This window comes from Nevskia soli DSM 19509 (genome assembly GCF_000711955.1).
GTDB lineage: Bacteria > Pseudomonadota > Gammaproteobacteria > Nevskiales > Nevskiaceae > Nevskia > Nevskia soli.
Window position 1 is genome coordinate 1 of sequence record NZ_JONR01000029.1, and the last position, 54,794, is coordinate 54,794.

Genomic DNA, 54,794 nt, shown 5'->3' on the forward strand with positions numbered 1-54,794 from the left:
CGACCTGGTCGTCGCCAATCTGCCGTGGCGCGCCCGCGCGCGGCTCGTCGAGCAAACCATCCAGGCGATGCGCAACGAAACGCACGCGCCATTTGCTCACGGTTGCCTTAGAAATATGCAGTCGGCTGGCCACGTCCAGATTGGATTGGCCTTGCGCACAGGCCAGCACGATGCGCGCACGCAACGCCAGCGCCTGCGACGTCTTGTGTCGCCGCGTCCATTCCGCCAGTTGGTCACCTTCCGCCGCCGTGAGCTTCAGCTCCGGCTTTGGCCTTCCTCGTCCCATGATGTCCCCGCATTCGAATGCAAGGATAGGACATCGGAAATTACAATTAATTCAGCGAACTTCTAACTCAGGACACTAGAACAATTCGACCGAACCTTCGTCCATCGAGACCTGCCCGACCGGCTTGTGCGGCACACGGCGCCATTCGCCGAGGGCGTTGTCGCGGCGGGCATGGCTGGCCAGGGCAGCCGGAACGTTGCCGCAGACCAACTGGGCGGTTTCGCCCTGGACCTGCACCAGGCGCTGCGCGTGCGTATCCGCGGCGACCAGGGCTTGCAGGCTGATGTCCTCGAACTGGAGATAGCGCACGGCCTGCCCGACCGAGCGGCCGAGCTGCTCGCCGGCGACGGCGACTTCGCGCATGCCGTCGCAGAGATTGCGGTCGACGCGCTCGATCTGGGTCAGCAGTTCGCCCACCTGGGTGCGCGCCTGCTGACTGGTGCTGGTATCGCGCACGGCCATGGCGCCAACGGTATCGCGTACCGTGGCAATGGCATCCTTGGAGCTGTAGACCAGCTTGCGGATCTGCTCGTTGAAGTTGTTGGAGCGCTCCGACAGGTTGCGCACTTCTTCCGCCACCACGGCAAAGCCGCGGCCGGCGTCGCCGGCCCGGGCAGCCTCGATGGCGGCATTGAGTGCCAGCAGGTTGGTCTGGTCGGCGATGGTCTTGACGTCGCCGAGCAGTTCGAAGATGGCGTCGAACTGCTTCACCATGGCGTCGATCAGCTGCACGCTTGCCGCGCTCTGCCGGCTGGCTTCGGCCAGCACGTTGACCAGGCCTTCCATCAACTGCCCGGCCTGTTGCGCGAACTGGCGCACGCCGGCGCCGCGATTGTCGCCGTTGCCACTCTGGTTGACGATGTGGGCGACCGCCGCTTCCTGCGCCTTGGCCTGGCGGTTCATGGTGTCGAAGCTGGCCGAAAGCTCACGGGCCGCCTCGGTGATCAGGCCGCGGACACGGGCGATCTCGGTCTGTACGCCGCGGACGTCGCCATCAAGGGCGCCGCACAGCTCTTCCAGTACCTTGCCCTGCTGGGTGCTCAGCTCCTGCCGCCGCTGCTCCCTTGCCTGGGCGCGGGCCAGGGCGCCGCCGACCTTCCAGGTGGTCCACAGCCAGGCGACGAAGGTGGCGGTGAGCAGCAGCCAGTACAGCTCTGGGGGCGAGTCGTAAAGCCGCACCACGAAGGCCGCGATGGCCAGGCCCAGGGGCGGCAGGAAGGGCTTGTAGATCAGGGCGTGCAAGGTGGTGGGCATGGCGGGTTCGCTTGGAGGGTTCCGTATGGTGGTTAGCGGCCGGCGGCCGCGGTCCTTGAGCTGGCCGGGTCGCCGTTCGCCGCCTGCGCGGCCAGGGACAGCAGGCGCGCGGCGATCTCCGGCAGCGGCACGACTTCCTGTGCGCCACCCAGGCGCACCGCCGTACCGGGCATGCCCCACACCACGCTGCTGGCCTCGTCCTGCGCCAGGGTCGGCGCGCCGGCCTGGCGCAGCAGGAGCAGGCCACGCGCACCGTCCTCGCCCATTCCCGTGAGCAGTGCGCCGACAGCGTTGTTGCCGGCCTGTTGCGCCACCGAACGGAACAGGGTGTCGACGCTGGGGCGGTGACGGTTTTCCGGCGCGCCCTCGCCGAGGCGGCAGACGTAGCGGGCACCATTGCGCGCCAACAACAGGTGGCGGTCGCCGGGGGCGATGTAGACATGACCAGGCACCACCTGCTGGCCGTCCTCGGCCTGGCATACGGCCATGGCCGAATGGCGGTTCATGCGCTCGGAAAAGGGGCGGGAGAACAGGGCCGGAATGTGCTGGGCGATGAGTATCGCCGGCGCGTCGGCGGGCATCTGCTCCAGTACCTCGCGGATCGCCTCGGTGCCACCGGTGGAGGCGCCGATGGCGATGATGCGCTCGGTGGTGCTGAAGCCGCCGATACGGCGGCGTGGTGGCGGCGCCGCTTCCGCCGGCTGCCGCTGCCGGATGCGCGCACCGGCGGCCATGCGGATCTTGGCGGCGAGTTCATCGGCATAGGCGGTCATACCCTGGGCTACGTCGAGCTTGGGCTTGGTGACGAAGTCCACCGCGCCCAGTTCCATGGCCTGCAGGGTGACTTCCGCGCCGCGCTCGGTGAGGGAGGAGACCATCACCACCGGCATCGGCCGCAGGCGCATCAGGTTTTCGAGGAAGGTGAGGCCGTCCATGCGCGGCATCTCGACGTCGAGCGTCAACACATCTGGATTGAGCTGCTTGATCTTTTCCCGCGCCACCAGGGGATCGGGCGCGCTACCGACCACTTCCAGGCCGCCATCGCGCGACAACAATTCGGTCAGCAGCTGCCGCATCAGGGCGGAGTCGTCGATCACCAGGACGCGGATTGGCTTCACTCGAACAGCTCCACCGTCCCTTCCACCGGCGCCTGGCGCAGCCGCGAGCGATACAGGCCTTCGCTGGCCAGCACCTCGGGTTCGTTCGCGGAGGGCAGGCGCCGCACCAGCACCCGGCCACTCAGGGGAAAGTAGTGCACACGGCGCGGATAGACGTCGAACAGATCCTGCGCCACCACCGGAATCTCGTCGGCCTTGAGGTAATCGAGGACAAAACGGCCGTTGCGCTGTCCGACGTTGTTGACGGTGAATCCAGGGAGCACCGCACCGCCGCCGAATACCTTGGCCTCGAGATTGCGGCGCATGGCGCCGCGCTTGAGCAATTCGTTGATCAGCACTTCCATGGCGTAGCTGCCATAGCGTGCGGACTCGCCAGCCGCGCCGCCGCCGGTGGTATCCGGCAGCATGAAATGATTCATGCCGCCGACGCCGGCAACGGGATCACGCAGGCAGGCAGAGACGCAGGAGCCAAGCACCGTGACCAGCATGACATCGCTATCGGTGACGATGTATTCACCCGGAAGCACTTTCAGCGCTGCGGCGCGGAACCGGGGGTCGAAGTAGGCTGTAGGGTCGGCGGCGCGCTGGCGCGATTCCGCCGGTTGCGCTTCAATGCGCGCCTTGCGCATGGTGTACATAGGCCTAGGCCGCCTCGGCGTCGGCACGCCGGTAAATGGTGCGGCCGCAGGGAATGACCAGATCGGTGGCGTGGAAGAAGCTCTCGGAATGTCCGGCAAAGAACAGGCCGTCCAAGGCCAGCAGCGGCATCATCCGCTGCAGCACCAGATATTGCGTGGGCTTGTCGAAGTAGATCATGACGTTGCGGCAGAAGATCGCCTTGAACGGACCGCGCAGCGGGTAGCGCCCGTCGAGCAGGTTGAGGCGGCGGAAACTGATCAGACTACGCAACTCGTCGATGACACGGCAGTTGCCTTCGTTCGAACCCTGGCCCCTTCGGAAGAACCTGCGGCGCCGCTCGGGCGTCAGATCGGCGATCCGCTCCAGCGGGTAGATGCCGCGCTCGGCAGTGGCCAGCACCTGTGTATCAATGTCGGTGGCCAGTATCGATACCGGAGGCGACAAGGTGCCGAAGGCCTCCGCGGCGGTGATGGCCAGAGAATAGGGCTCCTCGCCGGTGCTCGCCGCCGCGCACCACAGCAGCAGACGCTCTCCCGGCGCACGCTGCGCGAACACCTCCTGCAGCCGTTCGAAATGATGCGGCTCGCGGAAGAACGAAGTCAGATTGGTGGTGAGCGCATTGGTGAAGGCTTGCCACTCGGCGGCGTCGCGGGCGCTTTCGAGGTGGTCCAGATACTCGGAGAACGAGCCAAGAGCCAGCATGCGCAGGCGCCGCGCCAGACGGCTGTAGACCATGTCCTGCTTGCCGTCCATCAGGGCGATGCCCGCCCGCTCGCGGATCAGGCGGCGCACGCGTTCGAAATCGCGCCGCGTGAAAGCGAACTCTCGCTGTCGCGTATCCGCCAACGCTTCCGCCGTCTGACTCACGGTTTCGGCGGCAGCCACGTCATCTGCGACGCTTGCCGCGGCAGCGATTTCGTCCGGCGATCCGCTTGCCCGTCCCCCGGCGCAGCTTCGGTCAACGCATAGGGAGCGCCGCACAGGCCCAAGCCGTAGTTGGCCAGCCAGCGGACACCAACCCCGATCCAGCCCGGTGCGGGCGACCCGTCCTGTTGAATGTACATGATGCGCCTCCCGATGATGGGCCCGAAGACTTCAGAATTCCTTCCACTGCTCGTCCTGTTTGGCGGATTCCTGCGCAGCGACCCTGGCGGCGCCGTTGTGGCGAGGCGGCGGATTCTTGGCCCGCACCAGCTTTCTGACATCCCGCGACGACGAACTCGCCGCCGGGCGCGGCAGCGGCACCACAGTCGCGGCAGGGCGGCCGGGGCGGGACATCTCCGCAGCCGCTTCTTCGACCTTGAACTGACTTACCGAGTGGGACAGACCTTCGGCCTGTTCTTCCATGGAACGCGCCGAAGCGGTGGCCTCCTCCACCAGCGCCGCGTTTTGCTGGGTCACCTCGTCCATCTGCGTGATGGTCTGGTTGACCTGCTCGATGCCCTGGCTCTGCTCCTGCGAAGCGGCGGTGATTTCCGCCATGATGTCGGTGACACGTTTGACGCTGGTGACGATCTCGTCCATGGTCTTGCCGGCCTGCTCGACCAGCTTGGAGCCGTTGCCGACCTTCTCCACGGAGTCTCCGATCAGGGATTTGATTTCCTTGGCGGCCGCGGCGGAGCGCTGGGCCAGGCTGCGCACTTCCGCCGCGACTACGGCGAAGCCCCTGCCCTGTTCACCCGCGCGCGCCGCCTCGACGGCAGCGTTGAGTGCGAGGATGTTGGTCTGGAAGGCGATGCCATCGATGACGCTGATGATGTCAACGATTTTCTTCGACGAGTCGTTGATCGCGCTCATGGTCGTGACCACCTCGCTCACTACCTTTCCGCCTCTCACCGCGATGTCGCTGGCGCCGATCGCCAGTTGGTTGGCCTGCCTGGCGTTTTCCGCATTCTGTTTGACGGTGCTGGTCAGCTGCTCCATTGAAGCCGCCGTTTCTTCCAGGCTCGCCGCCTGCTGCTCGGTGCGGGCCGACAGGTCCTGGTTGCCGCTGGCGATTTCGCGGGCGCCGGTATTGATGGTGTCGCTGGCCATCTTGATCTGGCCGACGATCTGCGTAAGCTGGGCGACCGTGGTATTGGCGTCGTCCTTGAGCTGCCCCCAGGTGCCCTTGTATTCGCTGGTGATTTTTTCCGTCAGATCACCCTTGGCCAGCGCGCCCAACACCCGCACTACCTCTTCCAGGCCTACCGCGCTGGTCTGGAGCAACTGGTTCATGCCCTCGGCAAGCTGCTTGAAGAACCCTTCCTTGCCGTTGACTTCGATGCGACGGCTGAAATCGCCGTCGACCGCGGCCCTGACGATGTCGCCCACTTCGGCTTCCACCGCAACTTCCACGGTGCGATCCAGCCACTCGACGACGGTGCCGAGCCGCTCTCCCCCGCCATTCAGAATCGGGTTTACCGTCAGCACGAAGGTGCGTCCGCCGACCTTGATCTGCGCGCGATGTGTATCGCGCAGGCCTTCGATCATGCGCCTCTGGTGTTCGGGATGCTTGTGGAACTGGTCGATCGACTCGCCCATCAGCTTGCGCACGTCGAACGTCGGCAGATCCTTGCGCAGGTCGCCCTCAGCCCGGGTCAGCATCGTCACCAGCGACTTGTTGGCGTACATGATTTCGCGGTTGTTGTTGGCGATCATGACGTTGGTGGTCACGTTGTCCAACGCGTTGCGGATTCGCGCGTTCTCGTCGGACAGACGTTTTTCGTTCGCGATGCGCTCCTGCTCACGGGCCGAGGCGAGCAGATCGGCGGTCATGTCCTTCCATTCGACGACATAGCCCAGGCGCTCGCCGTTGTCACCGTTGATGGGGTTCAGGATCAGGGAGAACGTGCGGCCGCCGATGTTCAGCTTGGCGTTGTGCGTGGAGGTCATCCGGGCCAGCAGGCCACGCTGGTGTGCCGGATTCTTGTGGAAGGTATCGATATTGGTGCCGACCACGCCGCGGGCGTTGAACGCCGGCAGATCCTTGCGGATGTCGGATTCGGCCGCGATCAGCATCTCCTTGATGGATTCGTTGACGTACACCACATTGAGGTCGGCGTCGGCGACCATAACGTTGGTTGCGACGACGTCCAGGCCCTGCTTGATGCGCGCGGTTTCCGCGGCCTGCAGCTTCTCGCGGACCTGCATCAGGGAAATGCTTTCGAGCACGGAATTTACGCCGCCGCACAGCGATCCTATCGAACCTTTCTTACCCTCCATCGGGATGCGCTGCGACATGTCGCCCATACCCGCGGCGGACAGCGTGGCCAGGACCTGTTCGACCGCGACATTCAAGTCGTTGGCATCCCTGACCTGCGCCGTGATGTCGGTAGCGTACTTCACCACTTTGAACGGCTTGCCGTTCGTATCCATGATGGGGTTGTAGGCGGCCTGTATCCAGACTTCCTTGCCCCCCTTGCCGATACGCTTGTACTGACCGGCGTCGTATTCCCCGCGGCCCAGCTTCTCCCAGAACATGCGGTATTCGGCGCTGGCGCGCTGCGCCGGGTCGACGAACATGCTGTGATGCTGGCCCTGCACTTCCTCCAGCGAGTAACCCAGCGCGCCGAGGAAGTTGGCATTCGCCTTGAGGATGTGGCCGTCAAGGTTGAATTCGATTACCGCCTGTGCCTTGTCGATGGCGGCAAGCTGACCTTCCATGTCGGCTTCGTGCAGCTTCTGCGCGGTGACGTCAGTAGCGTAGGTGGAAATCTTGAACGGCCGGCCATCACGGCCCAGCACCGGATTGAAATTGGCCTGCATCCAGATTTCCTTGCCGGACTTGCCGATCAGCTTGTAGTGTCCGGCGACGCTCTCGCCGCGACCGAGCTTTTCCCAGAAAGCCTGGTAAGCCGCACTTTCGCGATGTACTGGATCGACCAGCATGGCGTAGTTGCGACCCTTGATTTCGTCCAGACCGTAGCCGGTGGCGTGCAGGAAATTGTCGTTGGCGCCGAGGATGCCGCCGTCCGGCAGCAGTTCGAGCACCGCACGCAGACGCGAAATCGCGGCAATCACCGCTTCTGCCACCTCCAGCCGACGCGCCAGGTCGGCGCCCGGCGCCGGCTTTGGCTTCGCTGCCGTCTTGCGCTGCGGTGCTTTCTTGGCTGCGGCCTTCACGCCGGACTTCTTGGGGCTGGGTTTCATGGTATTCCTCGGCGGTTCTGGTTCAGTGGATGGCAACGCTGTCCATGAGCGCCATGTCCTGGCTGCTCATCAGCTTTTCGATGTCGATCAGGATCAGCATGCGTTGCTCAAGCGTGCCAATGCCGGTAATGAAGCGGGTGTTGACGCTGCTGCCGAATTCCGGGGCCGGGCGGATCTGCTCGGCGCTGAGTTGCATCACATCGGATACGCCGTCGACCACCATGCCGACCACGCGCCGCGCCACGTTGAGGATGATCATCACGGTGAATTCGTTGTATTCGGCGCTGGCCAGGTGAAACTTGAGGCGCATGTCGACCACCGGCACGATGGTGCCGCGCAGGTTGATCACGCCCTTGATGAAGTCCGGCGCCTCCGGAATCCGCGTCACGGTGTCGTAGCCGCGGATTTCCTGCACCTTGAGGATGTCCACGCCGTACTCTTCCTGGCCCAGGGTGAAGGTGAGGAATTCGTCCGGGGCCGCGGGCGCGGCCGCCTCGGTTGGCTTGGCGCTTTCGTGACCGGTGGTGCTCATCGCTGGGGTTCTCGGCAATGGAAATGGAGGAGCTCAGGCCGCCTGGGCCTGGCTGAACAGGCGCACGATGGCGCCGACGTCGAGGATCAGGGAGACGCGGCCGTCGCCCAGGATGGTGGCGCCGGAGACTCCGCGGATACGACGGTAGTTGGCTTCCAGGCTCTTGATCACCACCTGCTGCTGCCCGACCAGTTCGTCTACCTGCAAGGCCAGCTTGCGGCCCTCGGATTCGACGATCACAGCAATGGCCTCGTGCAGTGGACGGCTCTTGCCGCTCAGCCCGAACCACTGGCGCAGGTCAACCAGGGGCAGGTATTCGTTGCGCACCCGTACCACGGTGCCCTGGTGCACCACCCGCTTGACCTGCTCGGCCTGCGGCTGTAGCGACTCGATCACAGCGGACAGCGGCAGGATGAAGATCTCGCCGGATACGCCTACCGACATGCCGTCGAGGATGGCGAGGGTCAGCGGCAAGCGGATCACGGTGCGCGAGCCACGACCGGCGCTGGAGTGCAGCTCCACGCTGCCGCCCAAGGCAGCGATGTTTTTCTTCACCACATCCATGCCCACGCCGCGGCCGGATACGTCGGTAACCCGATCTGCTGTGGAGAATCCGGGTGCGAAGATCAACTGCCAGACTTCGGCATCGCTCATCGCGTCGGTGCAGGCGATGCCCTGCTCGCGCGCCTTGGCCAGGATGCGTGCGCGATCGAGGCCGCGGCCGTCGTCGCAGACCTCGACCAGGATGTTGTCGCCCTGGTGGGCCGCCTTCAGCGTCACCGTGCCAACGGCATCCTTGCCGGCGGCGCTGCGCGCCTCCGGCGATTCGATGCCGTGGTCGAGGCTGTTGCGTACCAGGTGATTGAGCGGATCGCTGATCTTCTCGATCACGCTCTTGTCGAGCTCGGTGCTCTCGCCCACGGTGGTGAGGCGTACCTGCTTGCCGAGCTTGGCGGCGAGGTCGCGGACCAGGCGCGGGAAGCGGCTGAAAACGCTGTCGATAGGCAGCATGCGGGTGCTCATCACCGCTTCCTGCAACAGGCGGGTGTTGCGGTCGAGCTGCGACAGGCCGGCGAGCAGTTTCTCGTTCAGCACCGGGTCGAGCGCGCCGGCAAGCTGGGCGAGCATGGCCTGGGTGATGATCAGCTCGCCGACCAGGTTCATCAGCGCGTCGATCTTGTCGGTGCCGACGCGGATCGAGCCGCCGTCGCCGACGGTGTGCTCGCCGGGGCGTGGCGTCGGCGCGGCCACGGCATGGACGGCCGGTCCGGTGGTGGCCACCGCCGCAGGTGGCGCGGCGGCGGATTCAAGACGGATATCCAGTTCGCAGCTACCTTCCACCCAGGCAAAGACCTCCTGCAGCTCGGCGCGGGAGTGGCTGCTGAGCAGACGCAGCGACCAGGCCATATGGCAGGACTCCGCGTCGCATTCGGCAAAGGCCGGCGCGGTGTCGAGGTCGAGCCTGGTTTCCAGGGTTCCGAGCGTCGCCAGTTCGCGCAGGATCAGCAGCGGGTCGTTGCCGCTGCGGAACAAATCCGGCGCCGGCACGAAGCGGATCAGGTAGGCCTGCTCAACTGCGGGAACGGCGACGGCCGTGGACTCCGGAGCATCCGCCGCGCCGAGAAAGGCCTCCAGCGCCGCCTGCGCCCCGGCCACCCGCGCGGTATCCAGGGGCTCTCCGTCGCGCGCGGCTGCGAGCAGACTGCGCAGAGCATCGGTAGCGCGCAGCAGCAAGTCGACCGCCGGGTCCGAGATGGCGCGGGTGCCGCTGCGCATCTGGTCCAGCAGGGTTTCCATATGATGCGTAAACGAGGCGATGGCGGCGAAGCCGAAGGTGGCGGCGCCGCCCTTGATCGAATGCGCGGCGCGGAATACCGCGTTCACCGTCTCGCCGCCGGGGCCGCCGCCCATGCGCAGCAGGTCGCGTTCCATCAGGTCTATACCCTCGAAGCATTCCTCGAAGAAAGTGCGATGGAACTGCGCCAGATCGATGCTCATGACGTTTTCGTTCAGCCGAGCACGCGCTTGACGGTATTGAGCAACTGCTCCGGGTTGAATGGCTTGACCAACCAGCCGGTGGCGCCGGCTGCCTTGCCCTCCTGCTTCTTTTCCGGGCCTGACTCGGTGGTCAGCATCAGCAGGGGCGTGAACTTGTATTCCGGCAGGCTGCGCAGGGCGCGCACCAGGGAGATGCCATCCATATTGGGCATGTTGACGTCTGCCAGCACCAGTCCGAACTTCTCCTTTTGCGCAAGCGCGAGTGCCACGGCACCATCCGGTGCTTCGACCACGTCGAAGCCGGCTGAGCTGAGGGTGAAGGCCACCATCTGGCGCATCGAGCTGGAATCGTCTACCGCGAGGATGCGGCTCATGGCGCTGCCTTGGCCAGTTGCAGAAGGGTCGATGCGCCGAGCAGGGCGGCCGCGGCGAGCAGTGCCGGCGAAGGCCGCGCAAACTCGACTTCGCGGCCCTCGGCACGGCGGTCGCGGCAGAACAGGCAGAACAGCTGCAAAGCTGCGGTATGCACGCGCGTTACTTCGCCGGCGTCGAGAACGACCTTGGCCGGCTGGTCGAGCACACGTGTCAATTGTTCCTTGAGAGCGCCGACACTATCGATGCCCAGTTCGGCTTGCAGACGCAACGCCTTGACGCGACGGGAGCGCGTGGATCCCGCCCGAGGCACGGCGGGCCTGACAGCGGAGTCGGTTTCGTGCATGGCTCATTTCTCCCTCACCTGAGTCAGTAGCGGCGTAGCAGCAACGGCCCTGAAGGCGCGCCGAACGGACCGGCGACGAGCGGAGGGAAAATCAGGGTCGAACGGCACCGGGCATCAAAACGGTAGCGCGGCGACCACGCCGAGGCGATCGGCATCGAGCAGTGTCAGCATGCCGCCCTCACCGCCGCGGCTGACGATGCCACGCACCAGGGGGTCTGGAATGCGGCCCTGCGTCGCCGGGGCCGGCTTGATCGCGGCGGTGGCAATGCTGCAGATCTCCGCCACACCGTCGACACGCAGACCGACCGGCTCGCCTTCGATCTCGGCGACGATGACACTGCAGGGAGCATCCGCCATCGCAGCGCCGAGGCCGAGGCAGCGGCGCAGATCGACCACGGTAACGATGCGGCCGCGAAGGTTGGTGACGCCCAGTATCGCGGGCGGCGTGCCGGGTACCGGTTCGATCTCGGCGGCGGCCAGCACTTCCTGCACGCGCAGGATATCGAGCGCGTAATTCTGGCTGCCGACACGGAAGCCGACCCAGCGCGTAACCTTGCCGTCTTCACGGCGTGCACCCTTCACATTGCCGATAGCTGCTTTCATGGGGGCGTATCTCCCGGGGATACCGGCGGCGGCGCCCGATCGGGCACGGCGGCTGACTCTCCGCCTGCCGTTGCGGACGGCGGCTCGGTGGTCTTGTCCGGTCCCGGACCGCTGGCCGGCGGCATGGAGACGTCACCGCCGCCGCCGGCTACCGGCACCGGCTGGCTGCCTTCGGCAAGCACCACCAGCACCACCCGGCGATTGCGGTTGCGGCCATCACTGCTGCCGTTGTCACCGGCGGGCCGGTATTCGCCGAAGCCTTCGACGCTCATGCGGTGCGGATCGACGCCCTGCTCCATGAACAGGTGCACCACGCTGGCAGCGCGTGCCGCCGACAGCTCCCAATTGGAGGCGAAGGCCCCGGTGTGGATCGGCACGTTGTCGGTATGCCCTTCGATGCGCAGGGCATTGGGGAAAGGCTGCAGGATGCCGGCCAGGCGCGACAGGATCGGCAGGGCGCGCTCGTCGACCAGGGCGGAACCGCTGGCGAAGAGGATGTCGGTGCGGATCTCGATTTCCAGCTTCTGCTCGGACTTGCGCACGATGATCATGTTGCGGTCGATCAGCGGGCCCATGGCCTTCTGCACGGCATCGGCCATGCGCTGCAAGGCGGCGTGCTGTTCGGCGTAGCCGGTACTGCCCGAGGCGCTGGTCTGCTGCTGGGAGATCTGGATCTTGTTGCGGCCAGGCAGCACCACAGGGTTGCGCAGGTCACGCATGTCGCCGGCTACGGACTGCTCGACGCTGTCCTTCTCGAAGATGTTGATCTTCTGGTCGCTGTCGGTGCCGCTCTGCTTGTGGGTGCCGATCTGCACCGGCTTGATCGACTTGGGCGGGCCGCCGAAGGCATGGGACAGGGCGTCGGACAGCACGCGATATTTGCCCTCGTTGACCGAGGAGATGGAGTACATCACCACGAAGAAGGCCAGCAGGAGGGTCACCATGTCGCCATAGGGGATGGCCCAGGCTTCGTGGTTGCCGTGTTCCTCGTGCTTGTTGCGCTTGGCCATGTGAGTGCGTGCTAGTGCAGGTAACCTTGCAGCTTGGATTCGATATTGCGCGGGTTCTCGCCCTGCGAGATCGACACCAGGCCCTCGATCACCAGCTCGCGGATGCGCGACTGGTCGTTGGTCACGGCCTTGAGCTTCGACGCCATCGGCAGAAAGAACAGGTTGGCCGAGGCGATGCCGTAGATCGTGGCGACGAAGGCGGCGGCTATGCCCGGGCCGAGTTTGCTCGGATCGGCCAGGTTGGCCATCACTTCCATCAGGCCCATCACGGCACCGATGATGCCCATGGTCGGCGAGTAGATGCCCATGCCCTCGAACACCTTAGCGCTGGCCAGGTCGAAGTGCTCGCGGTTGGCCAGTTCCACGTCCAGGGTATTGCGGATCACGTCAGGCTCGGCGCCGTCCACCAGCAGCTGCAGGCCCTTTTTGATGAAGGGGTCGGATTCGGTCTCGACGCTGTTCTCCAGGGCCAGCAGACCCTGCTTGCGGGCAGCGTTGCTCCACTCGACGATGCGCTCGATCAGGGCCTTTGGATTGTGGGCGGGTGGCTTGAACACCCAGCGCAGCATCTTCAGCGCATGGATGAAAGTGGGCATCGGCGTCTGCAGCAGGATGGCGGCTGTGGTACCGACGAAGACGATGACCGCGGCCGCGGCGCCAACCAGGTTTTCGATGCCGCCGCCGTGCAGGAAGGTGCCGCCGATGATGGCGGTGAAGCCCAGCAGGAAGCCGATGATGCTCAGCAAGTCCATTGCTTCTTACTCCGCACCGGGGCCGGCGCGCACCAGGCCGGGCAAATCGAGGATGAGTGCCACGCGGCCGCTGCCGGTGACGGTGGCGCCGGCGATGCCGGCCAAGCCGCGCAGCATGGCGCCGAGGGGCTTGATCACCACTTCCTCGCGCGCGTGCACCTGGCTGACGACGAAGCCATAGCGCTCGTTCTCCACCTGGGCCACCACCACGTGGCGCGGCGCATCGGCGGCGGCCAGCAGATCGAGCCAGCGGTGCAGGTGGATCAGGCGCAGGGTTTCCTTGCGATGCAACAGCACGTCCCAGCGGTCGAGCCGGCGTAGTTGCGCAGGATCGAGTTCGAATACGTCCAGTACAGGCGCCAGCGGCAGGGCGAGCAGGCGCGGACCGACACCGATCATCAGCGCCGGCAGGATCGCCAGAGTCAGCGGCACGCGCAGGTGGATACTGCTGCCGAAACCCAGGCGGGACTCGATCTGCACCGAACCGCCGAGGGCGGTGATGGAGGACTTGACCACGTCCATGCCGACGCCGCGGCCGGACAGCTCACTGACCTGGTCCTTGGTGGAGAAGCCCGGCCGGAAGATCAGTTGCAGGCATTCCTGTAGCGACAGGCGTGCCGCATCGGCGGCGGCAAGCAATCCTTTCTCGACCGCCTTGCCGCGCAGCCGCTCCGCGTCCATGCCGGCGCCGTCGTCTTCCACCGTGATCAGGATCTGGTCGCCGGCCTGCCGCGCGCTCAGGCGCAAGCGGCCGATGACGGGCTTGCCCGCGGAGAGGCGCTGCGCCGGCGGCTCGATGCCGTGATCGACGCTGTTGCGCACCATGTGCACCAGCGGATCGGCCAGCGCCTCGACCAGGCTCTTGTCCAGCCCGGTGTCCTCGCCGACCAGTTCGACCTCGACCTGCTTGCCCAGGCCGCGCGCCACTTCGCGCGCCAGCCGGGGGAAGCGCGAGAAGACGCGGCGGATCGGCTGCATGCGTACGCGCATCACCGCGGCCTGCAGGCTGCGCGTGATGTGGTCGAGCTCCCCGACGGCGCGTGCCTCCGGACCCTGGTCGGCGCGCCCGCAGAGGCGCTTGAGGCGGTTGCGCACCAGCACCAGCTCGCCCACCAGGTTCATCATGCCATCCAGCGCCGCGGTATCCACGCGCACACTGCTTTCGGCCGCGGTCTGACGTGCGAGGGGATGCGCGTCCGCTTCCGGAGACGGCTCGATGGCGGCATTGCTTTCGACCGTGACGCTGCCGGGCCCCCGCCCTTCGCCGTGCAGCTGGTCGAGCAAGGCTTCGAATTCATCGTCGGTAATGGCGCCGTTGTCCGCGGCGGCCCCGGTGGCGGGCGCCGCGACTGCGACGGGTGGCGGCGCCTGCGTCGCCTGGCGCAACCGCCCGATCAGTCCGGCCTTGGCGGAGGCTGGCGTGCGGCCGGCCTCCGCCGCCGCGTGCATCACCTGCAAACTTTCCAGCGCTTCCAGCGCCGCGTCCATCAGATCCGGATCCATGCGGCATTCACCCTTGCGCAGGGCATTGAATACTTCTTCCGCAGCGTGGCATAACGCTACCATCGCTTCCAGGCCGAGGAAGCCGGCGCCGCCTTTGATGGTGTGGAAGCCGCGAAATACGGCATTGAGCAGTTCGCCGTCGGCCGGCCGCCGTTCCAGCTCGACCAGCTGCTGGCCCAGGGCGGCCATCAGCTCGCCCGACTCGGCGAGGAAGTCGGCGCGGATATCGTCGTCGGTGTCGGTGCTCATGCCGCGATCTCGATCCTGGGTCCTTCGGTAACCCGGCTTCAGAAGCCGAGACTGGCAAGCAGGCGATCGGCATCGCCCTGGTCGGCCGCGCCGGCAGTACCGGGTAGCGCCGGCCCGGGCAACGCGGCCTGTGGTTCGTTTAGCGGCAGCTCCGGCGCGGACTGAACCGCGTCCTCGCCCAGCAATTCGAGCAGCGCAGCCTCGACGTTGCGCACCAGATCGATGACACGGCGGATCATCTGGCCGGACAAATCCTGGTATTCCTGTGCCTGGGCCAGCGCTGTCAGCGTGCCGCGCAGGCGCACCTCCGCGTCATCCACTGCCAGCCGGGCCTCCAGCAGCCCTCGCTCCGGGCCGTCATGGTGCAGACGGGCCAGATGAACGCGCACATCGGCCAGACTATCGGCGATGGCGCGGCCGTCATCGACCAGGTCGAGCGTCCGATGAGCGGCCTCCTCGGTCATCTTCACCACGTGGTCCAGCCGTACGCAGGCGTCCGGCATGTCGTTGCCGGCGAAGCGCGTGAGCCGGCCGTCCAGACCCAACTCGCGCAGGTTGTCGTGCAGGCTGCGCGTCAGCCGGGCCACGCCGGCATAAAGCGCGTCGTCACGCTGCGTGCCGGATTCCGCGGCTTTCATGCGGGAGCTCCGACGCTGCGCTGCGCGATCTTGTCCAGTTTCTCCTTGAGCGTGACGGCGGTGAACGGCTTGATGATGTAGCCGTTGACCCCCGCCTTGGCGGCCTCGATGATCTGCTCGCGCTGCGCCTCGGCCGTGACCATCAGCACCTTGAGCGAGGACAGGCGCGCATCGGAGCGGATGTTCTTGAGCAGGTCGAGGCCGGTCATGCCGGGCATGTTCCAGTCGGTGACGACCAGGTCGAAGGAGCCGGTCTGCAATGCGGTCCAGGCGGTCTTGCCGTCGTCGGCCTCGGTGGTGTTGACGTAACCAAGGTCGTGCAGGAGGTTCTTGACGATGCGGCGCATGGTCGAGAAGTCGTCGACGATGAGGACTCTGATGTTCTTGTCCAAAACTCTATCTCCGGGCCGCGCGCTGCGGCGGCCGATGGTTGAAGGCGGCTTGCGGGTTCATGCGGCGCCGCCGTCGGCGGCGTAGGCGGCGAGCCGCGCGCGCAGGCGCAGCAGGGCCTGGCCGTGGATCTGGCAGACGCGGCTTTCACTGACTTCGAGCACCGCGCCGATTTCGCGCAGGTTCAGTTCGTCGTCGTAATACATGGAAAGAACCAGCTTTTCGCGCTGCGGCAGCGACTGGATCGCGGCCGCCAACTCATGCTGGAATTCGCTGCGCTCCAGATCCTGCTGCGGACCGCCTTCGGCGGCGCAGTCCATGTCGCTGTCATCGTCATCGCGCGCGCTGGTGGACAGCACCTGGCAGCGTGTGGCATCGCTGAGACTGTCATGGTATTCGTCGAGACTGATGCCGATGCGCTTAGCCACCTCGGCATCGCGCGCCTCGCGCCCCTCTTCCTGTTCGATGGTCCGGATCGCCGCGCTGATCTCGCGCAGGCGCCGGTGCACCGAACGCGGCGCCCAGTCACCACGACGCAACTCGTCGAGCATGGCGCCGCGGATGCGGATGCCGGCATAGGTCTCGAAGGAAGCGCCGTGGGCGCCGCTGTAGTTGCGCGCGGCTTCGAGCAGGCCGATCAAGCCGGCCTGGATCAGGTCGCCGACGTCGACGCTGGCCGGTAACCGCGCCGCCATGTGGTGGGCGATACGCCTTACCAGGTCAGCGTGCCGCTGCACCAGGGCGGTATCGTCCGGCGGTGGCGGGATCATGAATTGCGGCTGCGCGCTCACGCGGGGATCACCGCGGCGGCGCGATGCACCAGTCGCTCGACGAAGAATTCGAGGTTGCCGCGCGCGCCCTGCGGCAGGCTCCAGCGGTCGGCCTTGGCTGCCAGTTGGTGAAACGCCTTGGCCGATGGGCTGTTCGGGTAGGCGTCCACCACCGCGCGCTGGTGCCGCACGGCGCGCTTGAGCCATTCGTCCTCCGGCACGCTGCCCATGAAGCTGAGGGTGACGTCGAGAAATTTCTCGGCGACGCGGCGCAGGTTCTCGTAGATCTCGCGCACTTCGGCGGCACTGCGCGCCATGTTGGCGAGCACCTGGATGCGGCGGATGCCGTGGTCGCGGTTGAGCACCTTGATCAGGGCATAGGCGTCGGTGAGCGAAGTGGGATCGTTGGTCACCACCACGATGACGTGCTGGCTGGCCTGGCTGAAGGTGATGACCGATCCGGCGATGCCGGCTGCGGTATCGACGATCAGGGTGTCCAGGGGCCGGCTCAGTTCACTGAAGGCCTGCACCAGGCCGGCGTGCTGTACCGGCGACAGCTCCGCCATGTGCTGCTTGCCGCTGGAGGCCGGCACCACCATGACGCCGGCGGGTCCTTCCAGCACGGTGTCCTCGAGCGTGCATTTGCCATCGAGCACGTGCGCCAGGTTGCAGCTCGGCTGCAGGCCAAGCATGACGTCGATGTTGGCCAGACCCAGGTCGCCGTCGAGCAGCATGACCTTGCGGCCGGCCATCGCCAGGGCCACGGCCAGATTGACCGAGACGCTGGTCTTGCCCACGCCGCCCTTGCCGCTGGTGACCGCCAGCACGCGGACCGGCTGCGCCGGTTTCAGCAGGCGCAAGCCGCTCGCCTGGTTGGGATATGGATCATGCATGGATGGATGCGGCCGGAGAGGAAGAAGGATTGGAGTAGCGCCGCGCCAGGCTGTCGTCATCGACGACCTGGGTGGTGGCGCGGGCCAGTTGTACGGCGCAGAGGACCAGGCGGTCGGCGTGGGCCAGGTGCAGGTCTTCGGGGACGCGCTGGCCGTGGGCGACATAACTCAGCGGCAGGGCCTGGCCGATCACGGCGGACAGCGGCGCGCCGATGCTGGTGGCTTCGTCAAGCTTGGTCAGCACGCAGCCCGCCGGCTGCAGCGGGGCGAAGCGGCGTACGACTTCATCGGTACCGGAAGCGTTGGCGGCGAGCACGACATAGCTATGCAAACGCGGCCCAAGGCTGCGCAGGCGGTCGATCTGCTGGCCGAGGGTGTGGTCGCGCTGACTCATGCCGGCGGTGTCCACCAGCACCAGGCGCCGGTCGGACAACTGCTCCAGCACGGCGCCGAGATCCTGGTCGGGGGCGACGCTGTGCACCGGCACGCCGAGCAGGCGGCCGTAACTGAACAACTGCTCCTGCGCGCCGATGCGGTAGTGGTCCAGCGTCACCAGAGCGATGTCGCGCGCCCGGTTGTGTCGGGCGAAGCGCGCCGCCAGCTTGGCGATGGTTGTGGTCTTGCCAACGCCGGTGGGGCCGACCAGGGCGATCACGCCGCCGTCGAGGATGGGATCCTGCGGGCCGATCGGAATGCGCCGGGCCAGCAGGCTGGCCGGCAGCAGGCGCGCGGCTTCGCCTTCGACGCTTGGCGGAACCTCGTCGGCGATGGCGCGCGCCAGGTCGGCGCTGAGGCCGAGCTTGTCCAGGGCGCGCAGTACCGCGACGCGTTGCGGCTGATTACGTTTCAGTTCGTTCCATTGCAGGCCGGCCAGCTGTTCTTCGAGCAAGCGGCGCATGCTGCCCAGCTCGCGCTGCATCTGCGCCAGCTCGCTCGGTGGCGGAGCGGTGGCAGCCTGCTGCGCCGCGGGCGCGGCGGCTTCGGTCGGACGCTGCGTGGCGGTCGATCGCCTTGGCTTCTCCGGCGGGGTTTGCGGGGGGGGCGGCGGAGGCTGTGGTTCGTGCGCGGCGTGCTGGCGCAAGGCCTGTTGCGCCAGCGCGGCATCGTAGTCGGTGGCGGCCACCACTTCGACGCCGCCCGGCACACGTCGATTGGACAGGATCACCGCATCGGGCCCCTGCTCGTCCCGTACCTGGCGGATGGCATCGCGCATGCTCTTGGCGACGAACCGTTTGATCTTCATCTGTGTGCTGCTCCGTCAGTCCCGTTCATGCGATCGCTCCCACCATGCGGATGCGCCGGTCGTCCGGCACCTCGTCGTAAGCCAGCACGTGCAGGTCGGGCACGCTCTGGCGGGTGAACCTGGCCAGCAAGGGCCGCAGCGAGCCCGGCACCAGCAGTACCGCCGGTTGCCCGGTCTTGGCCTGCCGTTGCGCGCCCTGCATGATCGATTGCTGCATCCGTTCGGCGAGTCCCGGTTCCACCGCGGCGGCGCCGCTGGCAACGCTGTCCTGCAACACGCGTTCCAGCCCCGCGCTGAGCGTCAGTACCGGCAATTCCGCCTCGGCGCCACCGATGTCCTGCACGATCTGACGGCGCAGCGCCACGCGCACGGCACCAGCCAGGGCGACGGGATCCTGACTCCGCGGCGCCGCCTCCGCCAAAGCCTCGGCGATGCCGCGCAGGTTGCGGATGGGCACGCGGTCGTTGAGCAGCAGACGCAGCACGCGAACGAACGTCGACAGCGGCAGCAGCTTGGGCACCAGGTCTTCGGCCAGCTTCGGCGCCGACTTGGCCAGTGCGTTGAGCAGCTGTTGCGCCTCGTCGTGGCCGAGCAGTTCGGCGGCGTGTTCCTTGACCAGTTGCGACAGGTGCGTGGCCATCACGGTGGACGCGTCCACCACGGTATAGCCGAGGGTCTGGGCGTGATCGCGCGCGCCGCGCTCGATCCATACCGCGTCGAGGCCGAAGGCCGGATCCTTGCCGGCGATGCCGTTGAGCGTGCCGTAGACGCGTCCTGAGTTGAGGGCGAGGTCGCGATCGGGATGGATCAGCGCACTGGCTAGCGGCACCCCGTGGAGCAGGATGCGATAGGTATTCGGCGCGAGTTCGAGGTTGTCGCGGATATGCACCGGCTGGATCAGGAAGCCGAGTTCCTGCGTCAGCTTCTTGCGCACGCCCTTGATGCGCGCCATCAGCTCACCGCCCTGACGCACGTCGACCAGCGGAATCAGGCGGTAGCCGACTTCCAGGCCGAGCGCGTCCTGCGGCGCGACGTCGTCCCAGGACAGTTCCTGCGGCGGCGCTACGGGTGCGGCCGGCACCGGTTTGGCCGCGACCTTGTCCTTGTTCTTGTGGCGCATCCAGGCGATGCCGCCGCAGGCCGCCGCCAGCATCAGAAACACCAGGTTGGGCATGCCGGGGATGAAGCCGATCAGGGCCATCACCACCGCTGTCACCGACAGCACGCGCGGATGACCGAAGACCTGCGCCATGAGCTGCTTGCTCATGTCCTGCGAGCGCGAGATGCGCGTCACCAGGATCGCCACCGAGGTGGATAGCAGCAGCGACGGCACCTGCGCCACCAGGCCGTCGCCGATGGTCAGCAGGGTGTAATTCTTCAGTGCGGCGCCCAGCGGTAGGCCGTGCTGCAGGGTGCCCACCAGGAGGCCGCCGAGGATGTTGATGGCCAGGATCAGGATGCCGGCCATGGCGTCGCCGCGCACAAATTTGGAAGCGCCATCCATGGAGCCGTAGAAGTCCGCTTCCTCGCGCACCTCCTCGCGCCGGGCCCGCGCTTCCTCGCGCGTCAACAATCCGGCGTTGAGGTCGGCGTCGATCGCCATTTGCTTGCCCGGCAGGGCATCCAGCACGAAGCGCGCGGAAACCTCGGAGACGCGCTCGGCACCCTTGGTCACCACCATGAAATTGATGATCGTGAGGATGATGAAGATGACGAAGCCGACGGCATAGTTGCCGCCGACGACGAATTCGCCGAAAGCCTGGATCACCCGGCCGGCGGCATGCACGCCCTCGTGGCCGTGCAACAGCACCACGCGTGCGGAGGCGACATTGAGGGCCAGGCGCAGCAGGGTCACTACCAGCAGCACCGTGGGGAAGGCCGAGAACTCCAGCGGCCGCATGACGTAGATCACCGCCAGCAGGATGACGATGGCCAGGGCGATGTTGAAGGTGAACAGCAGGTCCAGGGCGAAGGGCGCCAGGGGCACCACCATCATCGCCAGGATCAGCATCAACAGCACCGGCGCGCCGAGGCCGCCGCGGGCCAGGCCGCTGAGTTGCGTCAAAAATGTGTTCTGTGGGGTTTGCATGGCGGTTCTGATCGCCTAGGTGCAAGTTCCGGACTAGGGCTCGGACTAGGGCTCGGACCGGGGCTCGGACTGGGATTCGGGATCGCACTACTCGGGGTCCGGTTCACCGCCGGGGACGCCCTCGATGACCGGCTCGGCCGGCGGCCGTGTGCCACCGCGCCAGGCGCGCAGCTGGTAGACATAGGTGAGGATCCGCGCCACCGCCGAGTACAGGGTGGCCGGGATTTCCTGGTCGAGCTGCACGCCGCGGTAAAGGGCGCGGGCCAGCGGCGGCGCCGACACCAGGGGGATGTTGTGCTGCCGCGCCAGATCGCGGATGGTCGCCGCGATCTCGCCGGCGCCCTTGGCCACCACGCGGGGCGCGCGCATGCCCTCGCCGCTGTACTTGAGGGCCACGGCATAGTGGGTGGGGTTGGTCACCACTACGTCGGCGCCCGGCACCTTTTCCATCATACGGCGCTTCGAGGCTTCCATCTGCATGCGCCGCAGCCGGCCCTTGACCTCGGGACGGCCGTCGCTCTGCTTCATCTCGTCGCGGATTTCCTGCTTGGACATGCGCAGGCGTTTGGCGTGGCTCCACAGCTGGTACGGCGCGTCGATCGCAGCCACTGCCACCAAGGCCATGGCCAGCCAGCCGAGCATGCCCAGCGCCAGGGAAGCGCCGTCGGCGATGCCCTGCGCGGTCGGTTCTGAAGACAACGCGGCCATGCTTTCGCGCCGCTGCCACAGGTACAGCGCGGCCACCCCACCGATCCAGGCCAGCTTGACCAGGCCCTTGAGCAGTTCCACCGCGCCGTGGCCAGAGAACATGCGGCCAAGGCCGCTGAGCGGATTGAGGCGCGAGAAATCCGGCTGCAGCGCCTGCACGCTGAAGTTCCAGCCGCCGAGCAGCATCGGCGCCAACAGCGCGGCGCAGACACAGGCGGCGAATACCGGCGCGCATAGCAGCAGGGCCTGCATGCAGGCCTGGCCGAACAGCCCGGGCATGGCTTCGGGGTGCAACAGGGCGGAAGCGTCCAGGCTCAGCAGTTGCCGCATCTGCAACTCGGCCGCTGCCGTGAAACGGGAGCCGGCCATCATTGCAGTGAGAGCCGCGGCCCCGACCACAGCCGCCGCGCCGATCTCGCGCGAGCGTGCCACCTGGCCGCGCTTGCGCGCGTCGCTGCGGCGCTTGGGTGTGGCGCGTTCGGTGCGTTCCTGGGCGCTCTCGCTCATGGTTTCGCCGCCATGGTGGACAAGCCGCCGACCCAGTTGCCGATGAAATCCCAAGACTGGTCGAGCAGATCGCTCAATACCTGCGGCAGCTGCGGCAAGGCGAAGTGCAGCGCGATCATGCCGACGATCAGCGACAGGGGGAAGCCGATGGAGAGAGCATTGAGGGCCGGTGCGCTGCGGTTCATCACGCCGAAGCCGAGATTGACCAGCAGCAGGGCGATCACCGCCGGCAAGGCAATGCGCAGGCCGCCGGCAAAACACAGACCGCCGAAGTCGGCCAGTGCCCGCAACGAGGCCGCATCCAGGGAAACGCCGCCCGGCGGAGCGGCGTGGAAGGAATCGACCAGCAGCTGCACCAGGCGCAGCAGGCCGCCGAAACTGAGGAACAGCAGCAGGGCGGTGATCTGGTAGAACTGGCCCAGCATCGGTGCCGAGGCGCCGTGGAGGGGGTCGGCCAGCTGGGCAAAGCCCAGGCCCATGCCGTAGGACACCATTTCGCCGGCCAGCATGGCCGACTCCATCACCAGTTGCAGCACGAAGCCCATGGCGGCGCCGATGATGAATTCGCGGCCGATCTGCAACCACCACGGCGCACTGAACAGTGCCAGGGGCGCCATGGCGGGCAGCAACGGCGCCATCACCAGGGTCAGCGCCAGGGCCAACATCAGCCGGATGCGCGGCGAAACGGCGGGGGCGTTGAGCAGGGGCGCGGTCATCATCAGGCCGCCGATGCGCAGGAACGGCCAGAAGTACATCTGCAGCCAGCCGGCAAGCATGGCGTCAGTGACGGTCATGGTCCTAGTGGAGCGCGCCGGGGATGCCTTCGATCAGGCGGCGGGTGAACTCGGTCAGCATCTGCAGCATCCACGGCCCCATCAGCATCAGGGTAGCCGCCATCGCCAGCACCTTGGGGATGAAGGACAGGGTCATCTCGTTGATCTGCGTCGCCGCCTGGAATACGCCGACCAGCAGGCCGATCGCCAGGGATGCCAACAGCAACGGCGCCGCCAGCAGCAGGGCCAGTTGCAGGGCTTGCTGGCCCAGGCTAAGGACGGATTCGGGAGTCATGATGGCGCGAGCAGCGTGGAGGGGCCCCGTGCGGCGCACGGGAATCCTAGCGTCGCGAGTCCACACGGACATGAGACGCAGGCCACCGCACGCGGAGACAAACCTCGCTGTCTCATGCCGGCACCACGAAGCTGGCGGCCAGCGAGCCCATCACCAGCGCCCAGCCATCGACCAGCACGAACAGCATCAGCTTGAACGGTAGCGAGATCAGCATCGGCGACAGCATCATCATGCCCATGCTCATCAGCACGCTGGCCACCACGAGGTCGATCACCACGAAGGGGATGAACAGCATGAAGCCGATCTGGAAGGCGGTGGTCAGTTCGCTGGTCATGTAGGCGGCGGCCAGCACGGTGAAAGGAACGTCGTCCGGATTGGCGTAGGACCCATGCCCGGAAATCTTGGCAAAGGCCATCAGGTCGGAATTGCGCGTCTGCGCCATCATGAAGCCGCGCATCGGCTTGGCCGCCGCAGCCAGGGCAGGCTGGAATTCGAGCTTGCCGTCGAGGTAGGGCTGCGCCGCCTGCTCGTAGACGCGTTGCGCAACCGGCTGCATCACGAACAGGGTCAGGAACAGCGACAGGCCGATCAGGATCTGGTTCGACGGAGTGTTGTTGGTACCCAGGGCTTGGCGCAGCAGGCCCAGCACCACGGCGATGCGGGTGAACGCCGTCATCGTCATCAACACCGCCGGCAGCAGCGTTAGCGCCGTCATCAGCAACAGCAACTGGATGCTCAGGCTGTAGCCCTGCCCGCCCGCGCCCTGGGTCACGGCGATGCCGGGGAGGTTCGCCGCCGACACCGGCAGCGCGAGGCTCGATATCGGCAGCAGCAATGATTTGAGCGGGAACTTCATGCGGAGCCGCCGCGCATGACCTTGCGCAGGGCCTCGGCGAAGCCTGGGGCGGCGGTCTGCCCCGCCATCTCGACCTCGGCCGGCGGATGATCGAAGACGTGCAGGGTCTGCACGCGGCCGGCGGCGACACCGATCAGCAAGTCGGTATCGCCGGCGCGGATCCACAACACCCGCTCCTTCGGCCCGACCTGGAGGCCGCTCTTCACGCTGAGCACGCCGCCCAGGCCGGAGCGCATACCCTGCATGCGGCGCACCAGCCAGGCCAGGGCGAAGATGGCGCCCAGCACCAGCAGCAGGCTCAGCGCGGTCTGCGCCATGCCGGCTGCCACGGGCACCGCGGCGACGGGAGTGCTCATGCCGGGGGCCGTTAACGCAGCTTGCGGATGCGTTCGGCCGGGCTCACCACGTCGGTGAGGCGGACACCGAACTTCTCGTTGACCACCACCACCTCGCCGTGGGCAATGAGGGTGCCGTTGGCGTAGACATCAAGCGGTTCGCCGGCGGCGCGTTCCAGTTCCACCACCGAGCCCTGGTTGAGCTGCAGCAGGTTGCGGATCGGCAGACGGGCGCGGCCGACTTCCATCGACAGCACCACGGCGACGTCGAGCAGCACGTCGAGATTGAGGTCGCCGCTGCCGTGGGCGCTGGCCTCGGCCTGGAGGTTCTCGAAATTGGCGCGGGTATAGTCGCGGCCGGCGGCGCCGTTGGCGGTCGGGGGCGGCGTGGCGGAGCTGGCTTCGGTGCTCATCGGGTCTGGCCTGTGGAAGTGGCGAAGGTGGGGCTGCGGCGCACGACTTCGGTGATGCGCACCGCGTTGTGGCCGTTGTTGACGCCGAAGCTGCCGCGGAACAGCGGCAGCCCGTCGACGCAGAGATCGATGGTTTTCGGCATGTTGATGGGGATGATGTCGCCGGGCTTGAGGCTCATCAGCTTGCGCAGGCTGATGCTGGTGCGCGCCAGCTCGGTTTCCAGGTCGACTTCGGCGTCCTTGATCTGCTCGCGCAGGGCGGTCGACCAGCGCTCGTCCTTGTCGGCGCGATCGGACTGCACGCCGGCGTCGAGCTGTTCGCGGATCGGCTCGATCATCGAGTACGGCATCGTCACGTGCAGGTCACCGCCGCCGCCGTCGAGCTCGATGCGGAACTTGGACACCACCACGATTTCGGACGGCGCGACGATGTTGGCGAAGTGGGGATTCACCTCGGACTGCATGTATTCGAATTCCAGCGGCATCACCGGCGACCAGGCTTCGCGCAGATCGACGAAGGCCTGGCGGATCAGCAGCTGGATCACGCGCATCTCTGTGGGGGTGAACTCGCGCCCTTCGATCTTGGTGGCGTAGCGGCCGTCGCCGCCGAAGAAGTTCTCCACCACGGCGAACACCAGCTTGGGTTCGAACACGAACAAGGCGGTGCCGCGCAGGGGCTTGATGCGGATCAGGCTGAGGCTGGTCGGCACGTAGAGCGAATGGGTGTATTCGTTGAACTTCTGCAGCTCCATGCCGATCACGGTCAGCTCCGGCGTGCGCCGCATCATGTTGAACAGGCCGATGCGGAACAGGCGAGCGAAGCGCTCGTTGATCATTTCCAGGGTCGGCATGCGGCCGCGGATGATGCGGTCCTGCGAGGTGAAGTCGTAGCCGCGCGCCTCGCCCGGCGCCGGCGGCGGGGCGACGTCGACCTCACCGCTGTTGACGCCGTGCAGCAGCGCGTCGATTTCGTCCTGGGAGAGAAGATCCTGCAAGGGAGGGCTCATTGCATGACGAAGCTGGTGAAGTAGACGGCGTCCACTTCGGATGGTGCGTTTTCTTCCTTCAGCGCGCGCCGTACTTCGTCCAGGGCCTGCTTCTGCAGCGCTTCCTTGGCGGGGCGGGTGCCGATGTCATGGGCGTGCTGCTGGCTGAACAACAGCATCAGGGCATTGCGGATGCGCGGCATATTGTTCTTGGCGGCATCGACCACCTTGGGATCGCGCGCCATCAGCTGCACCTCCACCTGCAGGAAGCGCATCGATTCCTCGTCAGCCATGTTGACGACGAAAGCCGGGGTCAGTTCGAGGTACAGGGCCGGTGCTTCACCCTTGGCCGTGGTAGCGTCGGCATCGCCGTCGGCGGCCTTCGCATCGTCCGTCGTATCGCGAGCCGCTTCGTGTGCGGCACCGTGTTTGGCCGGCGCGTGGCGGCTGGCGAGAAACCAGGTGCCGCCGCTGGCCATGGCCGCGGCGATCACCGCGGCGCCGAGAATCAGCAGCAGGGAACCACGACCGCTCTTGCCCGGTGCGGCCTTGACCACGACCTCACCCTCACCGCCGTCCTTCGATTTCGCCGCACTGGCCATCCCGACTCTCCATCAAGTTGCACGGCCTGGAGCAAGCCGTATGCCACACCTGAAAGACGCCCGAGTAGAGCGGCAACGGCAGCGGAATGCGGGATACGTCGGCTTTTTGACTGGAGCGCCGTCGATACGTCCGACGGAAATGCGTCACGCCATGCCGTGGGGAATCAGGCGAAGTCGTCAACCAGGCCGACACGCACGATGCGCGGGCCACCGACAGCCGCGTCCTCTTCGGCATGGTCCCCACCGAAGTCTCGGGACTGCCGGGATTGGTGCTGGGTCTGGGCCGGAGAATGCCAGGAAGACTGCGAGCCGACGTGGCTCTGGGTCATCGCCAGGCCATCGCTGCCCAATAGGGCGCGCAGCTGCGGCATGGCGGCCTGCAGCGCCTCGCGGGCCTGGACGTGGGTGGCGGCGAAGCGTACTTCCGCACCCTCGGTGGTAATACGTATCTGCACCTGCACGCTGCCCAGATCGCGCGGATGCAGTTCGAGCCGTGCTTCCTGGACTTCGTGTCCCATTTGCCATTGCACCTGGTCCGCCAGAGTCTGCGGCCATTCGGCATGTTCCGGTCCGATGGATAAATGCGCGGTCGGAACCGGAGCTGGCGTCGGTGCTGCCGGGTCGGTGTTGAAATTGTTCAACACTCGCGCGAAGGACTGTATGCCGGCCGCCGCGTCCGTCACAGCGGTTGGCTGCGTGGATGGCGCGGACGCGTCCGGGAGGGTTGGCTGCGTGGATGGCGCGGACGCGTCCGGGAGGGATGGCTGCGGAAGCGGAGCTTCGTGCGCCGCAGGCCTGGTTGGAGGGGCGGCTTCGGGCGCAGCCTTGGCCGCACTTGGCTGGTTGGCGGCGTCGCCCGAGGCAGGCGGTGACGGCATGACTGCCGATGCGGCAGTGTCCATCATCCCTGTCACCGCCGGTAGCGTTGACGCTGGGGGAACCACCGCGGCGGAGCCCTTTGCCGCCGGTTTCGAAGGAGCAGGAGTATCCCCCGCCGCGCCGGATGGAGACTCCGGCACGTCGGCATTGGCCAAATCACCCGAAGCAGCGGGCGCTGCCGCGCCCGCTGCATTCAGTGCGGACAGCAGCCAGGCCACGATTCCGCCATCCGCAGGGTTGGCAACAGTGTCTTGCGCGGCGGCTTCCTTGCCATCCGATTTGTCGCCGGCTTTATCGGCCCGCTGATCGGCGTCGGCAGGTTTCTGGGCGGCCGCCTTGTCGTCGGTTGGCGCGGCCGTATCGTTCGCGGCAGCGCCCTGCCCAGCCAGGTCCAGGGAAAACGAACCCGAAGCCGGTGCACCCGGTGCGGCGGATCCGTTGACCGCATTCGCGGGCAGCGCCTTGGCGCCCATGGCGGCGGAGCCGACGCTGAGCATCTCAGCCGGCCATCTGGGACGGCGCGGGACGCAGCTGGGCGAACTCGTCCAATTCGCGCTGCAGGCGGCGCTCCTGCACACGCCGTTCGTCGTTGTGGCAGCGATCGATCAGGTGTTCGAGCACATCGGTATCGCGGTGCTTGCCGACCCAGTGCTCGCGTGCCTGTTGCAGGCGCTGACGCGCATCGGCCACGGCGCCGGATTGCCAGCGCAGGGCTTCAGCCAACTGCCGCAGAAAGGCTTCGCGGTTGGCCAGCAGGGCCGGCGCCATCGCCGCGCCGACGCGGCCCTCGCTGTATTCGCTGAGGTAGCGCTCCATTTCCAGCAACTGGTTCTCCTGCTGCGCCAATAGGCGCTGGCTTTCCGCCAGCTGGCGCGCGGCATGGTCTTCACGGCCCTGCGCCAGTTGATGGATCGGCGCCAGGCGTTTCGACAGGCTCGGTTTGGTGCTCATTGCGGAAGCAGGTTCTCCAGGGCTTTGAGGCTATCGGCGAAAGCGGCGGGATCGTGAAAATCCTGGCGCAAGAAGCTCTCGATACGCGGCCACAGCAGAAGGGCGGTATCGACCAGGGCATCGCTACCCTTCTGATAGGCGCCGATGGCGATGAGGTCGCGGTTGCGCTGGTAGGCGGAGAGCAGTTGGCGAAAGCGCCGCACCAGTTGCTGATGCGGCACGGCGGTGATGTCGCGCGCCACGCGGGAAATGGAAGCCTCGACGTCGATCGCAGGATAGATGCCGGCCTCGGCGATACCGCGCGACAACAGGATGTGGCCGTCGAGGATGCCGCGCGCCGTATCGGCGATGGGATCGTTGGGATCGTCGCCCTCGGTCAGCACGGTGTAGAAGGCGGTGATCGAACCGCCGCCGGCCTCGCCGTTGCCGGCGCGCTCGACCAGCCGCGGCAGCTGCGCGAACACCGAGGGCGGATAACCGCGCGTGGTCGGCGGTTCGCCCACGGCCAGACCGATCTCGCGCTGCGCCTGGGCGAAGCGGGTCAGGGAATCCATCAGCAGCAAGACCTGCTTGCCCTGGTCGCGGAAGCTTTCGGCGATGGAGGTGGCGAGCCAGGCGCCGCGCAGGCGCAGCAGCGGTGCGCGGTCGGCCGGCGTGGCCACCACCACGGCGCGCTTCAGGCCCTGGACGCCGAGGCTGTGGTCGATGAAATCGCGCACTTCACGGCCGCGCTCCCCGATCAGGCCGACGACGATGACATCGGCCTCGGTGAAGCGGGTCATCATGCCGAGCAGGGTGCTCTTGCCGACGCCGGTGCCGGCGAACAGGCCCAGGCGCTGTCCACGGCCGACGGTGAGCAGGGAATTGATGGCGCGCACGCCGACGTCGAGCGGGCGCATGATCGGCGCGCGCGTCATCGGGTTGATCGACTCCACCGCCGGCAGGCGCCGCTCGCAGCGCAGCGGGCCGGCGCTGTCGATCGGCTTGCCCTCGCCGTCGAGCACGCGGCCAAGCAGGCCGTCGCCGACCGGGATCGCCGCCGCGTGCGGCAGGGGAATGACGCGGGCATTGGGCAGCAGGCCGCGCATCTCGCCCACCGGCATGAGGAACACGCGTTCGCCGGAGAAGCCCACCACTTCGGCCTCCACCTCGCTGTCCGGACCGCTGATGACGCGGCAGCGCGAACCGATCTGCGCCTGGCAGCCGACGGCTTCCAGGGTCAGGCCGACGACCCGCTTGAGCAGGCCTTCGGCGACCACAGTGCGCTGCTGCGGCAAGCGCTGCATGCGCTGGCGTAGGCCCGAGGCGAGGCGCTGGTTGGAGCCGGCGCCCCATTCATCGGCTTGCTCGCGGCTGGCAGGCTCCTGGCTCACCGGGAGGTGCCGCCGTCGTCGAGCAGGGCCTGGGCCAGGCTGCGCTCGCGTGTGGCCAGGGTGGCGTCGACCCAGCCGCTGTCGCCGGCGATGCGGCAATCACCGCGCGCCAGGGTGGGATCGGGCACGATGCGCCAAGCCGTCACTTCGGCGGGCCGCACCAGGGTGTCCTTGAGCAGGCGCGCATCGTCCGGGTGCAGCAGCACGCGCAGTTCGCGCGGCACCACCACCAGGGCGGCCACCGCCTCGTTCACCGTGGCGGCCATGCGCGCCGGGTCGATCTCGAATTCCTGCTGCACCAGCTGCCGCGCGGCGCGCAGGGCCAGCTCCACCAGCACGGCCTCGACGTCGGCATCGAGCTGCGCCAGCGGCTGTGCGCAGTGTTCCAGCAACTGCCGCAGGCGCTGCGCCTGCTGTTGCATCTCGGCCATGCCTGCGGCGAGGCCGTCGGCGTGGCCGCGGGCGAATCCTTCCTCATGGGCCGCGGCTTCGAGATCGTCGAGCTGGGCCGCGGTACGCAAGGGGGCTGGCGCGGCGTTGAAGACCGGCAGTTCCCAACGCTGTGCCCCGGCCATCTGCCCTGCGGGCCGGGCGCTAGACAAATTCCTCTCCCTTGCCGCCAAGCTGGATCTCTCCCGCTTCGGCCAGACGCCTGGCAGCGGCGAGGATTTCCTTCTGCGCCGCCTCGACGTCGGCCAGGCGTACCGGTCCCTTGGCTTCCATGTCCTCGTTGAGCATCTCGGCCGCACGCTTGGACATGTTCTTCATGAACTTCTCGCGCACGCGCGGATCGGCCCCCTTCAGGGCCATCCCGAGCATGTCGTTGTTGGCCTCGCGCAGCAGGGCCTGGATGCCGCGGTCGTCGACATCGGCCAGATCGTCGAAGACGAACATCAGGTCCTGGATCTTGAGGCCGAGGTCGGAATCAGCCTCGGAGATGGCGGCGATGATGGTGCCTTCAGCTGCGGAATCCATCAGGTTGAGAATATTGGCCGCGACCTTGATGCCACCGACGCTGGAGGACTTGATATTGCTGCCGCCGGAGAACTGCTTCTCCATGATCTCGTCGAGCTCGCGCAGCGCCGCCGGCTGGATGCCGTCGAGTCGCGCGATGCGCATCAGCACGTCGCCGCGCATGCGCTCGGGCAGCTGCGCCAGGATGTCGGCGGCCTGGTCGGGGTCGAGATATGCGAGCACGATGGCGACGATCTGCGGATGTTCGTTGCGCACCAGGTCGGCCACGGCGCGCGTCTCCATCCACTTCAGCGCTTCCAGGCCCTTGCTGTTGCGGCCGAGCAGGATGCGGTCGATCAGGCCGTTGGCCTTGCCCTCGCCCAGCGCGCCGACCAGCACGCGCCGCACGTAGTCGTCCGCGCCGACGCCGAGCGAGGTCTGGTTTTCCAGTTCGTCGACGAAGCGTTCCACCACTTCGGTGGCGTGTTCGCGCGAGACGTTGCTGAGCGAGGCCATGGCCTGCCCGACCTTCTGCACGTCCTTGGCGCCGAGATGCTTGAGCACCTCCGCCGCCTCGCTCTCGCCCAGGGACATGAGCAGGATGGCGGCGCGCTCCGGACCCGAGGCCGCCGCCGGTTTGATCGCGGTGCCGTTGTCAGCCATCGTTGCCGAGCCAGGTCTTCACCACCTGCGCCACCCGCTTGGGGTCCTGCGCCACCGCGCTGCGCGCGGCGGCGAGCTTCTGTTCGTATGGAGACGCACCGCCGGCGCGGGGGCCGCTCAGGGACAGCCGCTCCTCGCCCATGTCGGCGCCCAGTTCGCCGATCGGCATCGGCGCCAGCTGGCGCGGCGCGCTCATCAGGTTGCGCAGCAACGGCCGCAGCACGACGAAGATCAGCACCAGCACGCTTAGGGCGCCCAGGCCCTGGCGAGCGATGTCGCGCAGCTCCGGGCGCTGCCACAAAGGCAGCGGCGTGATCGCCGGCACTTCGGTGGCGGCAAAGGGCGCGTTCTGCACGCTGACGCTGTCGCCGCGCGCGGCATCGAAGCCCACCGCCTCGCGTACCAGGGATTCGACCTTGGCCATCTCCTCCTTGGTCAACGGCGTCAGCGTGGTCTTGCCGGTCTTGGCGTCAATGCGCGGCAGGTTATCGACCAGTACCGCTACGGACAGGCGGCGCAGGCGGCCCACCGGCTGCCGTGTGTGGCTGAGGGTGCGGTCCAGTTCGTAGTTACGGGTGTTGCTGCGGCTCTGCGTCAACACGCCGTCGTTGCCTGGGGTAGCAGCCACGGCCGCGGGCGTTGTCTCCTTGGGCGCGTCCTTGGTTTCGACCTTCGCCGCCGGCTTGGCCGGTGTCGTGGCGGCAGGCGGCTGGTTGCTGGTGGCGCCGGGAATGCCCTGTGCGCCGCCGGCACCGCCGCGCGTGGTGTCCTCGCTGGTCTGCTCGCTGCGGACCACGGCGGAATCCGGCTTGTAGGATTCGTGTGCCTCCTCGGTGACGGAGAAATCCACGTCGGCGGCGACCTGGGCGTTGACCCGGCCCGGGCCGAGCATCGGCGTCAGCAGCTGCTCCAGGCGGCGCACGTAGTCCGCCTCGAGCCGATGAGTCTGTTCGAACTGGGCGGTGCTCTGCGCCGCTTCGCTGTCCGGATCGGCTTCGGTCAGCAGATGGCCGTACTGGTCGATGACGGTGACGGCGCCAGGGGTCAGGTCCGGCACGCTGGAAGCGACGATGTGCACGATGGAGGAGACTTGGCCCTGTTCGAGCTGGCGTCCCGGGTAGAGCTCGACCAGCACCGAGGCGCTGGCATTGTCCTGGCGGCGCACGAAGGGCGAGGCCTTGGGCAGGCCCAGGTGCACGCGGGCCGACTTGACCGGCTGCAGGCTGCTGACGGTCCGCGCCAGCTCGGTCTCCAGCGCCAACTGATAGCGTGCGGTCTCCATGAACTGGCTGGTGCCGAGCCCCTGATCCTGCTGGATCATTTCGAAGCCCATGGCGGAACCCTTGGGCAAGCCCTGCGCGGCGAGACGCATGCGCGCTTCGTAGACCTTGTCGCCGGGCACGGTGACGCTGCCGCTGGACGGATCGAGACGGAACGGCAGTCCGGAACTGCGCAGGGCTTCAGCTACGGCGGATGCATCCTTCTCCGCCAGTCCCGGATAGACCGGCACGTAGTTCGGCTGCTGTGACCAAGTGAACAGGGCGACGCCGGCTGCCACCGCCATGGCCAGTCCGATCAGCAACGCCAGCTGGCGCACTGCCGGCAGATCCTTCAGACCGCGCATCTGCTTCATCGACAGTGTGGCAAATTCAGCCATGTCTCATCGTTCCCGTTGCAATGCCGCGCTAGAGCGGCATGTTCATGATGTCCTGGTAAGCGCTGACCAGGCGATTACGGACCTCGACCATGCTGCGGAACGAAACCTGCGCCTTGGTGGTGGCGAGCATCACCCCGGACAGGTCGGTATTCGGATCGCCCAGCTCGAAGGCGCGCTGCTGCCGCGAAGCTTCGCTCTGAGCGCCGTTGACGCGATCAATGGAATCCTTGAGCAGGGAACCGAAGCTGTGTCCGCCATCGGCGGCCGGCGCGGGCTTCTGCTGCGCCGAAGCCTGGGCGCTCAAGGCGCGGATCTGCGCCAGTACTCCGTTGACATCGATCTGGTTCATGCTTCTGGTCCTTGCCGGCCGGCTGGGCCGGCGTTGTCAGCGCGGTGGAGCAAGTCCTATGCCTGCCTATTACGCCCTTGCAGGCGACGCCTGACGCGGATCCGACGCGGCATTCGAACAATGCCGTGCCGGATTCCCGTCGTCAGGCCTTGGCCTGCTCGCGGCCGCCGTCGAAATCCCGGTGCAGGCCGTACTTGCGCAGCTTTTCGACCAGGGTGGTGCGGCGGGTGTGGAGCAGCTTGGCGGCATGCGCCACCACGCCAGCCGAGCGCTGCAGCGCCTGGCGGATCAGGTCGATCTCGATGCTCTCGATGTAGTCCTTGAGGTCGAGGCCGGCACGCGGCAGCTCGATCTGCTGCGCATCGGAGGAACTGGCCTGCATCGGCAGCACCACCACTTCTTCGTCTTCGTCCATCACGGCGTCGACCGCGGCGGGCGCCATCACGACATTCTGGCCGCGATAGCGCGGCGGCAGATCGCCGGCGCGCACCATGTTCTGCGGATACAGCACGGCCAGGCGTTCGATCAGATTGGACAGCTCGCGCACGTTCCCGGGCCAGTGGTAGGCGCGCAGCGCATGCACCGCTTCCGGTGACAGCCGCACTTCGCCGTGACCGCTGCGCACCTGCGCCTCGATCAGGTCTTCGATCAGCAGCGGCAGGTCTTCCAGTCGCTCGCGCAAAGGCGGCATCTCGATGGGGAATACGTTGAGGCGGTAGAACAGGTCTTCGCGGAAGCTGCCCTTGAGGATGGAGTCCTCCAGATTTCGGTGCGTGGCGGCGATGATGCGCACGTCGCAATGGATGCTGCGGCTGGAGCCGACGCGCTCGTAGGTGCGCTCCTGCAGCACACGCAGGATCTTGACCTGCATCGACAGGCTCATGTCGCCGATCTCGTCGAGGAACAAGGTACCGCCTTCAGCCATTTCGAAACGGCCACGCCGCGCCGTGATGGCGCCCGTAAAGGCCCCCTTCTCGTGGCCGAACAGCTCGCTTTCCAACAGCTCCGAGGGAATGGCGCCGCAGTTGACCGCGACAAAAGGCCGCTCCTGGCGGTTGGATTGCGCGTGCACCGCGCGCGCCACTACTTCCTTGCCGGTGCCGGATTCGCCGGTGATGAGTACGGTGCTGTCGTACGGCGCCACCTGTTCGACCATGCGGCGGGTGCGGCGGATCAGTGCGGAATTGCCTGTGGGACCGGGAATCGCGGCAACCACACGCACCCTGGACTCGGGCTCGGCATGCAGCTGCCCGGCGCGCTTGAGCATCTCGCCCAAGTGCGTGTACTTCACCGGGTACTCCAGCGGCAGGCAGGCACTGCGGTCCAGGCCGAGGCATTCGATGACCTTCTCGTGATATCTGGTCAGCACCAGCAAGGGTGGATGGAGGCGGTCCCGCTTCAGCCAGGCGGCGAAGCGCCCCAGGGCGGCAAGGTCCTCTTCCTGGCCGAGGATGACGGCGGTCCAGTCCTGCGGACTGCGCCCGTCCAGGCTGAACTGGCCCAAAGAGGACACCAGCACCGGCGTGTAATCGATGAAGCGCAACACCGTCGCCAACGTCTCCGCCCGCTGTTCGTCGGCATCGATTACCAGCACTTTTGATTCAGACATATCGCTCCCCTGCAACTAAGTTTGCATTTTTACAACAACGGATTGCGCCATCACTCAACCAGCCAGGGCGACGGTCCCCGTCCGCAGCGGACGCGCCCGTTCCGGCGCCGACGCGATCTTCATCGCTTCGCGGTACTTCGCCACCGTGCGCCGCGCCACCCGCACGCCCTTGCGCGCCAGCAGGGCGGCGATGGCGCCGTCGCACAGCGGCTGCGCACGGTTCTCGCCGTCGACGATGCGGCGGATCATGGCCCGCACCGCGGTGCCGGAGGTCTCGCCATCGGCATGCGCCAGCTGGCTTGGAAAGAAGGCCTTCAGCGGGTAGATGCCCCAGGGCGTCTGCACGAATTTGTTCGATACCACGCGGCAGACGGTGGACTCATGCATGCCGATCTGCTGAGCGATTTCGCGCAGGGTCAGCGGAGCCATGCCTTCCTCGCCCTGGCGCAGGAATTCGCACTGGCGGGCGAATACCGCGCGCGCCGTGTTGAGCAGGGTCTCGTGACGCATTTCCAGCCCACGCACCAGCCAGCGGGCTTCGAGCAGGTTCTCACGCATGGCGCGATGCGGGGCGCCGCCGGACATCATCCGCTCGTACAGGGAATTGACCCGCACGCGCGGTAAGGTATGGGAGTTGAGCTCGACTTTCCAGCTATGGCCGCTGCCGCTGACCAGCACGTCCGGCACCACGTTCTGCGCCGGCTCGCGCACGGTGGAGCCTGGCTTGGGATCCAGCGCGCGGATCAGGCGCATGGCCAGGCCAAATTCGTCGATGCAGCAGCCCAGCTCACGGGCAACTTCCGCGGGGTCACGCCCGGCCACCCGGGCCAGACCGCCGACGACGAGAAGACGCGCCATCTCCAGGCCGGGCGTTTGCGGTGAAACTTCATTCAATTGCAGCATCAGGCATTCGCGCAGATCGCGCGCGCCGAAGCCGGTGGGCTCGACGCTCTGCACCCGCACCAGCGCCGCCTCCATCTGCTCCATCGTCGCCCGCCATTCTTCCGGCAGCGCAGCCAGGATTTCGTCCAGGGGGGTCTCCAGGTAGCCGTTGTCGTCGATGTGCTCGATCAGCGCCGACACCAGGCGCGACTCGTCCTCATTGTTCACCACCAGACGCAATTGCGCCAAGGCACGCATGCGCAGGTCTTCGGAGTTGCGCGCAGGGGTGCGCGATTCGATGGAGGATTCGTCGTCCGACGACGGTTCGCCGCCGGACCAGGACTCGGCACTGCTCCAGTCGAAGTCAGCTTCGACCTTGTCGATGGCCGCGGTGTCGCAGCCAGAGACCACTTCTTCGCAGCTGTCCAGCGACAGGGTTTCAACCGGCATATCGTCGACGCCCGGTGTGGCGACTTCGTCTTCGTCGGCCTCGCCCTCTTCCAGCATCACATTGGTTTCCAGCGCCTGCCGCACTTCCTGTTCCAGCTCGAGCGAGGACAGTTGCAGCAGCCGGATCGACTGCAGCAGCTGCGGTGTCATCAATTGGTGCTGGCCAGCCTGCTGATTCAGTTTAGGTCCCATGTATTTCCCCATTTCCTTTGGTGCCGCGTCCGAGATGCCGGGCGTGCCTCATGTTTTGCCAACTGCAGCCTTAATCCAATCAGTATTTTCCCGACGCGAAGTAGGGAAATTTCCTACATCCGTCAAAACTCCAGCGAGGAGCTTCCACTCGTCCGCGCAGACTTTCCACTAGTCGGTCGAAGCAGGTCCGTGACGCACCGCGAAATGCGTCAGCGCGCCGATGCCACGCAGTCCGAGCGCTTGCATCAAGCGCGCGCGATGGGTCTCCACGGTCTTCGCACCAATGCCCATCACCTGCGCGATTTCCTTGGTCGACTTGCCGCGGCCGATCAGGCGGAGTACTTCACGCTGGCGCCGCGTCAGAACCGCACTGCCTTCGGGGCGCTCGGCACGGCGCCCTTCGATGATCCGGCGCGAGACGCTGGGGCTCAGGTAGATCTGCCCCTTGCCGCAGGCGCGCATCGCCAGCTCGAGTTCGACCGGTTCGCTGGATTTGGTCAGGAACGCGGAAGCCCCGGACTTCATGGCGACGCGCACGTGGCCGGAGTCGGCGCTGGAACTGAGGAAGATAAGGCCGGTGCCGGGATAGCGGCGACGGATCTGTTGCGCAAGATCGGAGCCGCTGATATCCGGCAGGATGAATTCACTGATCACCAAATCCGGACGATGCTCCGCCACCTGTTCGAGCAGGTGGCGGCCATCCTCGGCCTCGCCAACGACGTCGACGTTTTTCATGGCCTGCAGCAGTTGTCTTAAAGCAGCCCTTACCAGGGTTTGCGGCTCCGCCAGAATAAGTCGCACGCGCGATACCGATTTGTTTTTGGTAGCCGCATGCTAACCACCGGAGCCGGGGTCCAGAGTGGCAAAAAACTACCAGTCCCGGGGCACCCCGGTGAACGGTAGGGGCTGGGGGTACGGACGGCTCGACAAGGCGCCGCTGCGTAAGCGGAATGTTTTCGGAGTATGATGAAAAAGCAGCGTCAGGCCGATGGCACGCGATTTCACGGCAATTTCAAACACGGCGGAACTTGGCAGTACGCTATGGTACTTGTCGTACCGGTTGACGTGCTTCTGCGATCTCCCTGCGATGATGCTGAAACACGTGGCGTTCCAGAGCGGCCTGGCAGAAATCCGGCACCGTATCGAAGTCGGCGGCGACGCCGGCGGCGGAGACGGCGACGACGCGCGCCGGCCAGCGCAAGGCTTGGGGCAATATCCGGCTGGGATGAATCTCGACCAGACCGACCGCGCCGATTGCCGGAGGCTCGGCCGTGCATTCCCACTGTACCCCACGCCAGGACAGGCGCAGCGACACGGGCTCGGGTCGAGGTGACTGCGCGTTCAGGAAACCACCGACGAGCTCCAGCAACAGGTTCAGCTTATGATGGATGCGCTGCAATTCAAGCTCGGACGCCGTCGGTTCGTCGCTGGATTTGAAATGCTCCTCCAGGAGGGCGACCGAAGTCAGCAGGCGCGCATTGGCTTCCGCCAGCCGCTCGGCGTCCACGCCCGATGGCAAGGTGGCGAGTTCCACCCAGCGCAACGGTAGGCGGTCGCGGTAACTGAGGCCCTCGCCTTCCTGCTTGCTGTCTTCCTTCACGGTCTGCATATCGATTCCTGTCCCGGCAGGAGCAAGGTCCTGCAAACGGCGGGCCCGGGGTTCAGGCAGCGAAGGCGCGGCCCGGCGGCGCCAATGCGCCGGGCGCAATGGCGTCCCAACCTGCCTTCACCGTCCGCAGCAGCGCTGCGACTTCACGCACGCCGGCGATGTCGCCGTCTATTTTGGCCCGCAGCAGGCGCCGCATCATGTAATCGTAGAGGGAATCCAGGCGCCGCGCGATGGCACCGCCGGCCTCGTAGTCGAGCACGTCGCGCAGATGCGCGAAGATCGCCATGGCCGAGTCGATGCCGCGCAGCTTGTCGGCGACATTGCCGCGGGTCATGCCGGATTCGGCGATGGCCAGGCGCTCCAGCGCGCCGTCATAGAGCATGGCAATCAAGCGGTGCGGCGAGGCCTCGGCGACGAGGGAATTGACATCCGCTTCACGGTACTGGCGGACGGCAGCATAGCCTCTGGGAACCATCGAAACACCTCTGAACTGGAGATCCTTGCCTACCCTTCAACATCGGCGCACAAAGGCAAAACTTGAGGACCGGACGTCGTCAACTGCCGGAGCTGGAGGAACTGGTGGTGCGCGGCGCATACAACTGCGTCAGCAGGCTCGCGGTGTTCTTGTAGGCCGCGACGATGCTGTCCATGGCGTTGAACTGCGCGTTGTACTGCGCGGTGAGCTGCGCCGATTTCGCGGTCAGCTGCGTCAGCTGGGTGGTCATGCTGTCGACCTCGGTCTGCAGCGCGCTGGTCTTGGTCGAGATGAGACCGCCGGCACCGACCACCGTATTGAGCAGGGTGTCGAGCTGGGTGCCGATGCCGTTGGTACCGGAGAACAATCCCTTCACGGCGCTCGAGTTCTGCTGCAGGGCGCTGTTCAGCGTGTCCGAATTGACGGCCAGGGTGCCGTCGTCGTTGGTGGTGACGCCGATCTGCGACAGCAGGGTGAAGGCGTTGCCGCCGGAGCCGGCGCTGCCGCCGACGATGGACTCGAGCTGCCGCGACACGCTTTCCACCGCCAGATCGCCGAGCAGCGGGCCGGCGGTGCCGGTGCTGCTGCCCGAACCGGACGTGGAACTCCCCGGCGTGAATGCCGTGTCGCTGGTGATCAAAGACAGCGCGGCATTATAGGCCGTGACAAACGACTGCACCGCGGTGGCCGCCGACTGCGTGTCGGCGCCAATGGTCAGCGTCTGCGTGGTATTGGGCGCAGCGCTGGCCAGGCTCAGGGTGACGCCGGTCAGCACATTGGAGATGGTGTTGGAGGCGCTGTCGAAAGGCAGGCCATCGATGGTGCCGCTGGCGTCGCTGGCGGACTGGATGGAACTGAAGCCGATCGGCGCAGAAGATGCGACGGACACCGCGTTGGCGATGCCGGTCTGGGTTGCCGACAACAGCAGGTATGAGCCGCCGGAGCCGTTGACGATGGTGGCGCTGACCCCGCTGTTGTCGCTGGCGCCATTGATCGCCGACGCGAGGCCGGACAGCGTGTCGTTGGTGCCGTCCAGAGTCACCGAGAAGCTCTTGCCGCCTGCGGTGAAGGTATAAGGCCCGGTGCCGACCGCGGCGCTGGAACTGCTGAAGGCGGTCGAGCGCAGAGTATTGACCTGGGCCACGGTCTGGATCTGCATCTGGTAGCTGCCGGCGACCGCGCCGCTGGAGGTGGTGGCGGTGAATACCGAGTTGTCGCTGGACTGCGTGGTGAACTTCGACAGCGCCCCGCCGGTGGTGATGGCATCGACGGTGGTCTGCAGGCTGGACAAGGCCGACTTGAGCGCGCCCAGCGCGGAAATGGTCGACTGGTCGGCGGCCTGGTTGTTCTGCAACAGGGTCTGCTGCGGCTTGATGGTGCTGGTGACCAGGGAACTCACCAGCGAAGCGATGTCGATGCCGGAGCCGATGCCCTGGGAAGTCACGGTGCCGGCGCTGGCGGTGCCGGTGGTGCTCAGACTGACGGTCATAAAAACGCTCCTAGACTGACTGCTTCATGAGTTGCATCTGCATGCGTTCCAGGCTCTGCGCGACGGCCAGGGCTTCCTGCCCCGGCACCTGCAGCAGGACCTGATTGTCCTGTGTATCGATGACGGAGATGACCAGTTGTCCGGTGATCTGGTCGACCCGGAAATGCAGGCTGGTCTGCAGGTCCTGCGCGCGCTGGTTGAGTGCGGCGGCCAGATCATGCAAGTCCGGCGCTGCCACCGGCGCCACGCCGGCATGCTGCGGCGGCGCTGCCACCGCGGCCGAAGGGTTCGAGGTGCCGCCCGCGGAGCCGCGCAGCGGTGCCGCCGCGACCACGCTGGTGATTGGATCGGTCATATAACCGTACTCCGCTCAAGGCGCCGTTCGGGTCCGAACGGCAAAAAGCCCCATGCCGGCGACTGCGCCGGCATGGGGTTGTTTCACAACGCTGCCTGTTACAGGTGCTGCAGCAGCGAGAGGATCTGCTGCGGCTGCGAGTTGGCCTGTCCCAGCACCGCCACACCGGCCTGCTGCAGAACCGAGGCGCGGGTCTCGTTGGCGGTTTCCGAGGCGAAGTCCGCATCCTGGATCGTACTGCGCGCGGCGGTCAGGTTCTGCGAGGTGCTCTGCAGATTGGCCACCGCCGACTGGAAACGGTTCTGGTAGGCACCCAACGAGGCATTCGCCGTGTTGATCTGGTTCAGCGCGCTGTCGATCTGCTGGATCGCCAGGGAAGCGCCGGCGAAAGAGTTCAGGCTGAGCGAGGTCAGGCCGGTGCTGGTGGCAGCCGTGGCGCTGCCGTCGCCGCCGGCGACGTTGAAGCCCGTCGCGGTGCCGTCGTCGGTGCCGGTGACGGCAATGGTGGAGGCCGAGGTCAGCACGATCTTGCCGTTGACGGCGTCGAACGAGGCATTGACGCCCGTGGTGGTGGCGGAAGCGTTGATGGCGTCGACCACCTGGCCCACGCGGTCCTGGATCGAGCCGGCCGCGCCGATGCCGGCGCCGACGTCGGTGCCGTTGATGATCAGCGCACCGGCGCCGACGGCGCCCAGGGCGGAGATGCCGCTGGTGGCGGACGACTGGCCGGTGGCCGAGGTGACCGTGCCCAGGGCCGCGGTGTTGGCGCTGGAGATCGAACCGATGGTGATGGTGTCGCCGGCATTGGCGCCGACCTGGAACTGCGCCGAAGTGAAGCTGCCGTCGAGCAGCTTGACGCCGTTGAAGGACGCCGTGGTGGCGACGCGGTCGACTTCCTGCAGCAGCTGCTGGGCCTCGTTGTTCAGCGAAGAGCGGTCGCTGGTGCTGTTGGTGGCGTTGGCCGATTCCACCGCGAGTTCACGCACACGCTGCAGGTTGTTGGTGATTTCCGCCAGGGAGCCTTGCGCGGTCTGCGCCAGGGACACGGCGTTGTTGGTGTTCTGTACGGCGGTATTGGCGCCGTTGACCTGCGCCGTCAGGCGCTGGGCGATGGCGTAGCCGGCGGCGTCGTCGGACGCGCTATTGATGCGCAGGCCGGAGGCCAGGCGCTGCGTGGCCTGGGCCAGCTGGCTCTGCGTGGTGGACAGGTACTTCTGCGTGACGATGGATGTCAGGTTGGTGTTGACGATAAGACTCACGGAAATTCTCCTTGGACTGGCTGGACTGGGTACCGGCCGGCAATCCGGTCGGATCGCATTGGCGTTTCCCGTGGCGGGGACTGACGGCCTGTGCTGAAAGTCTTAGCGGATGCTGGGGAGGATTCTTGACCGCCGCCGCGACGGGTCGGGACAGGCGGCAGGTCCCGGCCGATCGGCGGTTATTTGATGTAGTTGAACAGGCTCAGGCCCTGGATCTGCACGTAGCTCTGTTCCGCCGCCTGCAGGGTGGTGGTGGTCTGGCTGAACTTGGCGGTGGCCGCGGCATAGTCGAGATCCTGCAGGCCCGACAGGGCCGACTGCAGCTGGGTCGAGCGGCTTTGCAGCTGCGACACCGTGTCGTTCACGCTCTGCTCGCGGGCGCCGACTCCGGCCTGCACGTCGGTGATATGGGTCTGCGCCCCGCTGAGCGCCTGCAGCGCCCCGTACATGGCGGTCTGGTTCTGTGCCCGCTGCGCCGCCGTTGTGACCGGCGCGGACACCACGTTGATCAGGTTCTGCACGGTACTGAACAAGCTCTGCGTGGTACTGGGTGCAATGCTGAAGCTGTCGCCGTCGGCCGGCGTACCGGTCAGGGTCAGCGACACGCCGCGGAACTGGATGGCGGCGCCGTCGGTATAGGTGCCCGAGGCGACGGTGGCATTGCTGCCGTCCACTACCTGATACTGGCCGCCGCTGAATTTGACCGTGTAAGCGCTGCTGCCGCTCCACTGGCTGGCATCGGTGACCTGGGCCGACTTCACGCTGGCGCTGCCGGTATTCGCCGTCGCCGCGCCGGCGCTGATGCTACCGTCTCCCGACTGGAGCTGCATGAATACCGCGTCACCCGGATCGCCGGCGGCAATGGCGCTGGTGGGGCCGAGGGACAACATGCGCACATTGCTGTTGCCGTTGTAGTTGGCCCCGGTGGCACTCAGGGAGAAAGGCGCGCTGCCGTCCTGCGTGCCGCCGAACAGGTAGCGGCCGTTGGCGTCCTGGGTATTGGCCTGCTGCAGGATGGCATTGAGCTGCTGCTGTATCTGGGTGGCGATGGTCTTGCGGTCGCTGCTGTTGAGCGTGGCGTTGTTGGCCTGCAAGGCCAGGGTCTGGATCTTGCCGAGCGCGGTGCTGACGTTGCTCAGAGTGCTGTCCTCCAGGCCCAGGCTGCTTTGCAGGGCGCCGGCATTGGACTGCCACTGCGCCACGTCCGCGAGCGACTGGTTGACGCCGATGACCTGCCCGGCGGCGACCGGATCGTCGGCGGCGCTGAGCAGTCGCGTATTGCTGCTCATCTGCTCCTGGACGATGCCGAGCTGGGTCTGGTTGCGGTCGATGGTATCGACCGCCTGCTGGTAGAAGGTCGAGTTGGCGATGCGCATCATGGGAAGCTTCCTTCGATTCGTCGGACCTGTCAGGCCCGAAGCGCGCTGAGCAGGGAGTTGAACAGCGTATTGGAGGCGGCGATGACCTGGGCTGCGGCCTGGTAGGCCTGCTGGAATTGCATCATGTTGGCCGCTTCCTCATCCAGGTTGACGCCGGAGGCGGAGTCGCGCTGGGCCTGGTCATTGTTGCGGATCGAAGTCTCGGCGCCGAGTTGCGCCTGCGCCTGCTGTGCCTGCGCACCCACCTTCGACACCAGGGCGGCGTTGCTGCTGCTGAGCGTATTGAGGCCGCCGTCCAGCAGGGTCTTGCTGGAAATGCCGGCCAGCAGTTGAGCGTTGCTGCTGTCGCCGCTGCCGGCCTTGTTGGCGCTGAGGGTGAAGCTGTCCCCCGCCGCCGGCGTGCCGGAGATCTGCACCTGCACGCCGTTGACGCCGATGCTGCCGCCGCTGGTATAGGTATTGGGAGCGCCGCCGTTAATCGTATAGGTGGCGGCGCTGGTGAACAGGATGGTCGAGGTATTCAACAAATTGCCGTTGCCCGCATCGGTCACCTGGGCGGCGCCGATGGTGGCGCTACCGCTGTTGGCGCTGCCGGCGCTGGTCTGCACCGGCGAGGCGGCGGCGATGCGCGAGGGATCGGTGATTGCCACCTGCAGGTTGGCGGCGGCGAAATGCGTAGGCTGCACCAGGAACTGGTCGCCGGCAGCCGGCGTGCCGGAGATCACCAGGCTTAGCCCGGCGCCGGTCAGTGGGCTGGCGGCAGTGCCGGCACCGCTGAGGGCGACGCTGGCGCCAGTACTCCGATCGGTGAGGGTCCAGCTGGAGCCGTTGTAACTGGCGAGGTAGTCGGAAGCGGTGAGCTGGCTGGTGTCGGCGACGCTGGCGGCGACCGAGCCGCCGCCGGTGTTGGCGGAAGATGCGCTGACCGCTACAGTCGGCGGCGTGAAGAAGGCGCCGCCGAGTTGGCCGTACTGGTCCATGCCCTTGGCATGTTGCGCGTTCACGGCGCTGGCCAGGGTCGTCGCGAGCTGACCGAGCTGGTTGATGGCCGGATCGACCACTTCCCGCCGCGCGTCGAGCAGGCCGCCGAGCGAGCCGCCGGAAAGCTGGCTGGTGATGACGCTCTTGCTGCCGCCGCTGTCGAGCACGATGTCCTGGTTCTCGCCGAAGCTGTCGGACTGCACCGACAGTTTGTTGGCGCTGCCACCCAGCACCAGGGCCTGGCCGTTGGCGAGGAAGACATTGACCGAACCGTCGGCGGCCGTGGTGGTGCTGATGCCGACCGCACTGCCGATATTGCGCAGCAACTGGTCGCGCTGGTCGAGCAGCTCATTGGGCGGCTGGCCGTTGCCCTGCGCCGTGGCCTGGGAAATGCCGACGTTGAGCTGCGCCAGTTGCGCGGCATAGCCGTTGATCTGGCTGACGGTGGTGGTGACGCCGCTGCTGATCTGGTTGTCCAGGCTGCCAAGCTGCTGCTGCAGGCCATTGAAGGTGGCGCTCAGGCTCTGCGCCCCGGACAACAGGGCCTGCCGCGTGGCGGTGGAGCTGGGCGTGGAGGCCAGGCCGTTGAGGGCTGAGAAAAACTGCTGTAGCGGCTGCGCCAGGCCGGCGTTGCTGTCCGACAGCAGGCTGTCCGCCTGCGCCGCGAAGGTCTGGTAGGTGCTGATGCGATTGTAGCCGCTGTCGTCCGTCACCAGCTGCTGTTGCAGGAAGCCGCTGCTCAGACGCTGCACCGATTGCACCTGCACGCCGTTGCCGACGGTGCCATTGGGCAGCGTCACACCGGGAACGCCCTGCAAGTCCACTCGCTGCCGGCTGTACCCCGGCGTGTTGGCGTTGGCGATGTTCTGGCTCACCACGTTCAGCGCGGTGCGGTAGGCCAGCAGGGCCGAACTGCCGATGCTCAGCATGTCGCTCATGAGGAACTCGCTTTCACGCCATCAGGCTCGAGGAAGCTGCATAGGAACCGCTCATCTGCGCGCCGTAAGCCACCTTCACCAGCTTCTGCGCGTAGTGCGGGTCGGTGGCGTAGCCCGCTTTTTGCAAGGCCTGGGCGAAGCCGTGGACGTCGCCACTGCGCAGTGCTTCGGCGTATCGCGGATTGCTCTTGAGCACCTTGACGTAGTCGTCGAAGGCGGCGCCGATGGAGCCGTAAGAGCGGAAATCGGCCCGGGTGCTGGTCAACTGCCCGTTCTCGTATTCGCTGGTCTGCTGGTTCCGGCTGGCGCCGGTCCAGCTAGCTTGTGCCTTGACGCCGAACAGGTTGAGGCCGGAGCTGCCGTCCTTCTGCTTGGCCATGTGCTGGCCCCAACCGGTTTCCAGGGCCGCCTGGGCAATCAGTGCGCGAGCCGGCACGCCGAGTTCGGCCGCGGCCTTCTCCGCGTGGGGGCGGATGGCATCGACGAAATCCTGCGCCGACTTCGGTTGCCATTTGGCAGCATCGGAACTGGTACCGGTCGCCGAGGATGGCGGGGGTGCGTGCGTCGGCGGCGTGCTGGCAGGGTGCAAACCATTGAGCTGGCGTACCAGCATATCGGCCAGGCCCAGACCCTTCCCGGACGACAGGTGCAAGGCCATCTGCTGGTTGTAGAGATCCTTGTAGAACTCACCCTGCTGTCCGGTGAGGTCGTCGCCGAACTTGGTCTGATCCGAACTCTTCAGCAGCATTTCGGTGAACAAGGCTTCGAACTGCTGCGCCGCCTTGTGCAGCGCCTGCGGATCGTTACGCTTGGCCGCCGTGCGCAGCGCGGCCAGCTGGTTGAAGTCGGTGGCCGCGGTGGCGGCGCTGATGTCGGAGGCGGCCATGTTCAGATCACGACGAGTTCGGCGCGCAGGGCACCGGCCTCTTTGAGGGCTTCCAGGATCGCCACCAGGTCGCCCGGGGCGGCACCGACCTGGTTCACGGCGCGCACGATGTCGTCGAGATTGGTGCCGGACTGGAACACGAACATATGCCCGCTGCCCTCCTTGACGTCGATGGTCGAGGTCGGCACCACCTCGGTGGTCCCCTTGGAGAATGGGCCCGGCTGGCTGATGCGCGGCCGCTCGGTGATGGTGACGGAAAGGTTGCCATGGGCTACCGCCGCCGGCATCACCTCGACGTGCCTGTTGATCACCACCGTGCCGGTGCGTGAATTGATGATGACCCGTGCCGGAGCGTCGCCGGGATTGACCTCCACGTCTTCGAGCGAAGATAGGAAGCTGACGCGGTCGTTGGTATCGGCGGGCGCCTTCACCGCCACCGTCACCGCGTCGACGGCGCGGGCTACAGGCGCGCCCAGGGTGCGGTTGATGGCCTCGGCGGTGCGCGCGGCGGTGGTGAAGTCGGCCGTATGCAGGTTGAGGTGCAGATCGCCGCCACCAGCGAAGGCGTTGGGCACCTCGCGTTCGACACTGGCGCCGTTGGGGATGCGGCCGACGCTGGGGATGTTGACCGAAACGCGCGAACCATCCTTGGCGGTGACGCCGAGTCCGCCGACGATAACGTTACCCTGCGCCAGGCAATAGACCTGGCCGTCGGCCCCTTTCAACGGCGACATCAGCAGGCTACCGCCGCGCAGGCTGGTGGCATTGCCGATGGAGGCGACGGTGACGTCGATGGTCTGGCCGAGCTTGGCGAAGGCGGGAAACTCCGCGTGTACCGCAACGGCGGCGACGTTCTTCAGCTGCGGGTTGGTCGTGGCGGGTACGGTCACGCCGAGCTGGCGCAGCATGCTCTCCAGGCTCTGCACGGTGAACGGCGCCTGCGTGGTCTGGTCGCCGGTGCCGTTGAGGCCGACCACCAGGCCGTATCCGATCAGGGCATTGTTGCGCACGCCGCTGACGTCGGCCAGGTCCTTGACGCGTTCGGCCTGGGCCGTCGCCATCAGCAGCGCCAGGGGCAGCAGCAGGATTGGCAGGAAGCGTTTCATCAGAACGGGAACCATTGCGAACTGAAGAAACGCGTCAGCCAACCCTGGGTATTGGCGTCCGCCACCTGGCCCTTGCCGGTGTAGGAGATGCGCGCATTGGCGACGCGATCGGAGGTGACGCTGTTGTCGGTGGCGATGTCGGCAGGCCGGATCACGCCTTCCAGCTTGACGTACTCGTAGCCCTGGTTGATCTGGATCTGCTTCTCGCCGCGCACCAGCAGGTTGCCGTTGGCCAGGCGCTGCGCCACCGCCACCGTGATGCTGCCGTGCAGGCTGTTGCTCTGCGCGCTGTCCCCGGCCCCCTTGAAAGTGCGGGCGCCAGAGATGCTGGAATTGGTGTGGACGGTCTTGCCGAAGACGCCGATGTTGCCGAGGGTGGCGCTGTCGGCCTTGCTGGCATCGGTGGTGGCGGACTTCTGCGCGCTGGTGGATTCGATCAGCTGGATGGTCAGCAGGTCGCCGACGTTGCGCGCCTTGGCGTCCTCGAACAGGGCCATGCTCTGGCCGGGCGCACCGATGGTGCCGGCGATGGTCTCGGGCACCGGCGCCACATCCGGCAGCTGGGTCGGCGTCGAATACAGCTTGTCCTCGACGGTGACGCAGCCGCCCAGCAGGCAGGCCGCGGCGAGCGCCAGCAGCGGGCGAATGGAAACGGCCGGCCTCATGACATGTTCTGCGTCAGGTTCTGCAGCATCTGGTCAGTGGTGGTGATGGCCTTGGAGTTCATCTCGTAGGCGCGCTGGGTCTGAATCATGTTCACCATTTCCTCCACCACGTTGACGTTGGAGGATTCGACCGAGCCCTGCACCAGGCTGCCGAGGCCGTTGAGGCTGGGTGTGCCGGTCTGCGGCGAGCCGCTGGCGGCTGTTTCCAGGTAGAGGTTGCCGCCCTGCGCCTGCAGGCCGGCGGGATTGATGAAGTCGGCGATGGTCAGGGTGCCGACCTGCTGCGGCGCCGCCTGCCCCGCCAGCTGCACGTCGACGATGCCGTCGGGCGAGATGGTGATGCTCTGCGCCGCCTGCGGAATGGTGATGCCGGGCTGCACCAGGTAACCGGTGGCGGTGACCAGCTGGCCCTGGCTGTTGACCTGGAAGCTGCCGTCGCGGCTGTAGGCCAGGGTGCCGTCCGGCATCTGCACCTGGAAGAAGCCGCGGCCGTTGATGGCCAGGTCGAGGTTGTTGTTGGTCTGCTGCAGGTTGCCCTGCTGGAACAGGTTCTCGGTGGCGCCGATGTGCACGCCGGTGCCGACCAGCAGGCCGGTGGGCGACTGGGTCTGCGTGCTGGTCTGGCTGCCGACCTGGTTGTAGTTCTGGTACAGCAGATCCTGGAAAGTGGCGCGGCCGCGCTTGAAGCCGGTGGTGTTGACGTTGGCCAGGTTGTTGGAGATCACCGTCATCTGGGTCTGCTGCGCATCCAGACCGGTCTTCGCCACCCACAATGCTGAATTCATCTTGTCCTCCGCGCCGGAACTCCGGCTGCTGGACCCTAGCTCTACAAGTCCTGGGCCAGCCCTAGCGACGTCAAGGATTCGACGCGCGATATGAAGCGAAATGAAGATCGCGTGCGCCGCGGTGGTGACGCATAAATGGCACACGGTGGAATTCGACGCGCACCGCTCATGTGAGCGGCGCAGGAAACACTTGCGGCTGAAGCGCTAGCCCATCTTCAGCAGCGAAGTCGCGGCGCTGGAGTTGTCTTCGGCACTCTTCATGATGCGGGTTTGCAAATCGAACTGCCGCGCCAGCTGGATCATGGTGACCATGGTGGTGGCCAGATCCACGTTGGAGCCTTCGAGCACGCCGGAAGTCACCGTTTCGCCGGAAGCGGCATCGAGGCTGACACCGGGCACCGCCCGCATCAGTCCATCTTCCCCGCGCCCAAGCTGGTCGGGGCTGGCCTGCACCACGCGCAGGCGGCCGACCGTTGCCTGGGTACTGGGGCTTTGCCCTGCCGGCACGATGGAGATGGTACCGTCGCCGCCGACCTTGATGCTGGAATACGGCGGCACCGAGATCGGGCCGTTGTCGCCGAGCACCGGCTGGCCGCTGCCGGTGAGCAGCTGGCCGTAAGCGTCAACGCGCAGGTTGCCGGCGCGGGTGTAGGCCTCGTTGCCGTCGCTGCCCTGCACCGCCAGCCAGCTGCCGTCGCGGACGGCTACGTCCAGATCGCGCCCGGTCTGCGTCAGCGAACCGGCGGTGGAATCCCAACCCTGGTCGAGCAGCTGCGCGTTGACCCGCGACGGCAGGCCCGGACCGTTGACCGGCATCGACTGCGCATCGACCAGTTGGGCGCGGAAGCCCGTGGTGTTGGCATTCGCCAGATTATTGCTGTTGGCGGCCTGCGCGAGCAGGGTCTGCATCGCGCCGGACATGCCGACATAGAGTGCGCGGTCCACGGCCTGGATCTACCGGGGCTTATTGCAGGTGCAGGATGGTCTGCATCAGCTGGTCATCGGTGGAGATGACCTGCGAGTTCGCCTGGTAGTTGCGCTGCGCGTTCATCATGCTGACCAGCTGCTGCGTCAGGTCGACGTTGCTGCTTTCCAGCGCGCCGGATTGCAGTGTGCCGAAATCGCTGGCGCCGGCGGCGCCCGGGATGGCCGATCCGGAAGCGAAGGTCTGCGCCCAGGTGGCGTTGCCGAGCTGCTGCAGGCCCTGCGGGTTGGCGAAATTCGCCATCGCCACCTGGCCCAGCACGGTGGTCTGGCCATTGGTATAGCGTGCCGACAGCACGCCGTGGGAATCGACCGCAACACCGCTGAGCTGGCCGGTGGCATAGCCGTTCGGCGTCAGGCTGTTGACGGCGAAGGTGTTGCCGTACTGGGTGGAGGTGCTCAAGTCCAGCGTGGCGCTGACCGGCGCCGCGCCGTCGGTAGGCGTAAACGACAACGCCACCTTGCCGCCGGCCGGTGCGGTGAGCTGGCCGGAACTGCCGAAAGTCAGCGCCGTGCCGGTGCCGACCTCGGAGCCGTCGACCACGGTGTGCACGGTCCAGGAACCGGCGGTGGCACCGGCGACGAAGTACAGGCTGCTGGTGTGTGCCGCGCCCAGGGAGTCGTAGATGGTGGTCGAGGTGGTCTGGCTATAGCTGTTGGTGTCGGTGGGTGAAAACGTGGCGTCGGTCGGCGCGGTGGCATTGGCCGGCAGATTGACCCCGGCGACGATATTGGTGGTGGCGGAGGGGGGATTCGGCGCGGTGGACAGCTGCAGGTCGGTCAGCGTGCCGGTGCTGAAATTATCGGTGCCGGCCACCGGAGGATAAACCTGAAGGCGCTGACCGGTGGCGCTGACCACGAAGCCGTTGCTGTCGGTGGTGAAGGCGCCGTTGCGGGTATAGACCAGCGAGCCGTTGTCCTTCATGGTGAAGAAGCCTTCGCCGCTGATCGCGAGGTCCAGCGGGTTGCTGGTGTTGGTGATCGCGCCCTGGGTGAATTGCTGCGCGATGCGCTCGGTGCCGACACCGCCGCCGGTGGCATCGGTCTGCAGGTTGTAGGCCGCGTTCTGGAAGAAATCGCCGAACTCGGCGCGCGACTCCTTGAAGCCGGTGGAGTTGGCGTTGGCGATGTTGTTGGAAATGGTGTTGAGGTCGGTCGAGGCGGCGTTGATGCCGGACAAGGCGATGGTGAAGGACATGTCGGTGTCTCCGGGAAATCCGAAAGAAATTAAGAAATGATCTGGCGCACGTTGCTGAACGGAACCTGGCCGATCCCCTGCAGGTTGAGCATGAGGCCGCTGCTGGCCAGCGAGATGCTGTCGACCACCGCGGCCACGTCGGTGGTGGCGGCCTGCGCGCTGCTGCCGCTGCCGACCTGGGCGGTGATGGTGTAGTGACCCGTGGGAAGAGCGTTGCCACTGGCATCCTTGCCGTCCCAGCTGAACGGCACGGTGCCGGCGGACTGCACGCCGAGGTCGAGCGTGCCGACCAGGGCACCGGAGGAATCCTTGATGTTCACCGTGACGTCGCCGCTCGCCGGCACTTCGACGGCGCCGGCCATGCCCGAACCGGCCATCTGTACGGTGTTGCCCTGCACCAGCACGCCATGCCCGATCAGGCCGGCGGCCTGCAGGGACTGGCTGGACGCCAGCTGCGAGCTGAGCTGGGTGAAGGAGCTGTTGAGCTGGCTGATGCCGGAGACGGTGGAGAACTGCGCGATCTGGCTGAAGAACTCGCTGTTGCTGACCGGGTTGAGCGGGTCCTGGTCCTGCAGCTGCTGCGTCATCAGCTGCAGGAAATCCTGCTCGTTCAGCGCGGTGCCGGAGGCGGCCGCGTTCGCCGTACTCGAGCCGCTGGAAGCGGCGCTGCCATTGCCGGTGAGGCCAAGGCTGGCGTAGATGCTGCTATTGTTGTTCACGGATGAGGTCATGGGTTTCCTAGCTGCCGAGCGTGAGCGTCTTGAGCGCCAGTTCCTTGGCGGTATTCATCACTTCGACATTGTTCTGGTATGAACGCGAGGCGGAGATCATGTCGACCATCTGCTCCACTACGTTGACATTGGGCGCATAGACGAAACCCTCGCCGTCGGCGAGGGGATTGCCTGGCTCGTAGCGCTTCTCCGCCGGAGTCTGGCTCTCCACCACGCCGGTGACACGCACGCCGGGTGTCTGCGCGCCGGCCACTTCGGGCGCGGTCTTGAACATCGGCAGATGCGCCTTGAACACGCTGTCCGGATCGGAACCGACGGCATCGGCATTGGCCAGGTTGCTGGCCACCGTGCTGAGGCGCACCGACTGCGCGCTCATGGCCGAGCCGGCGATATCGAAGATGCGGAAGGAAGAGCTCATGCGATTTCCCCTACTGTCCGGTGATCGCGGTGATCAGGCCCTTCACTTCCCCGTTGAGGAAGCTGAGGCTGGCCTGGTAGTGCAGCGCCGCGTCGGCGAACGCCGCCTGCTCCACCTGCTCGTCGACGGTGTTGCCGTCCACGCTGGGCTGTAACGGCACACGGAAGCTCAAGGGTGAAGTCAGGCTGGTGCTGGAACTGCCCTGCACGTGCTGGGCGCTGGTGGCGGCGAGCGCCAGGGTACTGCCGGTATTTTCCTGGGTGCTGGCCAGCACCTTGGCGAAATCGATGTCGCGCGCCTGGTAGTGCGGCGTGTCGGCGTTGGCCAGGTTCGAAGCCAGGACTTCCATGCGCTGGCGCTGCACGGACAAGGCCTGTGCGTGTATGCCAAACAGTGGATCAAGCTCGGCCATGCCGGACTCCCGCGGATTATTCCTGAGCGGGTTCCCTACAAGCCGTGTGCCAGCCCCTCCCCGCTTCAGGCCACGACGGCCCCGGCAGGTGCCGTCTGTGCATCCATTTCCGCCGCCGCCCGCAGGCGCTCGATCACACCGGCCGCCAGTTCATCCGCCCCGAACTTGGCGATGAAGCGGTTGGCGCCGACCTTCTCCACCATGGCCTTGTTGAAAATGCCGGAGAGCGAGGTATGCAGCAGCACATACAGATCGCGCAGGCGCGGATCACGCCGGATTCCCGTCGTCAGGCTGTAGCCGTCCATGCCGGGCATCTCGATATCCGAGATCACCATCAACAGTTGCGCCGCCACCGGACCCTGCTGCGCCAGGGCCTGCAGATAGTTCAGGGCCTCGCGGCCGTCGTTGACCATGGCGCATTCCACGCCGACCTGCTGCAACACCTTCTCCACCTGGTGGCGCGCCACCCGGGAGTCGTCCACCACCAGCACGCGTCGGGAGCCTGCCAGGCTGCGCCCTTGCCGGGCCAGGTCGTCCGACAGGGCCGGCGGCTCGCCCATCACCTCGGCCAGCACCTTCTCGACGTCGACGATCTCAACCAGTTCGTTGCCATAGCGGGTGATCGCCGTCAGGTAGCTGGAACCGCCGGCATCCCCGGGCGGCGGCTGCACCGCGGCGACATCGACATGGACGATGCGATCGACCGCCCGCACCAGGAAGCCCTGTACGGTGCGGTTGTATTCGGTGACGATGATATGGGCCGACTGCGCATCCGGCACCTGGCCCAGGGCGCGGCCCAGGTCGATGATCGGCACGATGCTGCCGCGCAGATCGGCCACACCACGCACCAGTGGGTGCGCCGAGGGCATGGTCAGCAGGGGCGGCGTCTCGATGACTTCCTGCACCTTGAAGACATTGATGCCAAAGATTTGACGCTGGTCGAGGCGGAACAGCAGCAGGGCCAGGCGGTTGTGGCCGGCCAGCTGCGTACTGCGGTCGATGCTTTCGAGTAGTCCCGCGCCCATCGCAAGGCCTAGCCCCGGTTCGGTGGTGGATACGGCGGTTAACGGCCTCTATGGAAGAAACTTGAGGCACGCGGTTTGCCTGTATGCCGGCATCGGCTTTCACTGGAGTGTTTCGATGCCGCGTGTGACGCTGCTGTCCGCCGCGCTCGCCTGCCTGCTGTGTGTCACAGCCGCGGCGGATGCCGCCATGCCGGAATCCCTCGACCAGATCCGTGCAGCGGCGCAGGACTACGTCGGCGGCCGCCTCGGCACCGGCGCGCAGGCCACAGCCACGCCGCTGGATGCGCGCCTGCGCATGCCGGCCTGCGGCAAGCCGCTGGAAGCCTCGGCGCCGGCGCCTAATGCCGGCAACGCCTGGTCGGTGGCGGTGCATTGCGCCGGGCCCGCCGTGTGGACTGTCTACGTGCCGGTGCGCGCCACCGAGCACCGCAAGGTGGTGGTACTGACCCGCAGCCTCGCCCCCGGCATGCCGGTACCGGCGGATGCACTTACCGTGCAGGAGCGCGATGTCGCCGCCCTTGCCTACGGGTATTTGAATAGCCCCGACCAGGCGGTCGGCAAGCTGCTGCGCCGTCCGGTTGCGGCCGGCGCAGCGCTGACGCCGGACGCCCTGGTCAATCCCGCCAGCATCCGCCGCGGGCAGCAGGTCACCTTGCTCAGCCAGTCAGGCGGCTTCGTGGTGCGGGCGGACGGCAAGGCACTGGCCGACGGCGCCAGCGGCGACCGCATCCGCGCCGAAAACCTGGATTCGCACCGCATCGTCGAAGGAGTGGTGCGCGACACCGATACGGTCGAAGTCGGCTTGTAGAAAAAAACCACTAAAGTTTCCACCCGAGCTGCCGCTATCTTCAGCGATCTCCCAATTTGGGCGCGGCACCCCTAGCCATGACTTCGAAAATCGACTCGCTGAACCCGGCCGCCATCAACCTTGGCGCCGCGACCAAGGCCGCCGCCGACAAGGGCGCCGGCACCGCCGTTGCCAGCAGCGCAGCGCCCGCACCGGTCGACAAGGTCAGTCTCACCGGCAACGCCGTGCGTCTGCAGCAGTTGGCCATCGCGGCGTCGGAAACGCCGGAGGTCGACACCAAGCGCATCAATGCGACACGCAGCGCCATCGCTTCCGGAACCTACCAGATCAATGCCAAGTCCATCGCCGCGAAGCTGTCGCGCATGGATTGGGAACTGGGCGGCTGATGAAACGCTTCGAGGCTGCGCCGATGGCGGTGCCGGGCAATCGCCCGGTCGAGGCGCATATCGCGGACGCCCATAACCTGCTCGCCCTGCTGGAGCAGGAACGCGCAGCCCTGCAGCTGATGGATCACGAGCGGCTGTCCCTGGTCTGCCGGGAGAAGGCGCAGGCGCTCACGCGCCTGGGCGGACTGCTCATGGCAATCAAACAATCCGGCACCACCGGCGTATCCGCTGAACAGCGGCAGGAATTGCAGGACGTGTTGCTGCGCTGCGTGCAGGAAACGCGAACCAACGACGCCCTGCTCGAAACACGTTCCGCGCGGGCGCGCAGAATGTTGCAAGCCTTGCAGGGCTCACCTGCAAACTATGATGGACGCGGCCGCGGCCGCTACGGATTTTCCGGAAGCCTGCACGGCGCGGCATAGATGCCGCAGCAGTACCGCCTGGCGTGAAGGCCGGACAATCCCGGCTGCGGCTCAGCCCAGATGCAACAGGGAGGAAGGCCAGCCCAGATCGACGCAGACTTCCTGGCACACCCGCCGAGCACTGGCGCTCAGCGCCTCGGAACCGTCCGCCTTCAAGGGCACGCTGCGACGGTCCAGTTCCTGCTGTCCGCGGTAGGACACAACATGCAGGGTCTGCAATTTCTGTTTCGAAC

At 66.5% G+C, this 54,794-nt stretch carries 60 protein-coding genes (1 of these 60 running past the window's edge); 3 read left to right on the top strand and 57 right to left on the bottom strand.

Going from position 1 to position 54,794, the window contains the following annotated elements; translation table 11 throughout:
• The 56 genes from BP26_RS29555 to BP26_RS0115700 all read right to left on the bottom strand — a co-directional run.
• The coding region (locus BP26_RS29555) for a helix-turn-helix domain-containing protein (RefSeq protein ID WP_029921470.1) at positions 1–286 on the bottom strand (286 nt) is incomplete at its 3' end.
• Positions 287–361: 75 nt separating this feature from the next.
• Positions 362–1,540 carry a methyl-accepting chemotaxis protein gene (locus tag BP26_RS0115435; protein ID WP_157572553.1) on the bottom strand — a complete coding sequence of 393 codons (1,179 nt, stop codon included), beginning with the start codon at positions 1,538–1,540 and terminating at the stop codon, positions 362–364.
• 32 nt (positions 1,541–1,572) lie between these two features.
• A complete protein-coding gene (locus BP26_RS0115440; protein ID WP_051749040.1) occupies positions 1,573–2,616 on the bottom strand; it encodes a protein-glutamate methylesterase/protein-glutamine glutaminase in 1,044 nt (347 codons plus the stop codon).
• Positions 2,617–2,654: 38 nt separating this feature from the next.
• On the bottom strand, positions 2,655–3,296 hold the full coding sequence (gene cheD, locus BP26_RS0115445; RefSeq protein ID WP_029921473.1) for a chemoreceptor glutamine deamidase CheD: 642 nt from the start codon (positions 3,294–3,296) through the stop codon (positions 2,655–2,657).
• 4 nt (positions 3,297–3,300) lie between these two features.
• A complete protein-coding gene (locus BP26_RS0115450; protein ID WP_051749042.1) occupies positions 3,301–4,164 on the bottom strand; it encodes a CheR family methyltransferase in 864 nt (287 codons plus the stop codon).
• A complete protein-coding gene (locus BP26_RS29560) occupies positions 4,161–4,361 on the bottom strand; it encodes a hypothetical protein (protein ID WP_157572554.1) in 201 nt (66 codons plus the stop codon). The genes BP26_RS0115450 and BP26_RS29560 overlap by 4 nt, the downstream gene beginning before the upstream one ends.
• Before the next feature lie 31 nt (positions 4,362–4,392).
• Positions 4,393–7,428, bottom strand: a complete 3,036-nt coding sequence (locus BP26_RS30895; protein WP_157572555.1) for a methyl-accepting chemotaxis protein — start codon at positions 7,426–7,428, stop codon at positions 4,393–4,395.
• A 22-nt stretch (positions 7,429–7,450) separates the two neighbouring features.
• Complete coding sequence (locus BP26_RS0115460) at positions 7,451–7,960, bottom strand: chemotaxis protein CheW (protein ID WP_029921476.1); 510 nt, start codon at positions 7,958–7,960, stop codon at positions 7,451–7,453.
• Between the two features lie 33 nt (positions 7,961–7,993).
• Positions 7,994–9,958: a chemotaxis protein CheA gene (locus BP26_RS0115465; RefSeq protein WP_029921477.1), complete on the bottom strand. Its 1,965-nt coding sequence runs from the start codon at positions 9,956–9,958 to the stop codon at positions 7,994–7,996.
• 11 nt (positions 9,959–9,969) lie between these two features.
• Positions 9,970–10,332: a response regulator gene (locus BP26_RS0115470; RefSeq protein WP_029921478.1), complete on the bottom strand. Its 363-nt coding sequence runs from the start codon at positions 10,330–10,332 to the stop codon at positions 9,970–9,972.
• Positions 10,329–10,676, bottom strand: a complete 348-nt coding sequence (locus BP26_RS28695; RefSeq protein WP_084183133.1) for an STAS domain-containing protein — start codon at positions 10,674–10,676, stop codon at positions 10,329–10,331. Before BP26_RS28695 ends, BP26_RS0115470 begins: the two co-directional genes overlap by 4 nt.
• 114 nt (positions 10,677–10,790) lie before the next feature.
• On the bottom strand, positions 10,791–11,279 hold the full coding sequence (locus BP26_RS0115480; RefSeq protein ID WP_051749024.1) for a chemotaxis protein CheW: 489 nt from the start codon (positions 11,277–11,279) through the stop codon (positions 10,791–10,793).
• Positions 11,276–12,289 carry a flagellar motor protein MotD gene (motD, locus tag BP26_RS26770; protein ID WP_051749025.1) on the bottom strand — a complete coding sequence of 338 codons (1,014 nt, stop codon included), beginning with the start codon at positions 12,287–12,289 and terminating at the stop codon, positions 11,276–11,278. Before motD ends, BP26_RS0115480 begins: the two co-directional genes overlap by 4 nt.
• Positions 12,290–12,300: 11 nt before the next feature.
• Entirely contained in the window at positions 12,301–13,041 is a 741-nt protein-coding gene (locus BP26_RS0115490; RefSeq protein ID WP_029921481.1) for a flagellar motor protein, read from the bottom strand.
• Between the two features lie 6 nt (positions 13,042–13,047).
• Positions 13,048–14,793, bottom strand: coding sequence for a chemotaxis protein CheA (locus BP26_RS0115495; RefSeq protein ID WP_029921482.1), 1,746 nt, complete (start codon positions 14,791–14,793; stop codon positions 13,048–13,050).
• 38 nt (positions 14,794–14,831) lie between these two features.
• Positions 14,832–15,431 carry a protein phosphatase CheZ gene (locus BP26_RS0115500; RefSeq protein WP_051749026.1) on the bottom strand — a complete coding sequence of 200 codons (600 nt, stop codon included), beginning with the start codon at positions 15,429–15,431 and terminating at the stop codon, positions 14,832–14,834.
• Positions 15,428–15,823 (bottom strand): chemotaxis response regulator CheY, encoded by a 396-nt coding sequence (locus tag BP26_RS0115505; RefSeq protein WP_029921484.1) that lies wholly within the window; start codon positions 15,821–15,823, stop codon positions 15,428–15,430. Before BP26_RS0115505 ends, BP26_RS0115500 begins: the two co-directional genes overlap by 4 nt.
• Before the next feature lie 57 nt (positions 15,824–15,880).
• On the bottom strand, positions 15,881–16,591 hold the full coding sequence (locus tag BP26_RS0115510; RefSeq protein WP_029921485.1) for an RNA polymerase sigma factor FliA: 711 nt from the start codon (positions 16,589–16,591) through the stop codon (positions 15,881–15,883).
• A 17-nt stretch (positions 16,592–16,608) separates the two neighbouring features.
• Positions 16,609–17,484, bottom strand: a complete 876-nt coding sequence (locus BP26_RS0115515; RefSeq protein ID WP_029921486.1) for a MinD/ParA family protein — start codon at positions 17,482–17,484, stop codon at positions 16,609–16,611.
• Positions 17,477–18,727 carry a flagellar biosynthesis GTPase FlhF gene (gene flhF / locus BP26_RS0115520; protein WP_029921487.1) on the bottom strand — a complete coding sequence of 417 codons (1,251 nt, stop codon included), beginning with the start codon at positions 18,725–18,727 and terminating at the stop codon, positions 17,477–17,479. Before flhF ends, BP26_RS0115515 begins: the two co-directional genes overlap by 8 nt.
• A gap of 25 nt (positions 18,728–18,752) precedes the next feature.
• Positions 18,753–20,816, bottom strand: a complete 2,064-nt coding sequence (gene flhA / locus BP26_RS0115525) for a flagellar biosynthesis protein FlhA (RefSeq protein ID WP_029921488.1) — start codon at positions 20,814–20,816, stop codon at positions 18,753–18,755.
• Positions 20,817–20,903: 87 nt separating this feature from the next.
• Positions 20,904–22,031 carry a flagellar biosynthesis protein FlhB gene (gene flhB, locus BP26_RS0115530; RefSeq protein ID WP_029921489.1) on the bottom strand — a complete coding sequence of 376 codons (1,128 nt, stop codon included), beginning with the start codon at positions 22,029–22,031 and terminating at the stop codon, positions 20,904–20,906.
• Positions 22,028–22,825 (bottom strand): flagellar biosynthetic protein FliR, encoded by a 798-nt coding sequence (gene fliR, locus BP26_RS0115535; protein WP_029921490.1) that lies wholly within the window; start codon positions 22,823–22,825, stop codon positions 22,028–22,030. Before fliR ends, flhB begins: the two co-directional genes overlap by 4 nt.
• A gap of 4 nt (positions 22,826–22,829) precedes the next feature.
• The gene (fliQ, locus tag BP26_RS0115540; RefSeq protein ID WP_029921491.1) at positions 22,830–23,099 is read right to left on the bottom strand and encodes a flagellar biosynthesis protein FliQ; all 270 of its coding nucleotides are present in this window, start codon (positions 23,097–23,099) and stop codon (positions 22,830–22,832) included.
• A gap of 112 nt (positions 23,100–23,211) precedes the next feature.
• Positions 23,212–23,955: a flagellar type III secretion system pore protein FliP gene (gene fliP, locus BP26_RS0115545; protein WP_029921492.1), complete on the bottom strand. Its 744-nt coding sequence runs from the start codon at positions 23,953–23,955 to the stop codon at positions 23,212–23,214.
• On the bottom strand, positions 23,952–24,311 hold the full coding sequence (gene fliO / locus BP26_RS0115550) for a flagellar biosynthetic protein FliO (protein ID WP_051749027.1): 360 nt from the start codon (positions 24,309–24,311) through the stop codon (positions 23,952–23,954). The genes fliP and fliO overlap by 4 nt, the downstream gene beginning before the upstream one ends.
• 11 nt (positions 24,312–24,322) lie before the next feature.
• Positions 24,323–24,703: a flagellar motor switch protein FliN gene (gene fliN / locus BP26_RS0115555; RefSeq protein ID WP_029921494.1), complete on the bottom strand. Its 381-nt coding sequence runs from the start codon at positions 24,701–24,703 to the stop codon at positions 24,323–24,325.
• Positions 24,700–25,698: a flagellar motor switch protein FliM gene (gene fliM, locus BP26_RS0115560; RefSeq protein WP_245611817.1), complete on the bottom strand. Its 999-nt coding sequence runs from the start codon at positions 25,696–25,698 to the stop codon at positions 24,700–24,702. Before fliM ends, fliN begins: the two co-directional genes overlap by 4 nt.
• 8 nt (positions 25,699–25,706) lie before the next feature.
• The gene (locus tag BP26_RS0115565; RefSeq protein WP_051749028.1) at positions 25,707–26,291 is read right to left on the bottom strand and encodes a flagellar basal body-associated FliL family protein; all 585 of its coding nucleotides are present in this window, start codon (positions 26,289–26,291) and stop codon (positions 25,707–25,709) included.
• A gap of 164 nt (positions 26,292–26,455) precedes the next feature.
• Entirely contained in the window at positions 26,456–27,667 is a 1,212-nt protein-coding gene (locus BP26_RS28700) for a flagellar hook-length control protein FliK (RefSeq protein WP_036517082.1), read from the bottom strand.
• A gap of 1 nt (position 27,668) precedes the next feature.
• Positions 27,669–28,121, bottom strand: coding sequence for a flagellar export protein FliJ (gene fliJ, locus BP26_RS0115575; protein WP_051749029.1), 453 nt, complete (start codon positions 28,119–28,121; stop codon positions 27,669–27,671).
• Positions 28,118–29,494, bottom strand: coding sequence for a flagellar protein export ATPase FliI (gene fliI, locus BP26_RS0115580; RefSeq protein WP_029921499.1), 1,377 nt, complete (start codon positions 29,492–29,494; stop codon positions 28,118–28,120). Before fliI ends, fliJ begins: the two co-directional genes overlap by 4 nt.
• Entirely contained in the window at positions 29,491–30,069 is a 579-nt protein-coding gene (locus BP26_RS0115585; protein WP_051749030.1) for a FliH/SctL family protein, read from the bottom strand. The genes fliI and BP26_RS0115585 overlap by 4 nt, the downstream gene beginning before the upstream one ends.
• A 19-nt stretch (positions 30,070–30,088) precedes the next feature.
• Positions 30,089–31,111: a flagellar motor switch protein FliG gene (gene fliG / locus BP26_RS0115590; RefSeq protein WP_051749031.1), complete on the bottom strand. Its 1,023-nt coding sequence runs from the start codon at positions 31,109–31,111 to the stop codon at positions 30,089–30,091.
• Positions 31,104–32,768, bottom strand: a complete 1,665-nt coding sequence (fliF, locus tag BP26_RS0115595; RefSeq protein WP_029921502.1) for a flagellar basal-body MS-ring/collar protein FliF — start codon at positions 32,766–32,768, stop codon at positions 31,104–31,106. The genes fliG and fliF overlap by 8 nt, the downstream gene beginning before the upstream one ends.
• A gap of 28 nt (positions 32,769–32,796) precedes the next feature.
• Positions 32,797–33,117, bottom strand: a complete 321-nt coding sequence (gene fliE, locus BP26_RS0115600; RefSeq protein ID WP_029921503.1) for a flagellar hook-basal body complex protein FliE — start codon at positions 33,115–33,117, stop codon at positions 32,797–32,799.
• A 142-nt stretch (positions 33,118–33,259) separates the two neighbouring features.
• Positions 33,260–34,726, bottom strand: a complete 1,467-nt coding sequence (locus tag BP26_RS0115605; protein ID WP_029921504.1) for a sigma-54 dependent transcriptional regulator — start codon at positions 34,724–34,726, stop codon at positions 33,260–33,262.
• A gap of 54 nt (positions 34,727–34,780) precedes the next feature.
• Positions 34,781–36,250: an RNA polymerase factor sigma-54 gene (rpoN, locus tag BP26_RS0115610; RefSeq protein WP_029921505.1), complete on the bottom strand. Its 1,470-nt coding sequence runs from the start codon at positions 36,248–36,250 to the stop codon at positions 34,781–34,783.
• Positions 36,251–36,418: 168 nt separating this feature from the next.
• The gene (locus BP26_RS0115615; protein WP_029921506.1) at positions 36,419–37,051 is read right to left on the bottom strand and encodes a response regulator; all 633 of its coding nucleotides are present in this window, start codon (positions 37,049–37,051) and stop codon (positions 36,419–36,421) included.
• A gap of 238 nt (positions 37,052–37,289) precedes the next feature.
• Positions 37,290–37,859, bottom strand: coding sequence for a PilZ domain-containing protein (locus tag BP26_RS0115620; RefSeq protein WP_051749033.1), 570 nt, complete (start codon positions 37,857–37,859; stop codon positions 37,290–37,292).
• A 52-nt stretch (positions 37,860–37,911) separates the two neighbouring features.
• On the bottom strand, positions 37,912–38,334 hold the full coding sequence (gene fliS, locus BP26_RS0115625) for a flagellar export chaperone FliS (RefSeq protein WP_029921508.1): 423 nt from the start codon (positions 38,332–38,334) through the stop codon (positions 37,912–37,914).
• Positions 38,335–38,413: 79 nt separating this feature from the next.
• Entirely contained in the window at positions 38,414–39,823 is a 1,410-nt protein-coding gene (gene fliD, locus BP26_RS0115630) for a flagellar filament capping protein FliD (protein WP_051749034.1), read from the bottom strand.
• A 10-nt stretch (positions 39,824–39,833) separates the two neighbouring features.
• The gene (locus BP26_RS26780) at positions 39,834–40,178 is read right to left on the bottom strand and encodes a flagellar protein FlaG (RefSeq protein WP_036517085.1); all 345 of its coding nucleotides are present in this window, start codon (positions 40,176–40,178) and stop codon (positions 39,834–39,836) included.
• Between the two features lie 98 nt (positions 40,179–40,276).
• Positions 40,277–41,437, bottom strand: coding sequence for a flagellin N-terminal helical domain-containing protein (locus BP26_RS30900; RefSeq protein WP_029921510.1), 1,161 nt, complete (start codon positions 41,435–41,437; stop codon positions 40,277–40,279).
• A 179-nt stretch (positions 41,438–41,616) separates the two neighbouring features.
• On the bottom strand, positions 41,617–42,816 hold the full coding sequence (gene flgL, locus BP26_RS0115645) for a flagellar hook-associated protein FlgL (protein WP_029921511.1): 1,200 nt from the start codon (positions 42,814–42,816) through the stop codon (positions 41,617–41,619).
• 29 nt (positions 42,817–42,845) lie between these two features.
• Positions 42,846–44,735 (bottom strand): flagellar hook-associated protein FlgK, encoded by a 1,890-nt coding sequence (gene flgK / locus BP26_RS0115650; RefSeq protein WP_029921512.1) that lies wholly within the window; start codon positions 44,733–44,735, stop codon positions 42,846–42,848.
• Positions 44,736–44,748: 13 nt separating this feature from the next.
• Entirely contained in the window at positions 44,749–45,621 is an 873-nt protein-coding gene (gene flgJ, locus BP26_RS0115655; protein ID WP_051749035.1) for a flagellar assembly peptidoglycan hydrolase FlgJ, read from the bottom strand.
• Between the two features lie 2 nt (positions 45,622–45,623).
• Positions 45,624–46,727, bottom strand: a complete 1,104-nt coding sequence (locus tag BP26_RS0115660) for a flagellar basal body P-ring protein FlgI (RefSeq protein ID WP_029921514.1) — start codon at positions 46,725–46,727, stop codon at positions 45,624–45,626.
• On the bottom strand, positions 46,727–47,392 hold the full coding sequence (gene flgH / locus BP26_RS0115665; RefSeq protein ID WP_029921515.1) for a flagellar basal body L-ring protein FlgH: 666 nt from the start codon (positions 47,390–47,392) through the stop codon (positions 46,727–46,729). Before flgH ends, BP26_RS0115660 begins: the two co-directional genes overlap by 1 nt.
• Positions 47,389–48,177 (bottom strand): flagellar basal-body rod protein FlgG, encoded by a 789-nt coding sequence (flgG, locus tag BP26_RS0115670; protein WP_029921516.1) that lies wholly within the window; start codon positions 48,175–48,177, stop codon positions 47,389–47,391. The genes flgH and flgG overlap by 4 nt, the downstream gene beginning before the upstream one ends.
• Positions 48,178–48,381: 204 nt before the next feature.
• A complete protein-coding gene (flgF, locus tag BP26_RS0115675) occupies positions 48,382–49,122 on the bottom strand; it encodes a flagellar basal-body rod protein FlgF (protein WP_029921517.1) in 741 nt (246 codons plus the stop codon).
• 19 nt (positions 49,123–49,141) lie between these two features.
• Complete coding sequence (gene flgE, locus BP26_RS0115680) at positions 49,142–50,359, bottom strand: flagellar hook protein FlgE (protein WP_029921518.1); 1,218 nt, start codon at positions 50,357–50,359, stop codon at positions 49,142–49,144.
• 29 nt (positions 50,360–50,388) lie between these two features.
• Positions 50,389–51,090, bottom strand: coding sequence for a flagellar hook assembly protein FlgD (locus BP26_RS0115685; protein ID WP_029921519.1), 702 nt, complete (start codon positions 51,088–51,090; stop codon positions 50,389–50,391).
• Positions 51,091–51,097: 7 nt separating this feature from the next.
• Positions 51,098–51,508, bottom strand: coding sequence for a flagellar basal body rod protein FlgC (gene flgC / locus BP26_RS0115690; protein ID WP_029921520.1), 411 nt, complete (start codon positions 51,506–51,508; stop codon positions 51,098–51,100).
• Between the two features lie 10 nt (positions 51,509–51,518).
• Complete coding sequence (gene flgB, locus BP26_RS0115695) at positions 51,519–51,920, bottom strand: flagellar basal body rod protein FlgB (RefSeq protein WP_029921521.1); 402 nt, start codon at positions 51,918–51,920, stop codon at positions 51,519–51,521.
• 65 nt (positions 51,921–51,985) lie between these two features.
• A complete protein-coding gene (locus BP26_RS0115700) occupies positions 51,986–52,945 on the bottom strand; it encodes a chemotaxis protein CheV (RefSeq protein ID WP_029921522.1) in 960 nt (319 codons plus the stop codon).
• A gap of 61 nt (positions 52,946–53,006) precedes the next feature.
• On the opposite strand from BP26_RS0115700, the gene flgA reads away from it, so the two are divergent.
• The 3 genes from flgA (at position 53,007) to BP26_RS0115715 (ending at position 54,561) form a co-directional block, all read left to right on the top strand.
• Positions 53,007–53,753 (top strand): flagellar basal body P-ring formation chaperone FlgA, encoded by a 747-nt coding sequence (gene flgA, locus BP26_RS0115705; RefSeq protein ID WP_169740722.1) that lies wholly within the window; start codon positions 53,007–53,009, stop codon positions 53,751–53,753.
• A 77-nt stretch (positions 53,754–53,830) separates the two neighbouring features.
• Positions 53,831–54,139 (top strand): flagellar biosynthesis anti-sigma factor FlgM, encoded by a 309-nt coding sequence (flgM, locus tag BP26_RS0115710; RefSeq protein ID WP_051749037.1) that lies wholly within the window; start codon positions 53,831–53,833, stop codon positions 54,137–54,139.
• Positions 54,139–54,561: a flagellar protein FlgN gene (locus BP26_RS0115715; RefSeq protein ID WP_029921525.1), complete on the top strand. Its 423-nt coding sequence runs from the start codon at positions 54,139–54,141 to the stop codon at positions 54,559–54,561. The genes flgM and BP26_RS0115715 overlap by 1 nt, the downstream gene beginning before the upstream one ends.
• 51 nt (positions 54,562–54,612) lie before the next feature.
• On the opposite strand, the gene BP26_RS0115720 is transcribed toward BP26_RS0115715, so the two are convergent.
• A protein-coding gene (locus tag BP26_RS0115720; protein WP_157572556.1) for a hypothetical protein crosses the window boundary here: on the bottom strand, positions 54,613–54,794 show its 3' portion. 79 nt of this gene lie beyond the right edge of the window; only the last 182 of its 261 coding nucleotides appear in the window; its start codon lies beyond the right edge, outside the window; it ends in the stop codon at positions 54,613–54,615.

What these genes read in the sequence shown, in the direction of transcription:
- BP26_RS0115585 (WP_051749030.1), bottom strand. Translation starts at nt 30,069, where the DNA reads ATGGCCGGGGCACAGCGTTGGGAACTGCCGGTCTTCAACGCCGCGCCA.
- flhB (WP_029921489.1), bottom strand. Translation starts at nt 22,031, where the DNA reads ATGAGCGAGAGCGCCCAGGAACGCACCGAACGCGCCACACCCAAGCGC.
- motD (WP_051749025.1), bottom strand. Translation starts at nt 12,289, where the DNA reads ATGGCCAAGCGCAACAAGCACGAGGAACACGGCAACCACGAAGCCTGG.
- BP26_RS0115510 (WP_029921485.1), bottom strand. Translation starts at nt 16,591, where the DNA reads ATGATCCCGCCACCGCCGGACGATACCGCCCTGGTGCAGCGGCACGCT.
- flgG (WP_029921516.1), bottom strand. Translation starts at nt 48,177, where the DNA reads ATGAATTCAGCATTGTGGGTGGCGAAGACCGGTCTGGATGCGCAGCAG.
- BP26_RS0115700 (WP_029921522.1), bottom strand. Translation starts at nt 52,945, where the DNA reads ATGGGCGCGGGACTACTCGAAAGCATCGACCGCAGTACGCAGCTGGCC.
- BP26_RS0115440 (WP_051749040.1), bottom strand. Translation starts at nt 2,616, where the DNA reads ATGCGGCAGCTGCTGACCGAATTGTTGTCGCGCGATGGCGGCCTGGAA.
- BP26_RS0115660 (WP_029921514.1), bottom strand. Translation starts at nt 46,727, where the DNA reads ATGAAACGCTTCCTGCCAATCCTGCTGCTGCCCCTGGCGCTGCTGATG.
- BP26_RS28695 (WP_084183133.1), bottom strand. Translation starts at nt 10,676, where the DNA reads ATGCACGAAACCGACTCCGCTGTCAGGCCCGCCGTGCCTCGGGCGGGA.
- flgJ (WP_051749035.1), bottom strand. Translation starts at nt 45,621, where the DNA reads ATGGCCGCCTCCGACATCAGCGCCGCCACCGCGGCCACCGACTTCAAC.
- BP26_RS29560 (WP_157572554.1), bottom strand. Translation starts at nt 4,361, where the DNA reads ATGTACATTCAACAGGACGGGTCGCCCGCACCGGGCTGGATCGGGGTT.
- fliE (WP_029921503.1), bottom strand. Translation starts at nt 33,117, where the DNA reads ATGAACCAGATCGATGTCAACGGAGTACTGGCGCAGATCCGCGCCTTG.
- fliS (WP_029921508.1), bottom strand. Translation starts at nt 38,334, where the DNA reads ATGGTTCCCAGAGGCTATGCTGCCGTCCGCCAGTACCGTGAAGCGGAT.
- BP26_RS0115620 (WP_051749033.1), bottom strand. Translation starts at nt 37,859, where the DNA reads ATGCAGACCGTGAAGGAAGACAGCAAGCAGGAAGGCGAGGGCCTCAGT.
- fliD (WP_051749034.1), bottom strand. Translation starts at nt 39,823, where the DNA reads ATGACCGTCAGTCTGAGCACCACCGGCACCGCCAGCGCCGGCACCGTG.
- fliO (WP_051749027.1), bottom strand. Translation starts at nt 24,311, where the DNA reads ATGAGCACTCCCGTCGCCGCGGTGCCCGTGGCAGCCGGCATGGCGCAG.
- fliQ (WP_029921491.1), bottom strand. Translation starts at nt 23,099, where the DNA reads ATGACTCCCGAATCCGTCCTTAGCCTGGGCCAGCAAGCCCTGCAACTG.
- flhA (WP_029921488.1), bottom strand. Translation starts at nt 20,816, where the DNA reads ATGCAAACCCCACAGAACACATTTTTGACGCAACTCAGCGGCCTGGCC.
- cheD (WP_029921473.1), bottom strand. Translation starts at nt 3,296, where the DNA reads ATGTACACCATGCGCAAGGCGCGCATTGAAGCGCAACCGGCGGAATCG.
- fliJ (WP_051749029.1), bottom strand. Translation starts at nt 28,121, where the DNA reads ATGAGCACCAAACCGAGCCTGTCGAAACGCCTGGCGCCGATCCATCAA.
- fliG (WP_051749031.1), bottom strand. Translation starts at nt 31,111, where the DNA reads ATGGCTGACAACGGCACCGCGATCAAACCGGCGGCGGCCTCGGGTCCG.
- BP26_RS0115515 (WP_029921486.1), bottom strand. Translation starts at nt 17,484, where the DNA reads ATGCATGATCCATATCCCAACCAGGCGAGCGGCTTGCGCCTGCTGAAA.
- BP26_RS0115470 (WP_029921478.1), bottom strand. Translation starts at nt 10,332, where the DNA reads ATGAGCCGCATCCTCGCGGTAGACGATTCCAGCTCGATGCGCCAGATG.
- flgC (WP_029921520.1), bottom strand. Translation starts at nt 51,508, where the DNA reads ATGAGCTCTTCCTTCCGCATCTTCGATATCGCCGGCTCGGCCATGAGC.
- BP26_RS0115500 (WP_051749026.1), bottom strand. Translation starts at nt 15,431, where the DNA reads ATGAAAGCCGCGGAATCCGGCACGCAGCGTGACGACGCGCTTTATGCC.
- BP26_RS0115495 (WP_029921482.1), bottom strand. Translation starts at nt 14,793, where the DNA reads ATGAGCACCGACACCGACGACGATATCCGCGCCGACTTCCTCGCCGAG.
- BP26_RS28700 (WP_036517082.1), bottom strand. Translation starts at nt 27,667, where the DNA reads ATGCTCAGCGTCGGCTCCGCCGCCATGGGCGCCAAGGCGCTGCCCGCG.
- BP26_RS0115715 (WP_029921525.1), top strand. Translation starts at nt 54,139, where the DNA reads ATGAAACGCTTCGAGGCTGCGCCGATGGCGGTGCCGGGCAATCGCCCG.
- flgK (WP_029921512.1), bottom strand. Translation starts at nt 44,735, where the DNA reads ATGAGCGACATGCTGAGCATCGGCAGTTCGGCCCTGCTGGCCTACCGC.
- fliF (WP_029921502.1), bottom strand. Translation starts at nt 32,768, where the DNA reads ATGGCTGAATTTGCCACACTGTCGATGAAGCAGATGCGCGGTCTGAAG.
- BP26_RS0115460 (WP_029921476.1), bottom strand. Translation starts at nt 7,960, where the DNA reads ATGAGCACCACCGGTCACGAAAGCGCCAAGCCAACCGAGGCGGCCGCG.
- BP26_RS0115685 (WP_029921519.1), bottom strand. Translation starts at nt 51,090, where the DNA reads ATGACCTCATCCGTGAACAACAATAGCAGCATCTACGCCAGCCTTGGC.
- BP26_RS26780 (WP_036517085.1), bottom strand. Translation starts at nt 40,178, where the DNA reads ATGACCGATCCAATCACCAGCGTGGTCGCGGCGGCACCGCTGCGCGGC.
- fliP (WP_029921492.1), bottom strand. Translation starts at nt 23,955, where the DNA reads ATGAAGTTCCCGCTCAAATCATTGCTGCTGCCGATATCGAGCCTCGCG.
- fliR (WP_029921490.1), bottom strand. Translation starts at nt 22,825, where the DNA reads ATGACCGTCACTGACGCCATGCTTGCCGGCTGGCTGCAGATGTACTTC.
- flgH (WP_029921515.1), bottom strand. Translation starts at nt 47,392, where the DNA reads ATGAGGCCGGCCGTTTCCATTCGCCCGCTGCTGGCGCTCGCCGCGGCC.
- flgB (WP_029921521.1), bottom strand. Translation starts at nt 51,920, where the DNA reads ATGGCCGAGCTTGATCCACTGTTTGGCATACACGCACAGGCCTTGTCC.
- BP26_RS0115565 (WP_051749028.1), bottom strand. Translation starts at nt 26,291, where the DNA reads ATGGCCAGTGCGGCGAAATCGAAGGACGGCGGTGAGGGTGAGGTCGTG.
- BP26_RS0115605 (WP_029921504.1), bottom strand. Translation starts at nt 34,726, where the DNA reads ATGTCTGAATCAAAAGTGCTGGTAATCGATGCCGACGAACAGCGGGCG.
- fliN (WP_029921494.1), bottom strand. Translation starts at nt 24,703, where the DNA reads ATGAGCACCGAAGCCAGCTCCGCCACGCCGCCCCCGACCGCCAACGGC.
- flgL (WP_029921511.1), bottom strand. Translation starts at nt 42,816, where the DNA reads ATGATGCGCATCGCCAACTCGACCTTCTACCAGCAGGCGGTCGATACC.
- BP26_RS0115465 (WP_029921477.1), bottom strand. Translation starts at nt 9,958, where the DNA reads ATGAGCATCGATCTGGCGCAGTTCCATCGCACTTTCTTCGAGGAATGC.
- BP26_RS0115480 (WP_051749024.1), bottom strand. Translation starts at nt 11,279, where the DNA reads ATGAAAGCAGCTATCGGCAATGTGAAGGGTGCACGCCGTGAAGACGGC.
- BP26_RS0115435 (WP_157572553.1), bottom strand. Translation starts at nt 1,540, where the DNA reads ATGCCCACCACCTTGCACGCCCTGATCTACAAGCCCTTCCTGCCGCCC.
- rpoN (WP_029921505.1), bottom strand. Translation starts at nt 36,250, where the DNA reads ATGGGACCTAAACTGAATCAGCAGGCTGGCCAGCACCAATTGATGACA.
- flgE (WP_029921518.1), bottom strand. Translation starts at nt 50,359, where the DNA reads ATGTCCTTCACCATCGCCTTGTCCGGCATCAACGCCGCCTCGACCGAC.
- BP26_RS0115490 (WP_029921481.1), bottom strand. Translation starts at nt 13,041, where the DNA reads ATGGACTTGCTGAGCATCATCGGCTTCCTGCTGGGCTTCACCGCCATC.
- flgM (WP_051749037.1), top strand. Translation starts at nt 53,831, where the DNA reads ATGACTTCGAAAATCGACTCGCTGAACCCGGCCGCCATCAACCTTGGC.
- flhF (WP_029921487.1), bottom strand. Translation starts at nt 18,727, where the DNA reads ATGAAGATCAAACGGTTCGTCGCCAAGAGCATGCGCGATGCCATCCGC.
- BP26_RS30895 (WP_157572555.1), bottom strand. Translation starts at nt 7,428, where the DNA reads ATGAAACCCAGCCCCAAGAAGTCCGGCGTGAAGGCCGCAGCCAAGAAA.